Source organism: Acetobacter sicerae, assembly GCF_011516765.1.
GTDB lineage: Bacteria > Pseudomonadota > Alphaproteobacteria > Acetobacterales > Acetobacteraceae > Acetobacter > Acetobacter sicerae.
The window spans coordinates 1-57,671 of sequence record NZ_JAAABN010000005.1 but is presented as its reverse complement, the minus strand read 5'-3'; the positions used below and the strand labels follow the sequence as shown (position 1 = coordinate 57,671).

Here is a 57,671-nt window from a genome sequence, read left to right as displayed (position 1 = left end):
CCCGCCCAGATCGCGTAATCAGGTCGCATGAACAGCATTCCGACACCCACCGTCATCCTGCTCGATATTGAAGGCACCACTCTTCCCGTCTCTTTCGTGCACAAGGTTCTGTTTCCTTACGCCCGCAAGGCGCTCCCAGATCTGATCCGGGAGCGGGCCAACGACCCGGCCGTCATCGCCGCACTGGAGGAAACCCGGGCACTGGGTCCGGATCGTGAGCCGCTCGATCAGTTGATGGCGTGGATGGATGAGGACGCGAAAGTCGGACCTCTCAAGGCTTTGCAGGGAATTGCATGGGCGGATGGCTATGCCTCCGGAGCACTCATTGCCGATCTTTTTCCGGATGTGCCGCCTGCCCTGCGCGCCTGGTCCGAAGCCGGGCTGACGCTGGCTGTCTATTCCTCTGGATCGGCCCCCGCACAGCGCCTGATTTACACCTACACGACTGACGGCGACCTGACGCCGCTCTTCAGCGCCTTTCTGGATCTGGAGATGGGCGGCAAGAAAGACGTGGAAAGCTATCGCCAGATTCTTGCGAAGATGGGCTGGGCTGCTTCAGACGTTCTGTTTGTGTCGGACGTGGTCGCCGAACTGGACGCGGCCGCCGCGGCAGGCCTGCGCACCTGCCAGATGGTGCGCCCGGAAGATGGCACCATCGCCGGCACGGTTCATCCTGTCGCTCACTCCATGAAGGAGGTCGCAGACCTGTTCAGCCTTCCGGAACCTGTCGGCAAGGCACAGTAATGCGGGCTCATCTGTATACGGACTGGCGCTCCATTCCCTCCGAGGCACGTGGCGCAGCAGCGGCTCTCGGCAATTTTGACGGCGTTCATCTGGGACATGCCCATCTGGTGCACACCCTGCATCTGAGTGAGCCCGACAAGCCCCTCGCCGTCGTGACGTTCGAACCGCATCCCCGCGAACTGTTCAGGCCGGAAGATCCACCATTTCGTCTGACGCTGGCGGATGAGCGTTTCGCAGCGCTGGCAGCGCTTGGTGTGCAGCATGTCTTTCAGATTGCGTTCGACGAAGACTTCTCCCGGATGCCCGCAGAGCGTTTCATCGACGACGTGCTGCATGATGCGCTCGGCGTGAAGCACATTGCCTGCGGACATGACTTCGCCTTCGGATACCGACGCGGTGGCACGACCAGCTTTCTGGCGGAACGCGCCAGCGAACTGGGGATCGGTGTCAGCCTTGTCCCCGCTCTTGCCGATGCCGACGGTCCTTATTCCTCAACCCGCATCCGTCGTCTTCTGCAGGACGGTTATCCCGAGCGGGCGGCAAATGAGCTTGGGCGGCCGTGGTCGATTCGCGGGGAAGTGTGCCATGGCGATAAACGGGGACGCCTTCTGGGCTTTCCCACCGCCAATGTCCGCCTTGGCCGTCACCTTGAACCGGCTCGCGGCGTTTACACGACGACCGTGCGACTGCCCGATGGCCGGACCCGCGACGGAGTGGCCAATATCGGCCGACGTCCCACCATCGCCGATGGCAGCGAAAGCCGCATGGAAGTCCATATTTTCGATTTCTCGGAAGATCTCTACGGACAGACGATTTCCGTCGCGCTCCACGATCTGCTGCGTCCGGAAAAGAAGTTCGAGAGTCTGGACGCCCTGAAACAGCAGATTGCCACCGATACGGAACAGGCCCGACTACTTCTGCAGAACCGACGCAATAGCCAGTAAGTCTGCGTCTGGATGTCTGAAAGTCGGCTTGCGGTTATAAGAAGCTTCAGAGTGCGCCGCCTTTCTGAATAAAAGTGGCGCACAGAAACTTCTGTTTTCTATTAAAAACTTACGCTGGAACAGGCGCCTAATCTGGCGCGCCGACGAAGTCTCTCTGCCAGACCGATGCCTGCTGCTCAGGCGGCTTGACATTGCACGACGCCAGATAAACCCCAATCGTAAACGTCGCATTGGCCAGCGTATTGAACCATGTCGCCAGAGCGTAATGCGCGTCCACGGTCGATCCCTGCCAGGCGGAGTAGATCAGGAACACCAGAGAAATCGGGCGCAGACCAAGGAACATGGCCCGCAGGGGGTTGACGAAACCGGGCCGAACCAGCGAACGGACCCGGTTTACGCCGAGGTAGAATGACACCCAGAGAACCCAGATCAGTATGTCGAACATGGCGCTGAAAGGGTCCATGCCCAGTAGAAAGATCATCGCCGCCGTAGCCGCTCCCGACAGCATGAGAGAGCCGAACAGCAGGCTCATCCCCACTTCGAAAGCAGGAAGCCGCTCCGGTAGACGATCCGCCAACGGCTGAAAGACCCGGTCCAGAATCCAGAGGTCTATGCGGGTTATACCTTCGCCGACTGTCATCTCACCTCTTCTCTCGCAATCCCGGTATCCTCCTCAGGCTTCGCCTTCCGGTGTCTTCTTGTCGACAGCCTGCGGGAGAAAATGGGTCAGAGCGGGCAGAAGCGTTTCAGCCGGCAGACCGGTGCGCGCCACCAGCGCCTGCACTTCGGAATTGCCCAGAATCTGGCGAATCTCATCAGGAGAAACCGGCAGATTGTCTCCCTTTCCGACCCACGAGCGCACCTTGTCACCCAGTCCGGCTTCATCAGCCTTGGAGACCAGCGTCTGGATCATTTGCGGCTGCAGAAGCGCCTGTATCTGCTCGCTCAGCTTTTCATGGAGATCAACTCCAAGCGCGTTGCTCACCTTGCCGACAAGATTATCAAAAACACTCATTGAGGAGGCTCCCTGTTCCGCACGAAGACACCGCTGCTGGAAGTGCAACTCTGCCATACCCGCAGATTAGCTCACTTCACATGCATTGGCGACAGATCACAGCTACGTTATGGTCACAAACCCTACGTCGGGACAGGATTTCATAATGGAAATGCCTGATATGCGGCCAGCCCTACAAGACACGGGGCAAAGTTTCGTTATCCATAACTCCTCTTCCCGTTCTCTGTTTCAGGCAAAACCGTGCCCGCGCTTCCCGGAATTCCACTCTTTCTGATCAAGCGCGTTCCTTTCCTGAGCCATCTGCGCCCGATAAGGCAGCCGGGAGAGAGTCGAAACAACGCGTTTCGCTGGCTATACGCCCCCACCCCGGCAGCCTTGGGATTTGCGGTCCGCACGACTGCCGCCGCGATGATGGCGCTGGTCATCGCCATGTGGATGGAGCTGGACGATCCCCAATGGGCGGCCATGACCGTCTGGATCGTGGCGCAGGGTTCGCGCGGCGAAAGCCTGTCCAAATCCCGCTGGCGTATCGTCGGAACCGCCATCGGCGTGATCATGTCCATCACGCTGATCTCGGCCTTCCCGCAATATCCATGGCTGTTTTTCCCCGCATTGGCCATCTGGCTCGGTGTCTGCTGCGCGCTCGCCACGCTGGTCCATAACTTCCGGTCCTACGCGCTCGTTCTCGCGGGCTACACCACGGCCATCATCGCGCTGGGCGCCGTCAACGATCCTGAAAATGTCTTCATGGTGGCCATGTCCCGCGCCACCTACATCATTCTCGGCATCACCTGCGAAGCGCTTCTCGCCGGGCTTTTCGCGCACAACCTCGCCGCCACGGCGCGTTCCAATATCCGCACGAAGCTGCGGACTGCCCTGACCAGCGTCTCGGAGGCCATCTCCAGCCTGCTGGAAGGCAATCAGGCCGCCCTCATCCGCTCCCGCACCCTGTTCGGCCCGCTCCTGTCGATCAACGACCAGATCGAATTCAGTGAAGTCGAGATGGGTCCACACGGTCATGAGGGCGATCACGCCCGCGCCGCGCTCGCCGCCGTGTCCGTCCTGCTGTCACGCGGCCTCGGCATGACGGTCCGTCTCCAGTCTCTGGACCGGGCCCAGCCGGTTTTCGACCGCACGGCGCTGCTGACCCGGACGTTTCTGGAAACCGTGCCGCCTCGTCTTGATACGGACGAGAATGTCGAGCTTATCCGGCATGATCTGTCATTGCTGCGGGCCGAATGTCGCCAGCGTATTGTCGACGCCCTGACCGAAGAAATCGCGATCGGCGACCGCACGGCGAAAGATCCGCGCATTCCGGGGCTGCTGGATCAGCGCATCCTGCATAACGCGCTGGATGAGCTTCTGGCGGAACTCGACATTGCCCTGGCTGAATTCAAGGCCAGCCATACCGTCATTCCCGGCGATCATTTCCGTTTCCGGCTCCAGTCACATCGCGACTGGCGTGAGGCTGCCTATAACGGCGTGCGGGCCGCCGCGGCGACCGTGGCGTCCGCCCTGCTGTGGGAAATTACCGCGTGGCCGACCGGCCTCGGTTTTGTGACGTTCGTGACACTGGTCTGTGGCCTGTTCGCCACAAGAGAGAATCCCGTTCTCGCCACGTCCAACTTCCTCAAGGGCGGCATCTGGGCCGCCGTTGTGTCGTTCTTCCTCGTCTTCCTGATCATTCCCCGCATGTCGGAATACGAGACACTGATCGCCGCCATGTTCATCCCGAGCGTGGCCGGCGGACTCGCCGCACGCAACGCCTCCACGGCGCTCCATGCCGCAGCGTACACCCTGCTTCTCCCGAACTTCGTGCACACATGGAATCAGGGACGCTGGAACGAGATCGGCTGGTTCAACTCGACAGGCGCCGTCCTGCTGGGCGTCGCCTTCGCGGTCGCGATCTTCCGCCTCGTGCTGCCCTTCAACGCAGCCGATGAACGCTGGCGGATGCGCCGGAGCATGCTGCAGGATCTGCGCACCCTGGCCGCAGCGCAGCCCATTCCGCAGACACAGGACTGGACCGGTCGCAACATCGACCGTTTCGCCCGGGTCATCCGGCATGCAGGCCCCACCCCCTCGCCCACCATCGAGGGTTATCTGCAGGGCACTCTGGCGGCCATGACCATCGGTCTCAACATCATCCGTCTGCGCAATGTTCAGGCCCGCAACCAGCTTCCGCCGCAGGCCCGGCAGGCCGTGCAGGCGACGCTGAACCGGATGAGCCAGTTCACCGGAAAATATAACCGCGCTTCCACGACTGCCCGCCGCGCCACAGCCATTCTTCGCCAGATCGAGGCGCGGGAAGAAAACATCACCACCCGTATCGAACTGACCCGCGCCATCGCCTACCTGATCGTCGTTTCGCATGAGCTGGACGCCAACCGCGTCTTCCTCGACGCCTCCAAGCGCTTCAAGGCGTAGACCTCTTTCCAGCAAAATTATCTCTTCCGTAAAACATCCCCTTTTTCCAGACGTTAAACCTGTCCGACGTCAGCCCGGTCTGTCGCAAAAAGGAAAACAGCATGTCACGGAAAGCCTGGATTTACGGTATCGGCGGCGCGGTCGTCATCGTCCTGATCGGGGGCGGTCTCTGGAAAACGGTCCTGCAGAACGAGCGGGCGACACTGTCCGTAGCAGAAGGCACAGGCCCCCGGCCCTCGCTTCCCGCGCCTGACGCCAGACTGATTCCGACGCTCAATGTCGCCTCACCAGTCGGATGGCAGAACAATGCTCATCCTGTCGCGGCCGCAGGACTGACAGTGACACCATATGCTACCGGTCTGGAGCATCCCCGCTGGCTGTATAAACTGCCCAATGGCGACATACTGGTGGCGGAGTCCGAGTCACCCGACACAGATGCGAACTCCGTCAAAAGCGTATTCGCCAGCTTCTTCATGAAGAAGGCCGGAGCAGGCGGCAAAAGCCCTGACAGAATCATGCTGCTGAGAGCCTCCGGCCAGTCAGGGCAGGCAGACACGCGGGAAGTGTTTCTTGAACACCTCCACTCCCCGTTCGGAATGGCGCTCATCGGGAACGACCTCTATGTCGCCAATGCCGATGCGATCATGCGTTTCCCCTATCACGAGGGTGAAACCCATATCAGCGCAACCGGTGAGAAGGTTGTCGATCTTCCGTCGGGATATAATCATCACTGGACCAAGAACATTCTGGCTGCTCCTGACGGACAGTCCCTGTTCGTAACAGTGGGGTCCAACAGCAATGTCGCAGAAAACGGCATGGAAGCGGAAAAGGACCGGGCGCGCATCCTGCGTCTGGATCTTGCAAGCCGCACCCTGACTCCATACGCCACGGGTCTGCGCAACCCCAACGGACTGGCATGGGAACCGCAGACAGGCGCTCTCTGGGTCGCAGTCAACGAGCGCGATGAAATCGGCAGCGATCTGGTGCCGGACTACATCACAGCAGTGAAGGAAGGCGGATTTTACGGCTGGCCCTACAGCTATTACGGCCAGCATGTCGATGCCCGTGTGAAACCCGAAAACCCGTCACTGGTCACACAGGCCATTGTCCCGGATTACGCGATTGGCCCGCACACCGCGTCGCTTGGAGTCACCTTTGCGATGGATGCTCAGGCGCTCCCCGCCGACTGGCGCAGCGGCCTGTTCATTGCCCAGCATGGCTCATGGAACCGGCGGCCCAAGAGTGGCTACAAGGTTATCTATGTACCTTTTGTGGATGGAAAACCTTCTGGCACGCCAAAGGATGTTCTCACCGGCTTTCTGACCGCAGATGAAGAGCATGTGTATGGACGTCCTGTTGGTCTTGCACTGGACAAGGATGGCGCGCTTCTGGTGGCTGACGATGTAGGCAACGCAGTCTGGCGTGTGACCGCAACGACTGCCCAGTAATAGAGTTTTACGATGGGGAGGCGGTTCTATTGCGAGCCGCCATCCCCGTCTGGGACACTCTTTTATATTTTAAATCCAGCTTATAAAAACAAAAGCATTTCAAAGCTTTTTGAAAAAAGCTTTACTAAAACTTTTATTATTTACAGGACGCTTTGGGAGCGGCCTTCTGTTATGAGCGCCATGTATTGAGAGCCTGTTCCAGTCTCTGCCAGGCACTTTCAGAACGGGGCAACCCAAACCGGATATCCTCCGGTCTGTCTACAAATGATCGCGTGAGAATACCCAGTTTACATAAATGGGACCATAACTCCGGCGCAGACTGGCTTCTCGCAAGAGCAAACAGGCTTGTATGCCCAGCAACAGAAAGATCTCTTCTTCGGCAAAGATCCAGAAACCTTTGCATATCGCAGTCGAGTTTTATTTTCTGTTTATCCAGCCATTCCCGATCATTCAGAGCCTTGCACCCTATGGTAATCGCAGCCGTGCCAACAGCCCATGCGCCGAGCATACCCCTCATACGCTCAGCCAGAGTTTCCGTCGTCAGCAAAAAACCTAACCGGACACCGGGGAGACCATAACTCTTCCCGAAAGACCTCAGAACATTCAACGCAGGATGCGGAAGATATTGAGCTACGCTGATATTATTTTTGAAATCAGCATAAGCTTCATCGATAATAAGACTGCTTCCCACATGCGCGCAGCGTTCTGCCAAAGCCAGAAGATCCAGTGGATCGTGGTGACGTCCATCCGGATTATTGGGATTGCAGAGGATACCAACACGTCCGGGCTGTGCAACCTCGTCACTGAATTTTTCCATATCACTGACGATATGGACATCAGAACCGGCATTACGCCATGCGGTCGCATGTCCGCTGTAAGTGGGACCAAGCAGAATGACCTGTCTGTTACCCAGAACATACGGTATAAGTGAAATAAGAAGTTGTGTTCCTGGACCAGCAACAATCAGATTTGATGACTGCACGCCGTAGGCTCGCATGGCCGTATCAAGCAGCCTCTCTTCTCCTCCCTGTTCGGGAAGACGGGTCAGGTCAGTTTGCCGCACCTCGCCAAATGGATAGGGATAAGGACTGATGCCCGTCGAGAGATCAATAAAAGGCGCTGGAGCCTCTGGAAACGCCCGCATGACCAGTTCAACCTGTCCGCCATGCTCCGGAATTTCTGGTAGAATGGTCACGGTCTTTTCACCACGCGAGCCAATGCCAGCAACGCTTCAATATCAACATGCTTTTCGAGGTGATCCGCCCACGCATCCAGAGCTTCTTCCACATACTGGTAGTGATCTCTCAATAAACCCGTATCCAGCCCGATCCTGTTGAGCACAGCCTGTCTTGCCGCACCACTAGACAACACTCCGTGCAGATAGGTTCCCCATATACGGCCATCTGCGGAACAGGCACCTTCATTCTGTCCAGCGATCAATGCAAACGGTCTTTCACATGCACTTCCTGTTGTCTGACCCATGTGAATTTCATAGCCACTGACAGGAATATTTTCAGGGAGAAGAAATCCCTCCACTTCGACAAGCCGCTTATCAGGCGTCAGGCATGTCATTACATCCAGCAGGCCCAGTCCTGCTGTTTCAGTCACGCTTCCTTCCATGCCGTCAGGATCGGAAATCATTTGCCCAAGCATCTGATAGCCCCCGCAGATCCCCAGAACAGATCCTTTCCGCCGGACATGCCCGGCAAGATCAATATCCCATCTCTGCTTTCTAAAAAATTCCAGGTCAGAAACAGTCGCTTTCGATCCCGGAAGAATGACCAGATCACAAATGGGGAGTGGCTGACCGGGTTCAACAATCAGCAGTTCCACGTCAGACATCGCGTTCAATGGGTCAAGATCATCAAAATTGGCGATACAGGGCATATGCGGCACGACAACTCTGACACGCCCGCCCCGCCTGGAAACCGTTTGCAAATCAGCAGCGTCTTCAGCAGGCAGTACACGCACGGAGTCACAATGCGGCACCAGACCAAGAGCCGCCCATCCTGTGCGATCAGCAACAAAATCCATGCCATCAGCAAACAATGACGGATCACCACGCATCCGGTTCACAATAAAACCCCTTATACGATCAGAGTCTTTTTTATCTGAAACCGACTTCGTTCCTACAAGGCTGGCTATGACTCCGCCCCGATCAATATCTCCGACCAGCACGACATCTATATCTACCGCCTGCGCAAACCCCATATTGGCAATATCATGTGTACGCAGGTTGATTTCGGAAGCCGACCCGGCTCCTTCCACCAGAACAATGTCAGCCTGATCAGCAAGTCCGTAAAATGCGTCGAGCACGTCAGACATGAGTGTGGGTTTGATCGAAGCGTATTCCCTGGCCTGAAACGCTCTCCGAACCTTTCCCCGGACGACAAGCTGTGCACCCACTTCACTCTGAGGTTTCAGCAGAACGGGGTTCATGTCCACGGTCGGCGGCACACCACAAGCCCGCGCCTGTAATGCCTGCGCTCTCCCGATTTCACCCCCATCGGCGGTCACCGCGGCGTTGTTGGACATGTTCTGAGGTTTGAAGGGACGCACACGCAAACCTCGACGGGTCAGTACCCGGGCAAGGCCCGCCACCAGCACGGACTTGCCAACACTGGAGCCGGTCCCCTGAAACATCAGCGCCCGCGCCATCAGAATTCGATACCTTCCTGAGCCTTCACGCCTGCTTTGAAATGATGCTTCACAAGTGTCATTTCCGTGACCAGATCAGCAGCTTCCACCAGAGCGGCCGGAGCATTGCGGCCAGTTATCACCACATGCTGCATGGCTGGACGAGCAGCAAGGTCCTCAAGAACCGTCTCGAGAGGCAGATAATCATAACGCAGGGCAATATTCAGTTCGTCCAGCACAACCAGCCCTACATCGTCTCGGCTCAGCGCTGTGCGAACGACGTCCCACGCCCGGACACAGGCGGCAATATCCCTGTTCCGGTCCTGTGTTTCCCAGGTAAACCCTTCTCCCATCGAGTGCCATTCAAGCAGATCATCAAACCGCTCAAGCGCGATCTTCTCACCTGTCGACCACGCCCCCTTGATGAACTGCACGACAACAACCCGCTTACCACGCCCCAGCATGCGCAAGGCCAGACCGAAAGCCGCCGTGGATTTACCTTTTCCTGAACCTGTGTTGATAGCAAGAAGACCTTTTTCAATAGTCTTTTCGGAGACTTCTTTATCCTGCACTTCCTTGCGTCGCTGCATTTTCATCTGATGACGTTGATTGTCTGTCTCGTCAGTCATTCCTGCTTCCCCCATTCTGCCATCACATGAAAATACGAACCCGAGACCAGACCACGACGCCCTCCGGCTGCCCCCAGATATTTCCCTGTTCCATCATAAAGATCCACGAGAGGCTGGTCTGAACCGGAATCAGTCACCTGCGCATAATGAAATTCATGACCACGAAAACGTGTTCCCGCTGCCCCCAGAGCACAGGATGCACGCAGTACAGCTTCACGGTAGCCCAGATTCATCTTTCGTTTTGCAAAACTCGTGACATGACCAAGAAGACCGCTCATCGGATGAAGAACGCCCTGAGCATCTTCCAGCGCCTTGCCCAGCACCATGAACCCGCCACACTCACCGTGAACAGGACGGGATTCGGAAAAGTTCCTCAGTCCATCGTGAAAGTTTCTGGCCGATGACAAAACGCCAGCGTGCAGTTCAGGATATCCTCCCGGCAACCAGCATACATCGCACGACGGGTCCGGAGATTCATCCGCCAGTGGTGAAAATGGCACGATCTCCGCTCCTGCGTGACGCCAGCCCAGTGCAATATGTCCGTAGAAAAATGAAAAGGCTGCATCATCCGCCAAGGCAATCCGCTGCCCGGGTGGCGGCACAGCCACGACCGGTGGAGCGCCTCCCACGGACAGTGGCTTCGCCACCGCCAGCAGGGCCTCCATATCCAGCGCCTTGACAGTCCGATCCGCCAGACAGTGCAGGACTGTCTGCAATTCGGACTGTTCCCGCGCCTGCACCAGTCCGAGATGGCGCTCCGGCAGCACCAGAGTCTTATCCCTCATGAACGCGCCCAATACCGGCAAACCAGCAGCCTGCACGGCGCCTCCCGCCATGGTGAGATGGCGGACCGAAGCGACCTGATTAAGAATGACGCCCGCAACCCGCACATGTGGATTCAACGTTGCAAATCCATGCGCCACCGCACCTGCCGATTGTCCCTGCCCCGAAACATCAATTACAAGAACAACAGGAATATCAAACCAGCCAGCGATGTCAGAAGGGGCACCCCGCGCTCCTTCCGGTTCCATCAGGCCATCGAACAGCCCCATGGCGGATTCCACAATCAGAAAATCCGTGTCGTGCAAAGCATTCGAAAGCAATCCTTCAAGCACGGGTGAGGGCATCGCCCAGCTATCGAGATTGAAACTTGGCATCTCCGTTGCGGCTTCATGAAAGGCCGGATCAATATAGTCAGGTCCGGTCTTGGCGCCTCTCACCCTTATACCCTGCTCTCTGAGAGCCGTCAGCAATCCCAGAGTCACGGTTGTTTTTCCGCCACCAGACCGCGGCGCTGCAATCATGAGAGCCTTCGACCTCATACTTGCTACAGCAGTTTCCGAAATCCCGTTCATGCCTGGCCACCCAGACTCTCATACGCACTATTTTTCCGGGGATGCCACAGCCCCCGTCGCAGCATTTCCTTCAGTCGGTCATGAATAGCCTGATGCGCGGCAGGATTAGCTGCTCTGAGGAAAGAATCATTGTCAGAATCAGCCAACATCGCATCGAACACCAGATCGAACTGATGATCGAACCGTGTCGGCAGCATTGCGGCAAAAGCTGCCAGCGCATCGACCCCGCGCGACATTTCCGCTGCTCCCCGATAGCCATGCCGTCGCATACCGGCAAGCCAGCGAGGATTTGTCAGCCGCCCCCGCACGACACGCACGATTTCCGCCTCTGTATCCCGTAGTTTCGGCGCATCGGAATCCGATGTATCGCCGTGCCACATTCCCGGTTTCGCATCGAGAAATGCTGCGACAGCAGCCAGCCCTCCTTCATGCGCCGCCGTATCGGGCGTTTCCAGAATATCCGTTTCTGCATGATCCTGTATGTGCAGAATAACATCTGCCTGTCCGATCTGACGGCTCAGCCCGTCATTGTCCCGAAACAGCTGCTGATCCCTGTCATAGCTCCAGCTGTTGGCATCAAGATATGCATTCGCCAGTTCATCCCGGTCCACCCAACCTGCTGTCTGCAGGATATTTTCCAGACCGGTGCCATATGAACCGGGCGCGGGTCCGAAAACGCGGGAAGGGGCGGGAGCATTTTCCACACAGGCCGCAGCAAGAGGATTCCATTCCGTGCTTTCCCGACGCGCGGCAACAGCTTCAACTGCCTGTCTGAAAAGAGCAATCTGAGCGGGGAAAGTATCTCGAAAAAAACCGGAAATGCGCAACGTGACATCAACGCGCGGACGGTCAAGAACCGGCATGGGAACGATATCGATCCCGCTGACTCTCCCGCTGGCACGATCCCATAATGGCTCGACTCCCATCAACAGAAGCGCCAGCGCCAGATCCTCGCCACCGGTTCGTAAACTTGCTGATCCCCACATATCCATAACCAGATGACGCAGTGGTTCGCCTTCTTCCTGCAAGTGCCGCGTCAGAATCTGCTCTGCCTGCGCCCGAGCCAATTCCACAGCGACAGGAGTCGGAATCGCTCTGGGATCAATCGTGAAAAGGTTTCTCCCTGTCGGCAGCACATCGAAGCGTCCTCGTGTTGGCGCTCCTGCAGGACCGGGCTCGACAAAACGTCCCTCCAGCGCCGCCAGAAAACCTTCCCGCTCCCGCTGGGCGCTCAGAACAAGGCTCTGTGTCACGCTTTCCTCATCAACACCGCCGCGGGTGGCAACAGCTCTTGCCAGATCAGCACTTTTCGGAGCCATCTGTCCGAAGACATGCAGACCATCACGAATCTGTAGATCCTTCACATCGCAGAGATAGGCATCCAGTCGGGCAAGCGCTTCAGCCTCGTCGCCGTCTGAGGGCCGGACACCACTTTCCGCCAGCACACCCATGCGGGACGCCCGATCGAGAATATCACGACGCAGCAGCGTCACACGACGGCGATCCATTCCATCCGCCTCCGCATATTCGTCGATCAGTGCTTCAAGTTCCGCCATATCTCCGGAGAGCCCTGCTTTCATCACCGGCGGCGTCATATGTCCGATGGTTACGGCTCCCAGACGCCGTTTAGCCGCCGCCGCTTCGCCGGGATTGTTGACGATAAACGGATAAACCACTGGAATACCTGATGTCAGAATAGCAGGAGCACAGTTTTCGGACAGGGCGACTGCTTTCCCCGGCAGCCACTCCAGCGTGCCATGCGCACCCAGATGCACCATGACGTCGATGGCGCACACTGAGCGCAACCACAGATAAAACGCGATATAGCCGTGGCATGGCGGCACATCCGGGTCATGATACTGTGTTTTCCGATCCGCATGCCGCCCCCGATCCGGCTGCACGGCGATCACCACGTTTCCCAAACGACAAAAGCGGAAACAAAACAGACCATCCCGCAATAAGGGATCATCTTCCGGCTCACCCCATGCGGCCGTGACCGACAGGCGGAAAGCTTCAGGAAGATCGACAAAACTGTTTCTATAATCGGCAAGAGACAAGACCGTGTATCCCGTCCCTTCCGTCAGAACCGAGACGAGCCTGCCGGCTTCAGCATCTGCGTGATCACCACAACTGTAACCAGCATCGCGCAACATCTCCAGAATACTGGACAGGCTGGCGAAACTGTCGAGCCCGACAGCATGCGCAACCTGCGCTGAGATGCCCTCTCCGCCAGCACCGGGATAATCGGACAGAATGATCGCCAGCTTCCTGTCTGCTGGCGCAAGATGTCCAAGACGCGCCCATCCCCGAGCCTGCCGCGCCACAGCATCGATCCCCGGTCGCCACGCTTTCCGATGCGCCGGATGACCGGGGGCAGCCTCCTCCTTGAAGGAAATGGGAGCCGTCGCAATTCGGCCGTCCAGTTCAGGCAGCACAATCTGCATGGCCAGATCGGACTGACTCAGCCCCCGAAAGCTCTCCCGCCACGCACGTTCCGTGGAAGCCGGCTGCACGAGTTGCAGGATCGTCACGCCAACCGCCTCAAGAGGAGACGTCGCCATACCCTCTCCCCGAACTGCGAAGACTGTCGCGTTGAGCACGATGTCGGGCGTGGCTGCGAGCAGACGGCTTTCAACCCACTCTGCGACCTCCGTCTGCTTCAGGGATGAAACGAACAGCACTTCCGTCGCCATACCGTGCTGTTCAAGCGCATCAGCCAATCCGTCGATGGCGTCCGTGTCTCCTGAGAGCAGGTGCGCTCGATAGAAAACCAGTGTGGCGCGCAATGCGAGACCATTACAGGCGTGTCGATAAATGCCCGAAGCAGGCAGAACTTCCGGGAATGCGCCGCCATCTTCGCCCAACCCGGCAGCGTGACGCATAAGTTTCAGGGCTTCCTGAATATTCCGAGGTCCACCCTCTTTCAAAAAACCCGCCAGTCGCGTGCAGATTTCACTTTCTGCAGTCGACCATGCGGCGAATTGAGCATCCTCCCGTTCATCACCGGGCAGCAGAACAAATGGAATCTCCTGAGAACGGCAGCAGGACGCCACTTCCTCAACGCCATAGCGCCAGTAATCCACTCCACCCAGAAGACGGATCACCACGCACCGCGCATGGGCAATGGTCTGCTCAACATACAGGTCGATCGACATGGGGTGGCGCAGGCGGGCCAGATTGACCAGCCGGAGCGAAAAGCCCGGCTCAGCCATCCGGTCATAGGCTCGCTCAAGGGACAGCAGATCACTGTCCGTGAAAGACAGAACGATAACGTCGGCAGGCGCATGGCCGAGATCTTCGGCCACGTCCTGTTCGTCGATCGACTGCTGATCCCGGACAAGCAGGTGCATGAGAGAATCAGTGCGCCCGCAAGGCCGTGTCTATGGCTTGGCGATCAAGTCCCTTCTGACCAATGACGACAATCCGTCCGGTGCGGTCCTCACCAGTCAGCGGTCTGTCGAAGGCATGACGCATCCGGCTTCCCACGCCCTGCACCGCCAGCCGCATCGCCTTGCCTTTCACCGCGGCGAAACCCTTGAGACGCAGAATATCGAACTGGACCGCCACTTCAGCCAGACGCTTCACGAAGGCATCCACACTCTCCTGCTCAGGCACTGTGAGGACAAACGAGTCGAAATCATCATGTTCGTGCTCGTCCGCGCCATCATGATGAGACGGGCGAGCAGTGAGATCATCTTCCGCGCTGGCTTCAAGTCCAAGCAGCACGGCCGGGTCAAGTCTGCCTTCAACGGCGCGTAGCATCACCCGCTTACGCGGCAGAAGCGCAGTGATCTCCGCTTCCACGGCTTCCAGCTCTGCCTCATCGAGCAGGTCGGTCTTGTTCAGCACCACCAGATCGGCCGACAGCAGCTGATCCTCAAACACTTCCGCCAGGGGATTGTCGTGATCGAGAGAGGGGTCGGCTGCCTGCTGGGCAGCGATCGCCTCCGGGTCATCAGCAAAACGGCCCGCCGCGACGGCTGGTGTGTCAACGAGCGTGATGACGCCGTCCACTGTCATCCGCGTGCGAATGTCCGGCCAGCCGAACGCCTTGAGCAGCGGCTTCGGCAGAGCAAGGCCCGATGTTTCGATAACAATATGCTCAGGCGGCTGCGGGCGATCAATCAGGGCGCGCATGGTCGGCAGAAAATCGTCGGCAACGGTGCAGCACAGACAACCATTGGTCAGTTCGACGATATCCTCATCCGGGCAGCCTTCAATGCCGCAGGATCGCAGCGTTTCACCATCAATCCCCAGCGAGCCGAACTCGTTGACCACGACGGCGATCCTGCGTCCGTGCGCCTGCGACAGAAGGTTCCGCAGCAGCGTGGTCTTGCCCGCTCCCAGAAAGCCGGTGATCACGGTGACAGGAATCTTCACGCCGACGGCAGGGGTGGACGTTGGGGTTATGGAATTCATGTCGGCTCCTGTGATGTGGGAAGCAAGGCTGGAAAGCGGCCCAGAATCATGTCGTTCAGGGAAGAAGGGCGTTTGGACGGCATGACGGTGCCGGTTTTCGACGCAGCATAAAGACCTGCGTAGGTCAGGATGTCATCGGCCTTTTCGGGGTCGAGACGGCCAAGCAGCCAGACCCATTTTCCGGGCATCGAAATGGTCGCCGTGCAACCGCTGCCACAGGCGGCCAGACACGAGACCGGCTGAAGGATCACCTCCGCCGCGTTGGCCTTATCAAGCAATGTCTCATAGAGTGTGCGTCCAAGCGGCACGGCTTCCGGCGCGGGGCGACGACATGTCACACAGACATGCAGAGTCGGGCGGTCCGCCTGAGTCTCTCTGTTGGGTCCGGCAGGCAGATCATTCATGTCCTGTCCTTGCGTCCTTGCAAAAACAGGGTGCGGTCAGCAAGGCCTCCATGGGGAGGGGGCACACGACAGGCGCAGACCCTCATGATCCGGGCACCCCGCCGGTCCATGACACTCCTTATTCATGACGGCAGGTCTCCTGACTCACGGTCGGGACACACGTCCCGGACTTCCCACGCCTTCCCGGAACTCTCCAGTGGCGATCTCCCGTCGTGGGAGAAAGAGGGGCGTCACAAACCGTCTACAGTTGCGGGGGCAGCGCCGGAGTTGGTGCATGACGACCGCACCGGCTTCCCTTTTCAGTTCCTTTCGGAACACCATCTTCTCTCTGTCTATCGGTGGGACCGGGGCCTGTCAAAGCAGGACCTCACTCCTCCATGGAGGCATGCTGCAGGAAGGCCAAGTATGCCGGAGGTGCGTTCTGATGGACCTGTCGGCACTGTGAAGATTGCAACGCTTTTAAATCTGAATGACGGGTATCCGTGGAAATTCTGAGACTATTCTTCTCCGAAAAGGGAAGATGCATCGGAATGGTTTACGCGACGATCAGTGGAAGCAGATAAAGGATCTTCTGACGGATCGGAAGGTTATGCGGGCGGCACGGCTGCGGACAACCGTCTGTGTGGAGGCCGTGCTGCATCGCGATCGCGTAGATATCCCATGGCGTGACCTTCCTGCCCGGTTCGGTAACTGGAAAAACGTGCGCTGGCGTCTGCGCCGCTGGTATGAAAGCAGTGTTATCGAGCGGATCGTTCGTGATCTTGGCAGCAGATCATGATAACGAATACATAATGAGCGACAGCACGATTGGCCGGGCACATCAGCACAGCCCCGGAGCCCACAAAAAAGGGACACTGATCAGGCGATCCCGTAGCGATCTGACTACAAAAATCCATGCCATTTGTGATGCACTGGACACCCCGGTGAAACCTGCTCTCACACCGGCCAGGATGCTGATATCGCTCAGGCATAACCGCTTCTGGAAAACATCGCCCCCGACGCCTTCCTTGCTGACAGGGCGTATGACACCGACAGATTGATTGATCGGTTGACGCAGCGTGAGATTACTCCAGTCACCCCGCCAGAAAACAAGAGAACGACATAACGGGAAACGGATTGCGTTCTTTACAGGGAGCGAAACCTTGTCGAGCGCTTCTTCAATAAACTCAAACAGTTGCGCGCCATTACAACCCGCAGCGACAAGCTCAAATCCACTTTCCTTTCAGCCGTTCAGTTCGTCTCAGTCATCATCCTGCCTAACTGACAACACGCCGCAGTAGATCGAAAACCGTATAAATGCGCGGCGCAAAACCGGAATGGCTGTTTTCCAACCACTTACTCCATCCCGTTTTATACACGCCAGCCAGCATGAGTGTTTCTGTATTGTCATCGATTCATCGAAAGGGTGCCGTCAATAAACCTCTCTGCTTTGTGAAAATTAACAACAATTAACGCTCCCATTGTTAATACGCTGCTCAATAGAGAAATTTAAATTTTATTAACGAAAGAATAACATTGAAAATGGGCCAAATCAGCAAAAGATCAATCATTTGAAAGATTAGCAAGAAGTTAAATTTATCACTTCTTTTTTCATTTTTTGTTTCTTGTTTACCTTTTTGGGCCTTTGTGGCAAAGCAGTTCATGCAGTTCAAAAAGTGAACACAAACAAGAATACGAGGTTTTCTATGGTCTCGAATGCTTCAGGCAACGCCTATAAGACGATTCTGTTCGATGACGATAATTCATCAGCAAATCTCATATCTGGACAGAGCTACATTGTTCAGAATACAGGCAGCAGCACGGCCGATCTGACCGTCTGGTTCAACAATACAGCCTATATTTTTGGCGATATCGATGTAACTTTAGGTGGCACCGAAAGCAAAATTAGCTATGCCACCTCCTCTGCCGACAACAACCTGACAATTACTGGCGGCAACAATACAATCACAAACTTTGCTGGCACGGTAAACGCTGCCAACTCTGTTGGAAATACATTCGTCGACGCTACTGGCACCCTGTATACGGGAGCTTATACCGGCTTTGTTGACGCTGATGGCGCTACCATTGTAGCTGGGGCCAAATCCCAGTTCATACAATGCACCAACAGTACTATTACGACAGGTTCCGATTCTGTCTTTGATACATTCCAAAACGGAACAATCAATGCTGGCATCAAGACCATCGCAAACGCGATTTCCAGCTCCAATGTTACTCTGGGACGTAACAGTTCCATTGTCACCCTGACCGACAGCAGCCTGACCACGGATGGCACCGGCACGACAGTCGGCGCATTGAAAAACTCCCAGGTCAACTGGTCCACAGATGGCAACGGTGACTTCACATCAGGTGGTTACGGCAGCTTTTATGTTACCGGCTCAATCCAGGGCACGGACTATATTCAGGGCCAGTCCGTTTACGCTTCTTTTGGCACCATGGATTCCACTGCACAACTCAACCTCAATATATGGGGAGCAGGTTCCACCATTACGGGAGGAACAGGGTATCAGTCAGTCACCCAGCAGGGCAGCGGCGCACTAACCTTTATAAGTGCAGCGAACAACACCGGCTCTTTCTCTGCCGTTGGCGGTACCGGTGGCGACACATTCAAGGCTTATAGCAGCATGCAGATGACCGGTGGTTCCGGCACCGGTAATACCTTTGACATCATCAAAACAGCGGCTGGCGCTGCCGATGTCATCCAGGACTTCACTGCTTCCGCTCATAATGTCATTGAGCTTTCCGGTTTCGGTCTCTCACAGTCCGATCTGGGATCCATTCTGAGCAACGCAACAGTGGAAAACTCAGGCACACTGCTGCACATCGACAGCCACACTTCAGTGTTGTTGGCCGATGTGCATGATACCAGCTCCCTGCAGGCTGGTAGCTTCAAGCTTTCCTGAGTCCACTCTTTATAATAAAAGGTTTCTGCTGAGTCTGACTTCAGCAGAAACCTTTTTCAGAATCACAACAAAACAGTCATTATAGCCACGATAGACTTATTGCGATTCCGAAAATTTCTTTTCAAAAAAGCTATTTTGGACATTCTACGCAAAACACTAATCAACATTATTTATTAAAAACCATTCGCTCAACATGACTTCCGAACCATGAAATTATGGATACCCCCTATCTTTGAAGGAGGTTTTCTCTTCAATTCCACTGGCATTTCATCAATTGATGCCATTCAGTTTCTCTTCCATCATGCAAGATAGAGAGTGATATTATCACTTCCAGACGCCCCAAGGAATGTCACTGAATTACCGTCCGCCAGACCAACAACAAAATTTCCATTGATAACTTTTTCGGATGTCACACCCATAATACCGAAATTGGCATCCGCGTTCACAAGCGCGCCAGAGACAGTCACATTTCCTGTCTGATCACCTGCAATCAGAATATGATCGACTCCTTTGGTCACGTCGATTTGTAAAGCACCTGAGCCAGCGGTCGAAAGATCCAGACCTCCTGAACCCACCACAATGCTGACTGCTCCAGATCCTGTCGTCACATCCAGATGCCTGGCTCCCCCCGTAACTGTTCCTGAGGCATCTGAAGAAGCAAGCTGCATGACTTTCAGAGTAGCACTGCCAGAGCCTGTATCCTGAACATCAAATGTGCCGGTTCCTGTTACGTAAAACTCGGCATCCCCAGAGCCGGCATCATTGAAGCTTGTCGTACCTGCAGCACTCCATACCGAGACTGTTCCCTGATTTTGGGCGATAACGGTATTTGTGCCGCCGTTCAGAGCAATCACTCCATTGATAACGTCAATATTGTTCGCACCTGAAAGAGTGCTGGTCACAGAAATAGACGACTCATCTATCTGACTTGCTGTGCTGGTTGCATCAGTTCCACTCGACAGGCCCGTTTCTTTCGTATCCGTGGTAGTCGCGCTCTGGTCTGTCGAAGTCATCAGGTCCTGCGCTGCATTCACCGTCGCTGTACCTGCCGCCACACTATCTTCGCCTGTCGAAGTGACTGCGCTGGAAGCTGTCGATGCAAGCCACGCAACACCATAACTCGCCTGTGGCAGCACAGCGGCATTTAACGATCCGGCATCAACTGCAGTAGAAGAAGGCACTCCCTGCGCATTCACCTGATCCTGCATTGCAGAAATGTCGACACCACCACCCAGAACAGCGGAACCGTTAGTAATGGACGTAGCAGAAGTTTTTCCCGGGTTTGCGTAGATAGCAACTGGCGCAGTATTTTTCTGATCAGAAGAAATTTTTGCAGCGATTTCCTCAGAGTCACCGGTAATGGAGTGATCTTCCTGAGTAATCTGCAAGGAAGCCTGATTGCTGCCATCCACATTTCCAGATTGCGACAGGCTCATCGCACCTGTCGCAGCAGCATCACCGATGGACAACATATTGGCGGTCGGATTCTCAGCGGTTGTCGTCAGAGCGGAATCGGAAGTAATGACTGCCGATTGCTGCCTGCTGGCCTCTTCATCAGTTCCCATCACGAAGCTATCGCTGATTGCACGGGTTTCCTGGGGAAGCGAGAAGAGAACACTTGGCAGAACGACTATGGTTCCACTGTAAAGATTTGAAGTCTGATCATTGGAAATCGAAGCTGAGTAGGCCACTGTTTCGGCAGAGGCTATTTCTTTGGAAGCCGAGATCGTAACCGCACGAAGAGCGGTCTGGACGTCCGCTACCATTCCCTTGATCGTCAACTGATCAGTGCCGCTTCCTGACACCAGCACATCATCAGAAGTTGACGCCACCAGATCAGCATCTTCGCCGGGAATGGACAGGCTGACCGTAACAGGCAGATCATCCGATCCCGAAATCACGGCCGAAGAAAATGGGAAATCACTCTCTCTTTCCGAGCCAGACGACGAAGGCAGACCACTGAGTGTCGGTGTAACAGCAGATACATCTGCCAGCTTCAGAGCATCATCAAATGAAGAGGTTCCGTACTGGTCCGTCTCCATTGAAGCTTCACTCGTGTTTTTCTCGAGTTTGACAGAAGCATTATGACTGATGTTGCTCATGAATTCACATTCCATCAGCACTCCATCCTATTCCATCTGCAAGTTTTTCATCGACAGATGCAACATCATGGGTGCGGCATTCGGGAGCCGAACAATTGCCCGGCGACAGAGCCCTGACGTTAAGAAAAATTGGTTAACAAACTCTGCACAAACCCTTAAAGTCTCTCGGAAAATAAGAACAAACACAGAATAAATTGACTTATTTACTTTATAATTTTTATAAAAATAGAATATTATAAAAAATAATACAAAAACAACCAAAAGATGACTGTCTTAGAAACAATACTTTCTTCGCGGTTGGATCAGTCAGGCTCTTCTCAAGACAAGAATGCCCTGTCTCCAGATTTCAATGCAAATTCACTGAAACGCGGGACAGGAACAAACAAACTCCGACCAGCACACAAATCCCTGCTGGCCAGAAGACAATTTTCAGGTTGCCACCCAACCGCACAATTCGGAACGGGCAAGATGTTCCAGAAGATCGATGGCTTGCGGACAGGCGTTCAGACACGGAACAAGCGTCAACTCCTTCCCTCCCGCCGCCATGAACTCATCTCTCAATTCATTGCCAAGCTCGTCCAGCGTCTCAATACAATCTGCCATGAAACCGGGAGTGATGATGGCGACACGCGTAATGCCTTTCGCGGGCAACGCCGCAACAAACGGAGCCGTATAAGGTTCCAGCCATTTCGCTGGCCCAAAACGCGACTGAAATGTCAAAGGCATCTCTTCATCTGACATGCCCAGAACTGCCCGCAGCGCCACGACTGTGCGCTCACAGTCTTCACGATACGGGTCGCCCTTGGCGACATACTCGTTCGGCAAACCGTGAAAAGACGTCACGACCATCTGTGGCTTCTCAGACAAACCCGACAGGGCAAGCTGCAACGTCTCGGCAAGCGCCTTGATATAGACTGGATCATCCGCAAACGCTGGCAGAGTGCGGATGGCCGGTTGCCGCCTTACCGTCATCAGGAAACGGAACAGCTGATCGTTCGCTGTCGCCGTCGTCGTCGCGCTGTACTGCGGATAAAGCGGCATGAAAAGGATGCGATCACACCCGTCACGCATCAGCTCCGTTACAGCCTCGGCCACCGAAGGAGAACCATACCGCATGCCCCAACCGACCCTGACATCATCCGTCTGAAACCGCTCCGCCAGCAATTCCGCCTGTGCCCGGGTATAAGTGCGCAGGGGGCTTTCATTTTTTTCTTCGTTCCAGATCCGCTTGTAGGCCTTGCCACTGCGGCCCGGTCGGACTGTCAGAACAACTCCCTGCAATATCGGCTGCCAGAGTGCGGGGTTGGCCTCGATCACACGCTGATCGGAGAGAAACTCCGACAGGTAACGACGCACCGCACCAAAATTGGTGTCATCCGGCGTCCCTAGATTGGTAAGCAGAACACCAATGCGTCCACGCCCCATGGGAGCGACAGCTTCTTCGGATGTGACGTGAATAAAGGCCATGAACACCACCGGACAGTACATCCGACATGATGGCCGGAATAGGAAAGACAGTTAACAGGCCGGGACAGATCACCTCCGGGGCGCTGCCTCCAGCCTTGTGCGATTATTGTGCTTTTCTGGTCGCCGTGATGGTTGTTTCCGGCTCTGTCGCTGTCGCGGGCAAGACCAGAGAAGCCGTTTCACCCGGTGACAGTTCGCCCATCCGGGCGAGCAGATCGCCCCCGACCTCCAGCGAATAGGGCCGTCCGGCAATCTGCACGCGCAGTCCCGTCAGAGGCTGCGGCGCAGGCGCGACGAGACCATGATGATCTGTCAGTTCTATGCCGGAGGCAGGAAACAGACTTCTGGCCGTATAGAAAGGCATGGGTGAAAACAGAATCCCCTCCCCTCGTCCCGGAGCCCCAAGCACGACACTCCCATCCTGCCGGGTGGCGATGAAACCGCCCCGCGCGTCGGCATAAGGCCCTTCGCTGTCAAGAATCCGGAAGGCGAGCGCCGCGCCCTGCTCCATGACAGGCTCGATCCGCGGAAGAGGCATCGGGCGCGTTTCACGCTTGAGCAGCACAAAAGGATCATCGCTCCGCGCAGGATCGATTCCGAAGATCAGCCCCGGCAGACCGTTGGGCAGATCGGCGGGAGCGCGGGCCACCATCCGGTCATCGAGGGCATCGTTATGCAGAAACCGACCGTAGCTGTCGTAAAGCCAGATTTCATCAGCACGCGGTGTCTCCGCCACACTTCTCTCCTTGCCGTCATTCCTTCCCCTATCCGGGGAAGCGCGATCGTCAGTCAGACCCTTTTACACCAGTTTTCACGCATTTCCGCATGAGCGAAGAAAGCGCAAGTCCGTCCACCTTTTCAAGCGCGACTGGAAAACCTTCTTCTTCACGAGGATTGGGCAGGCTGTTTACCCGCGCCGCATACACATCAATCAGTAGCGTAAAATGCGTAAACACGTGCTTGACCGATCCCACACACATCCATTGCGGAACACGGAGCGCCTCGGAAGCGCGATCGGCAAAGGGAGCGACCTCCACCACCTCATCCACGTTCCACGGCTTCTCCCGCCACTCCGGTCCGGGCAGTTCTATCGTCCCCCCCAGCAGCCCCTGAGGCGGACGTCGTCTGACCAGAACCTGATCAGCTTCGTCCATCAGCAGGAAATGCACGCCATGGCGGGTCGGGCGCTCGGCTTTGGGAGTCTTTTTCGGTAACTCCGCCTGTATGCCAAGTTTCCGCGCCTTGCAGGACTTCTGCCACGGACAGAGCACGCAGGCGGGAGAACGCGGCACGCAGAGCGTGGCGCCAAGGTCAAACAAGGCCTGCGCGAAATCCGATGGCCGCCGATGCGCCTCCGGACCAGCATTCAGAGTCACGGCCTTTGCCGCCAGTTGCTTCCTCGCCCCCGGCATCGGCTCCTGTACGGCGAAGATACGGGCTGAAATCCGCTCCACATTCCCATCGACAGGAACAACCGGAACGCCGAAGGCAATCGCCGCTATGGCCGCCGCGGTATAGGCTCCAATGCCCGGCAACGCCTGCAAACCGGTGACGTCACGAGGAAATCCTCCCAGACGAACCACCTCCTCCGCGCAGCGATGCAGATTGCGGGCACGGGAGTAGTAACCCAGCCCTGACCACGCCTGCAGCACCTCATCCACCGGAGCTCGGGCGAGCGCTTCAATATCAGGGAACCGTTTGAGAAAATTATGGTAGTAAGGAATGACCGCAGTGACCGTTGTCTGCTGCAGCATGATCTCACTGATCCAGACATGGTAGGGATCAGCCGTCTCACCCGGCAGGGCGCGCCAAGGGAGGGTTCTGCGATTATGATCGTACCATGCGAGAAGATCTGAGTCTGAGGGAATCACGGAGCCAGTTTATGAAACCCGCACGACCAGCACGCAAGAGCGAGACAGGAACAGCCGAGCCACCGCGTCGCTCCTTCAAGCCACGCGATCTGGGCAGCATGATCCCCACTCTGACACGGGAAGCCTTCCGCAGGCGCTCGCCCGCAAGCGTGACGCTGTTCATCGACTGGATGCAGATTGTGGGGGAATCACTCGGAACACGGACCGAGCCGCGCAAACTGTCGGCCGGCACACTGACCATTGCCTGCCGTGGTCCTGTGGCCATGGAAATCCAGCACATGCAGACCGCCCTCATCGACCGGATCAACACATGGTGCGGACAGAGGATCGTTGAACGACTCAAGATGACGCAGGATTTCCAGCCCTCCAGCCAGACATCGGGCCGACCAGCCCGTCGCACGCCCCCCAATGTGCAACCTGTCATTGTCGACGATATGCCGGAAGGACCGCTGCGGGACGCTCTTGAGGCGCTCGGCACCCGCCTTGCCGAACGCAACGCCACCCGGAAATAGCCCCGAAGCTGCGCTGCTTCCGCCCTGAAAGGGACACGATTCTGGTATTACAGAATCACAGGGCCGAAGTGCAGATAATTTACTTTCGAATCATGGGGACGTGAGAGAAGAGCCCACAATGAACTGCCTGGCGTTTCTTCCGGGTACGAATCACTGACCTTATGAAGAACCCCGGAAACCAGGTTTTATGAAAGACTCTCCCGAAACACACGAGCCGGATCTGCAGGCGGATCGTGACTTCCTCATCCGCTGGCGACAGGCATCGGCGCGGGACACGGCCATCATGCTGCGCGCCAGCCTGCTGCGCCGCACCAATCCCGAACTGGTCAAAGCCGTGGAAAAACAGGCCAAGCCGTCACTTTCGACCGTAGACTGATCCCTCGGATCCTAACGAAAACAGGGGCCTTTCGGCCCCTGCTCATTCCGACTGCGTTATCCCGCACTGTGCTTATGGAATGCAGACCAACTTGCGGTTGATGAACTCCTCGATGCCGAACTCGGAGAGCTCCCGGCCATAACCGGAGTTCTTGATCCCGCCGAACGGCATCTCGGGACCGCCGCCGCCCATCGCATTGATGAACACCATGCCTGTCTCGATCCGCTCTGCGACACGCCAGCCACGCTCGGTGTCCTTCGTATAGACCGAACCGCCCAGTCCGAACGGCGAGTCATTGGCCAGAGCAATGGCCTCTTCCTCATCGCGCACACGGTAGATCGAAGCGATCGGACCAAAGATCTCCTTGTAGAAGATCGGATTGTCCTTCGTGATATCGGTCAGGATACCGGCCTGAATGAAGAAGCCTTCCCGGTTGAGGCGCACGCCCCCCGTCAGAAGCCTGGCTCCGCCTTTGACAGCGATATCCACCTGTTCCAGCACGAGGTTCATGGCGTTTTCGCTGCTCATCGGACCGTGTGAGTTGTCCTTGTCCAGCGGATCGCCATAACGGAACTCGCTGATCGCGGTCTTCAGACGCTCGGTGAATTCGTCCGCAATGCTATCGTGAACGATCATGCGCTTCGCAGCCGTGCAGACCTGCCCGTTATTCTCAAAGCGGCCAAAGATAGCGTTTTTGACGGTCAGATCCAGATCGGCATCTTCCAGCACGATGAACGCATCCGTGCCGCCGAGTTCCATGGTGCTCTTCTTCAGAGCCTTGCCGGCCTGCGACGCCACAGCGCTGCCTGCGCGCTCACTGCCCGTCAGGGCCACGCCACAGACTTCCGGACGCTCGATCAGCTTTTCCGACTGGTCGTTGCTGATGAACAGGTTGGTGTAAGCGCCTTCCGGAGCGCCTGCGTCGATGAAGAGCTGCTCGAACGCCAGCGCGCACTGCGGCACCGTCGGGGCGTGCTTCACCATGACCGTGTTGCCCGCCATAAGGTTTGGCGCAGCCACGCGGGCAAGCTGGTAATACGGATAGTTCCACGGCTCGACGCAATAGATCACACCAAGAGACTGGCTGATGACCTGCGCCTTGCTACAGGATGTCCTGATGTCTTTGGGGGCCAGGAACTGCTGGGCGTTGTCTGCGTAATAATCGAGAATATCGGCGGAAAACTCTATCTCACCAATGGATTCACCGATGGATTTGCCCATCTCGGTGGCGATCAGGGACGCGTGCTTTTCCTTGTCGCGGCGCAGGGCTTCTGCTGCGGCCTTGACGATCTTCCGACGTTCCTCGAAGGAACGATGACGCCAGTCATCTCTCCACAGGCCATGAGCTTTTTCCAGCCTGGCGATCATCTCAGCGTCAGTATGCTCGTCAAAAGTCTTCTCGACCTTGCCCGTAGTCGGGTTGAGTGTCTTGTAGGCAGACATGACGATCTCTCCTCTCTGATATCCGGATAGCAATCCTTACCCGAGCCGAAAGCGGGTGTGCCGCGGCATACTCCAATGATTTTTTCAAAACGGAAAGGGGCCGGAGAAGGCTTTTGCCATTATTTGTTGCGATCCCGTACCGGAGGCAGATCACCCGGAGCCCAGAAAATTCTCTTCCTTATTTTAAGAATCAGGTTCTTTTCCAATCAGAGAAAGGAAAACCAACCTCTGAATATTACCGAAAACACACACCCTTCTCATTTTCCAGAGTGTTATCCCCCTGAGCCGGACGTCACATCGCACCGCACAAAACGAGCGAACAGTATCGTGATGCAAACGCAGACATACGTTATCAATCTCGAACGTCGTGCTGATCGCAGGGACGTTTTCTTCCGCAACACCGCCACATGCACGATGCGCACATCTTTACAGTGGTGGGCGGCTGGCCACCTTCCCTGTCTGGCGATGTCCTGAATAACAGGTCCATTGCATTCCCGATAATGTGTTGAACTGAAATATCAGACAGGGAACCCGGTCCCCCACCAATCGTTTGAATATAGTGTACGCGGTCACCCTGCCCCTGTTTCCGGGAGCGGGATGAGATGATCCGCTTTTCTTTTCAGATCTGATGGAGGCATTCATGCCTAAGGACACAAGTCCTACACCGAGCGTCGATAACGGATTGCATGATCATCCCCCCGGTGCCGGACATGTCAAAACAAAAGACACGGTCGCTCCGGGTGGCGAACTTCAGCAGACCATCGCGCATGATGGTGACCATTCTGATGGCGTCGCTCATCTGACCGACAATTTCGGCCACCGGATTTCGGACAATGAAAACTCCCTGAAGGCGGGCAAACGCGGACCGACCCTGCTGGAAGATTTCATTCTTCGCGAAAAGATTTTCCACTTCGATCACGAACGTATTCCTGAGCGCATCGTGCACGCCAGAGGCTCAGGCGCGCATGGCGTGTTCGAATGCACCAAAGCCATCCCCGAGCTGACGAAGGCGTCGATCTTTCAGAAGGTCGGCGCAACCTGTCCCGTCTTCACCCGCCTCTCCACAGTGACAGGCGGCGCGGGCTCTGTAGACACCCCTCGCGATGTCCGGGGTTTTGCCGTCAAGTTCTACACCGACAGCGGTAACTGGGATCTGGTTGGCAACAACATTCCTGTCTTCTTCATTCAGGATGCCATAAAGTTTCCGGACCTTGTGCACAGCGTAAAGATGGAAGCTGATCGGGGTTATCCGCAGGCTGCGACCGCCCATGATACGTTCTGGGACTTTGTCAGCCTGATGCCCGAATCACTGCACACGGTCATGTGGGCCATGTCCGATCGCGGCATTCCACGCTCCCTCCGCATGATTGAAGGGTTCGGCGTCCACACCTTCCGGCTTGTGAATGAGAAAGGCGAAGGCAAATTCGTCAAGTTCCACTGGAAACCGGTACTCGGCATTGAATCGACCACATGGGACGAGGCCGTAAAAATCGCCGGCGCCAACCCGGATTTCCATCGTCAGGACCTCTTTGAGGCCATCAGTCAGGGCGATTTCCCGGCATGGGATCTGGGGATACAGGTGTTCGATGAAGCCTGGGCCGCCAAGCAGCCATATGATGTGCTGGACGCCACGAAGCTGATTCCGGAAGAAGATATTCCCGTCGAAATCATCGGTCGCATGACGCTCAATCGGAATGTGGACAACTTCTTCGCGGAGACCGAGCAGGTCGCCTTCATGCCGACCAATATCATTCCCGGCATCGACTTCTCCAATGATCCGCTGTTGCAGGGACGTCTGTTCTCCTATCTCGACACGCAGAAATCCCGTCTGGGGACAACAAACTTTCATCAGATCCCGATCAATGCGGCCAAATGTCCGTTCAGCAACTTCCAGCGGGATGGCATGATGCAGACGCTCGTGCCGGTCGGCCGCGCCAATTATGAGCCGAACAGTCTGGCGGAAGCAGGAGAGACCGGTGGTCCACGCGCCTGCCCGACAACGGGTTTCAGGACCTTCGAGGAAAACGCCGAAGACAATGATCCGACGCGGAAGGTCCGCATCCGTTCGGAAACCTTCGCGGATCATTACAGCCAGCCGCGCATGTATTATCGCTCCCTCACGGAAAGCGAACAGGCCCATACGGCGTCGTCCATTGTCTTCGAACTGTCTAAGGTCCAGATTCCGCACGTTCGGGAGCGGGTTGTGGCCCAGTTGCGCAATGTTGACGAATCCCTCGCCAAACGGGTTGCGACAGGTCTGGCCATAGAACTGCCTGAGAAGGCCAAAGCCGCCAAAGAACCTGTTGACCTGCGGATTTCTGATGCGCTTTCCATCCAGAAACAGGCCAAGAACACGCTGAAAGGTCGTCAGATCGGAATCCTGTTCGCAGAAGGTTCGGATCTGGCCGAAATCCAAAAGTTCAAGGATCTGATCGAAGGGAAAGGCGGCACAGCGGTTCTCGTCGCTCCCAAGGTCGGAGGTATTCCCGTCAAGGGCGGCACGCTTGAGGCCGACGGTCTGCTCGCCGGATCGCCATCAGTGCTTTTCGATGGAATCATCTCCATCCTGATGCCCGATCAGGCCAGGAAACTGTCGCATGATTCTGCGGCAGTGCAGTGGTTCATGGATGCTTACACCCACTGCAAGACGATCGCGCACTGCAAAGGAACGCAGGTCATTCTCGACCGGGCTGGCATTGAAAAGGACGACGGAGTTGTTCCACTCGACGAGTTCGAGAAGGTCGGCGTGAAACGTCACTGGGCGCGTGAGCCAAAAGTGCGTGATCTTGCGTAAAACCGTGTAGTTTTTCCGGGTTTTGCCTTGCGCCTCACAAAGGGACACAGTCCCTTTGATCCCGGCCCACTTTCACAACAAAGGGGCAGAGCCAGACTCTGTCTCTTTGTTTGTACAATATATAGTCATGCAAAATATTCTGACCAAACAATCGCTTTTCTAAAGTGGCCGTTCCCTTAGTTATTGCCCTGACGCCGGGAGAACCGGAACAACGCGGAACGTGACGGGCGCGTGGAAAGAACTCCAACCGGCAGAACGGGTTTGTCGTCCACAGCCGTAAAACGGTACAACTGAACGAGCCGGGCAAGAACGAGAACAGCCTCGGTCATAGCCAGTTGCGCCCCGATGCAGACATGCGGTCCCGCGCCAAATGGCAGGAACGTAAAGCGCTCCGGCTCCTTTCCATTCAGGAAGCGGTCCGGATCGAACGCCGCAGGATTTTTCCAGAGTTCAGGATTTCTGTGCAGCATCCAGAAAGGTAACAGCATCATCGCGCCGTCTGGTATGGACTGCCCGCAAAGCTCAACATCGCTGACCGCTTCACGTCCGGTCATGAATGCTGGTGGGAAAAGCCTCAACGCCTCCCGCACCACAGCCGTCGTGACTGGCAGATGCGGCAAGGCAGCAGCAGCGTGATCAGGTGACAGATCAGTGTGCTGCACCTCCTGCGCTATGGCGTCCTGCCACTCAGGCGCGCTTGCCAGCAGCCAGACAGCCCAGAACAGAGCGGTTGCCGTTGTCTCATGTCCCGCCACAATCATCGTGGCGACTTCGTCCACCACTGCTTGACCCGCAATGCCGCCTTCTTCCCCGAACGCCTGCATCAGGAGGTCAAAAAGATCGCGCGCTTCATCCTGCGTCCCGATCTTCGGCCGTTCGGCAATAATCGCTTCAATCAACGCCACCCAGCGGCGACGGAAGCGTTTCCTCCGCCAGTCCGTCAACGTCGGCACTGATGGCGGCAAAAGGAAATCCGCCGGACGCGGCTGACCGATCCCGGCCATGAAGGACGTCACCATCGCCCGCAATTTGGCGCCGAATGTTGCGCTGGTCATCGAAAACATCGTCACGGCGGCAATATCGAGCGCGAGAGTCTGGGTCAGGGCAAAAACATCGACCGGCTGCTCCGTGCTGACATGCGGCAGCGTCGTATCCGCACAGGCCGCAATATGTCTGGCCAGTGTCGGCACCGTCCTCGGGGTGAAAGCCGGCGCCATCGCTCGCCGCTGATGACGCCAGACAGCCCCCTCACTGACCAGAATGCCATCACCCACAATAGGGCTGAGCACACGCCGCCCCATGCGCAGCCGCTGAAACGATGTCGCATCCGTGGAGAGCACCGCTTTGATGGCCTCAGGTCCGGCGGCGACCACCAGAGGTCTGCCCAGCGCACGCAGCGACAGGACAGGCTCATAAAAACAGCGTGCCGGAAAGGCTCCAAATCCGTTCTGTTTCAGACGGAACAGGACGCCGAGGCCCGTGATATCGTCCGGTGGCAGGTGTGGCATGGAAGGGAAGAAAAGAGCAGCCATCCATGCGAAATAACGGGAAACTGAAGAAACGGCCAGTCTGTGAGAAGTGCAGACAGGTATGTCCGGACGTCAATAGCGCCAGTCTCTGTCTGACGTTGGCGGAACAGCAGATCACAGCGGCTATTCCGTCAAAGGAAAACCGCTGCATGTCTCGAAAACTGAAATCAACCGACCTGTTTGCGATCGACAGCATAGCGATTGACGGGAACGGAAAGACCTAGATTTTCTCGAAATGTTTCATGTTCATATTCCCGCCTGAACAGACCACGTTCCTGCAGGATCGGGATGACATGTTGAACAAAAAGATCCAGTTGTCCCGGCAGAGGTTCAAAGAGAACAAAACCATCCGCACCACCGGTTTCAAACCAGTTCTGCAAGGCGTCAGCAACCTGCGCTGGCGTGCCAACAAAATCGCCCCGAGGCGTGGCAAGCTCGCGTGCAATCTGCCTGATACTCAAGTTATCTTTTCTGACCCGTTTAAGAATACGTTGTGAGGCGCTCTGGTTGCTTTCATTGCCGATCTGTTCGACTTCGGGAAAAGGTCCGTCAAGATCGTACTGCCTGAAGTCATGATCGTTGAACGAACGTGAGAGAAAACCAAGACCGGTATCGATGGAGGTTAAAGCAACCAGTTCCTGATAGCGTACCTCCGCTTCTTCTTCGGTCAAGCCGACAATAGGTGCCGCGCCGGGCAGAATGAAAGGCAGATCGTCTTTCCGACCCAACTTGCGCGCACGGGCCTTGAGATCGGCGTAATAAAGACGCGCCTCGTCCAGATCAGCAGGACCGCAGAAAACGGCTTCCGCGTGACGTGCAGCAAAATCACGTCCGGTCTCCGACGCTCCCGCCTGAAAAATGACCGGCTGGCCCTGAGGCGATCGGTCAATATTCAGAGGACCACGGACCTGAAAATGGGAACCAGAATGATCCAGCTTGTGCAGCTTCTCAGGATTTACAAACAGACCGCTGGCTTTATCGCCAACCAGCGCATCATCCTCCCAGCTGTCCCACAGTCCCTGTACGGTTTCCAGATGTTCCGCCGCGATGCGGTAGCGTTCACTATGGGCAGGATGCTCCTTTCGACCAAAATTTGCAGCCGTATCACTCAGCCATGAAGTGACGACGTTCCAGCCGGCCCGACCATGACTGATATGGTCAAGGGAGGCGAACTGCCGCGCCACATTGAACGGCTCCGTATAGCTCACACTCAGCGTGCCAACGAGACCGATATGATCGGTGACAGCAGCCAACGACGACAGAATGGTGAGCGGCTCGAAACGGTTGAGATAATGCGGGCTGGATTTTTCATTGATTTACAGACTGTCAGCAACAAAAAGAAAATCGAACTTCCCTTTTTCCGCAAGCTGAGCCTGCTTGCGATAGAAAGAAAAGTTTGTGCTGGCCCTTACATCCCGTTCCGGATGGCGCCAGTCGTCCCATGTACGCCCCACGCCATGCAGAATGAAGCCAAGTTTGATCTTGCGTTTCTGTGTCATTTTATCACTTTTCACAGCAGGAAATGATCAGGCCGCATCGGCACGTGAAGACTCTTCACGTTTCCTTGCCGTCCATCTGTTTTCCGGGACTGAAAGACCAAGATGGTCTCTCAATGTTGTTCCTTCATATTCGGTCCGGAACAGGCCGCGCTCCTGAAGAATGGGAATGACACGTTCACGGAAAAGTTTGAAATCTCTCGGACTGGTGACGCGAATATTGAAACCGTCTGCCGCGTTCCCAACAAACCAGCGCTCGATCTCATTGGCGACGGTTTCCGGCGATCCAACGAAACTGAGTCGCCAGCTTCCATAACGCTCTGCCGCCTGTCGTAATGTCAGCTTGCCTGCATTTACCCCACGCAAAATACGCTCTGCGTGACCTTTGTAGCTGTTCAGAGTCAGATTGCTGATGTCTGGAAATGGCGCGTCAAGCGGGTACTGCCGAAAATCATGGTAATTGAAAGCCCGTCCCAGAGCGACAAGCTTTTTATCTATATCCAGCCCCCCTTCCCGCTCAACAGCTATCTCCCGGGCTTCTTCATCCGTTTCAGCAATAATCGGAGCGATACCGGGAAGAACGTGAATGGAATCGGGATCGCGGCCAAGCGCTTTCGCTCTCGTCTTGAGATCATGATAATACTCCTGCACAGATTCGAAATCTTCTACGGCTGCGAAAGTACCATCCGCAATCTGCGCACCCAGCTGCCGCCCGGCGTTGCTGTCGCCTGCCTGAAAAATAACGGGGTAACCCTGCGGCGAACGACTGAGGGCCAGAGGACCTGCAACGGACAGAAATTCACCTTTATGATTCAGGGCGTGCTGTTTGGATTTATCGAGAAAAACGTCGTTTTCCCTGTCATAAGGAAAAGCATCATCTTCGTAGCTATCCCAAAGACCTTTTACGACATCGACAAATTCTTCCGCTCTCTGGTACCGCAGGGCATGATCGAGATGTTTGTCCTTGCCATAGTTTCGTGATGCGCCTTCAAGGCCCGTGGTCACCACATTCCAGCCTGCACGCCCTTTGCTGATATGATCGAGTGAACCAAACAGACGCGCGACATTGTAAGGCTCCCAGTACGTGGTGGTGAGCGTGCCCACCAGACCAATACGCGACGTGGAAACCGCAAGAGCAGACAGCAAAGTGAGCGGTTCCAGACGATTGAGGAAATGTGGTGCGGTATCGGGCGTAATAAATGGACTGTCGACGATGAAGACCAGATCGAACCTGGCTTCTTCCGCCAGTCGCGCATTGTGGATGTACCAGTCGATATCAATGCTAGCATTTGGCGGCAGCTCTGGATCCCGCCATTGGCTGAAGTCCGTGCCGACACCGGCAAGAATCGCACCGAACTTGAGTTGACGCTGTCTGACAGAACTCATGACACTCTCCCCTGAACGATAGGGACAGAACATTGGCGTCCGATTTCATCTCCTGATAACGAGAAATATTAAATTCACGGATGTTGCATTCACAACAGTCACCATGGATTGCGGGATATTGAGAAACAAAAAAGGAAAACTTGTTATTAAAAAACGTTTTCTCATGAGAAAACGCTGACATCACATTATCTCACGAGGTGTCCCGGTGCATCTGTCCCTGTTTCTGATCCTGTCCAGTCTGCATCCTGGAGGGTGGCTGCATGCCTTTTCTTCACATGCTGATCCTATGGATATCAGGGCCTATGCCTCCCTCGCCCGCAAGGCGGAACAGACTGCCCTCGATATGGTTTTTGTTGCAGACAAGCTGGCGATCGACAGCAATTATGGAAGATCCATTGAGGCAACGGTGTCCAGCCGTGCAGTAGGATCACCTGCCCCCCTGACATTGTTTTCCGCGTTCTCTGCCCTGACGGATCGGCTTGGTCCCCCCGGCACGATTTCCACGACAACGCCTTCTTCATACAAAGACTGTGTTTGTATAACCAGATTCAGAAAATGACAGAGGGTCATGTCGATACATGACCTTCAGGGGAATGGTCCGAAATCTGGGTAGCCAGCGATACTGGACAACCTACGGCAACATGGCGGCATTCCCCGGAGGCCCAGGAACGGCCCCACTTAGCACACGAATAGATTTCTGAATTTTCCTGAATAGGAAAGCATCATGAACGAGATCATTGCAGATGTTCTGGTTGTCGGTGGCGGGATGGCTGCGGGCTGGGCCGCCATTTCCGCTGCCAAAACCGGAGCCCGTGTCGTCCTCGCGGACAAGGGCTTCATGGGGACCAGCGGTGTCACCGCACCAGCCGGTCCGAATCACTGGTGGGTGCCGCCGGAAGCGGAACTACGAAAGGCTGCGGTAGAGCGCCGACTGGAGAGTGCTTTTGGGCTGGCAGACCCGGTGTGGATGGAACGCATCATCGACATAACTTGGCAGTCCATTCCCGAAATAGCCCCATGGTATCCTTTCTCGGGTGATGGCAAGGGCGGCACATTTCGAGCGGGCCTGCGTGGTCCAGAATATCTCCGCGCCTTGCGGCAATACGCCACAAAACTGGGCGTCACCATTCTTGATCAGCATCCTGTTCTGGAACTTCTGGCACGGCAGGACGGCTCGATCGGTGGCGTGGCAGGTTACGACCGGCTGAACGACAGACCATGGAACGCCCGGACCGGTGCAGTCATACTCGCAACAGGAGGCTGCGCCTTTCGATCAGGCTTGCTGGGGAGTCACAATAACACAGGTGACGGCTATCTCATGGGCGTGGAGGCCGGAGCAGAACTTTCCGGAATGGAGTTCTGTATTTCCTATTCCATCTCCCCTTTATGGCTCAGTACACGCACCCTGCCTTATACGGGAGCGCGATATTTCAACGCCGAAGGACAGCTTCTGTCCATACCCGGCTGGGATAAACCTCGTGACTATCTCTGCAAATTGGCCGACGCCTTCCGGGCCGGACCGGTTTATGCCGATCTTCACGAAGCGCCCGCCGGTCTGCCGGCTGTTGTCAGGGAGATTCAGCCGGCAACCGTTGCAGCCTTTGAACGACGCGGTCTCGACATGTTTCAGGATCGGTTTGAAGTAAAACTGTTCGGAGAGGGCACAATCCGGGGTATCGGCGGTCTCCGTATTGTCAATGATGTCTGCGCCACCTCCGTACCAGGATTGTTCGCCGCAGGAGATGCCGCAACACGCGAACATATCGCAGGTGCCACGAGTGGCGGTGGAGCGCAGAATGCCGCATGGGCGCTGTCGTCCGGTGTGCTTTCAGGCACCGGAGCCGCTCACGAGGCTAAAAAACGTCGAAAGACACTGGATCGGAGCGAAAAACTGAAACCGCTTGGTGGCGCCGGGTTGCGTCCATCCGGCGCCGTAAAAGCTGTTGACAGAAAGGCCGCGATACAGACCGCACAAAAAGAAACGCTCGATCTGGATAAGGCGCTCTGGAGAAATGAAACCGGCCTGAAGTCTTCGGCTTCCTTGCTGGATAAAGCGTGGTCAGAAATACGGACCAGCCTGCATGGTGAAAAGCTGGAGACGGTTTCAGCAAGAGAGACCGCCGCCATGGTCGCGACCGCAAGATGGTGCAATGCCTCCGCACTGGTTCGAAAGGAGAGTCGAGGCATGCATGTAAGGGAAGATTATCCTCAACAAAATCCTGACTACCAGAGCCGGATAATCACGGGAGGTCTGGACCGGATCACTCCATATCTGGAAAAGCTTCGCACTACAGAGGCTGTGTCATGATTACAGAAATCCTTCCTGACCGCTGCAATAGCTGCAACGCGTGCGTCGTGGTCTGTCCTGATCATGTTCTCGACATGGCGAAAGACGGTCAACTCCCTGTCATCGCACGACCGGATCAGTGTCAGACCTGCTTTCTGTGCGAACTCTATTGCTCGGAAGACGCCATTTACGTTGCTGTCGATGTTCCCCGTTCAGAATTGAAAAATGACCCTCTGGGAAATATCCGCCGGGATTACGGGTGGGATGGCCATGAAGAAGATCCTCTGAAAAACTTCTGGCAGCTTGGTGGCCTTTTGCGAGAAGGGGTAATGATTTCATCTGCACGCCATGCGCTCCAGCAATCTGACGACAAGGAATCTGAGAAGAAAATCTGAAACAATCTGCGCAGCTTTTTAAGATGAGCCATCAATATGAAGACTTTTCTTTCCCGACGCACAGTGCTTGGTGCGTCCTGTCTCTCATTGCTGTCATTACCACTCGAGGCAGCACCCGGATTATCTGGTCCCGTGGATGGAAGCAGCGGCCCTACACTGTTCGTCGGTGATCAGAAAGGGGGCGTGCGCTCCCTGCTGAGGGCTGCGGGACAGCTCACTCACTTACCTTATCGTATCCAGTGGGCATCATTTCCCGTTGGCGCCCCTTTGATCTCCGCGATTGCCTCAGGCGCGCTTGATTTCGGATATGTTGGTGACGCAACGGCCACATTCACCTTCGCGTCCGGCAGCTCTCTCAAGGCAATTTCGACGTGGCGTGTAGATGGAAAATCCAACGCGTTGCTGGTGCCTGGAAACAGCAATGTCCACTCCATGCGGGATCTGATCGGTCGCCGTATCGCGTTTGTCAAAGGCTCACCCGGCCATCTTCTGGTTCTGGCTGCTCTACAACGGGAAAATCTTGATGCAGGCCAGATCGTGCAAGCGCCTCTGGCTGCTGCGAATGCGAGAATGGCGCTTTCCAGCGGATCAGTCGATGCATGGGCGATCTGGGATCCTTATGCTGCAACGGCTGAACTTGAAGATCATGCCCGTATTCTGCTGACTGCCCACGGTCTGGTTGATGAAGTCGAGTGTGGTATCGCCAGTGACGCTGCCATTGCCAAAAAACGGGCTGAACTGACGGATTTCATGTCACGCGTTGGGAAAGCTCTTGCCTGGGGTACGACCCATCTGGAAGAACGCGCACTTGCCTTCTCCCGGGATACCGGCACACCTCTGGATATTGCCCGTGTGTCATCCTCGCGCATGGTGATGACAGCCCTGCCCTCCGTCACAGACGAGGTCATTGCCATCCATCAGAAAGTCGCCGATCTTTATCAGACCGCCCGTGTCATTCCATCCCGCCTCAATGTAGCCGATTTTTACGATCGGTCTTTTTTGATTCCCGCCTGATTTCCTATAAGACTCTTCAGGATTATTCATTTTTACTCCTGGCAGCCTTACGTCACTCTGCTGTCCTGCTGATTGCCTCTGCGTAACCAGAAACAATATGGGAAGAACCTCAAAGGTTTTTCCAGTTATGATCTTTTCGGAGTTGCTCCCACGATGACATCATTCCCAGACCGTGAAACCGGCTCGACGGTTGCCCCTTTCATTCTCAATCGCTGGTCGCCACGCGCCTTCACACCTGATGAAATTACACAGAAAGAACTGCTCACCATCCTTGATGCTGGTCGCTGGGCGCCTTCCGCCTACAACGCCCAGCCATGGCGTTTCATTTATGCACGCCGCAATACGCCGAGCTGGGAGCGGTTTCTCTCCTGGCTGATCCCATTCAATCGCGCATGGGCCGAGAACGCCTCTGCGATCGTCTATATCGCCTCACGGACCGTCACCGACAGCGCTCGTACAGGCGAACCCGTTGATGCGCCATCGCATGCTTTCGACGCAGGAGCCGCCAGCGTCCTGATCCAGCTGCAAGCCAATCAGAATGGCTGGCACACCCATCCGGCCAGTGGTTTCGATAAGGAACTGGCTCATGCCGGGCTGGAACTCCCTGAGGACCATGTCGTGCATGCGGCCATCATCATCGGACATCGCGGATCGGCCAGCCAGCTTCCGGAAAATTTACAGGAACGGGAAAAACCTTCGACCCGCCTCCCTCTCGATGCTCTGGCTTCCGAAGGTCGTTTCATACCTCCCACGACCGGATCCTGACCGGCAAAGCGGCGATCAGGACAGGATCGCCGCTTCCTCAGACTTCGTGCTCTTCTGATATTGTCTGCTCATTATCGATCCGGTCGAGCAGTTTCTCCAGAGCACGAAACCCCGCCCGCCATATCCCAAGATTTTCCCGATTTCCGATATGACCAACCCTGCCAGCGGGAAACAGTTCTGCTCCCCAGCAATGCGCCATGAACCGGGCACGGGCCGGAGATAGCCACTCATCATTGTCACTCGTCGCCAGCACGGATGGAAAACGCACAGTCGCCTGCGGCAGAGGCGCAAAGCCTCTCACCCGCAGTCTATCCGATGCCCGCGCTTCCTCCGCATCCGCTGGCGCTACCAGTAACGCTCCCGCAATCTTCAGATCCGCACAATGAACTGTCAGTAACGCTCCCAGACTATGGGCGACAACAAGCACTGGCCGTGTGCACAGAGTGACAGACGACTCCAGCGTCTTTTTCCATGTCATCAGATCCGGGCTGACCCAGTTATCCTGTTCGACGGACTGCACGAACACTCCTTGGCGGATAAGCAATTTTTTCCACTGCGACTGCCAATGACCTTCGCCAGATCCGTCAAGACCCGGCACAATCAGCACATCAAAGCCCACCAGACGCCGGATAAGGGCGTTCAGCTCCACATCCGTATCATCATCCAGCCACGAAACCGGATGCGACAAAAACTTCTCGGAACCGAAAGACGAGGAAATCTGCATGACTGGTCTCCTGCTGATGGAAATCACTCCATTGTTGTGTTCATCCCTGGCTTTTCTTCTGCTTCTGGCCTCTCTCGGTCATCCGGCCTCAAAAACCGATCGTCCGGCTGCCTCGAGAACAGCATCAGCCTGTGGCGTATGAATGCGTCCACACAGGACATTCCGATAATGCCGCTCCAGAGGATTATTCTGACTGAGACCGGGATTGCCCGTCACTTCTACGGCCCGTGCAACCGCAGCAATGGCGTTTTCGGTTACAAGACGCTTGATCTGCCCCGCCTCGACCTGAGTGATGGTTTCATCCTCAATTTTTGAAAACGCACTGTCCAGCAAGGCCTTGTTGGTGAGAAGAAGTCCATCGATCTCACCTAGAACACTGTGAAAGCGCGGGAGCGTCGAAAGAGGACGACCCAGCGCCGTAGGCACGCGCTCTTTCAGAAAACCAATCAGCCAGTCCCGTGCCGAACGGGCCACCGCATCATATAGCCCCGCCACAACAGCCGTATGCGCCGTAGCGAGGATCGGCGTTTCAGGATTGCTGCCGCTCTCATGGAAATTGATGAGATAACGCTCTGGAACCTCGACATCCTCAAATATGATGGTGTCACTGCCCGTCGCTCTCATCCCCAACTGATGCCAGCTTTTCTCAATCCGGACTCCCGGAGAGTCGAGCGGCACCAGAATCTGTCCGATACGCGGCGTTTCATCTTCCGTTGCGCCCCAGACGACACCCCAATGCAGCGCTGAGGAGCCTGTCGAAAAGATTTTGCGGCCGGAAAGCAGCCAGCGGTCCCCGTCCCGTCGCACGCGTGTAGCCGGAATACCACCGCGTGCCGGTGTGCCGAGTTCCGGCTCGACACGCAGGGCGTTGAGCAGAGCTCCCGACTGGACGATGGACTCAAACACGTCCTCCCGCACATCCTCAGGCCAAGTACTGGATGCAGCAATCCCCAGAGTCTGAAGATACTGCATGGCAAGAATCAGTGCGGTGGAGGGATCACCCTCAGCGACACGGGCAACGATTTGCGCAATCTGACGCAGGGTGATCCCGCCCCCCCCCTTGCTGCGGGGCACTGCCAGAGCAAGCAGTCCGGCCTCGCGCAGATCTTCCAGATTATCGAATCCGATTTCACCACGGCGATCATGGTCGGCTGCCCGTTCAGCAAAGCGCTTGACCAGCTCATCCGGCACTTCGACTTCAGTCAGGCTGGGTTCGATAATCCGTGATCCGTCCATGATCAAAATATCCGCTTTCGTCAGGGTGATGTCAGATTTTGCTCAAAGGCTTCATCGAAAGCATCCGACCGCGTAACAAAACCAGCGGACCGATAGGTGGCGACGACTGACGCTTCGGATCTGATGGTATCAGATGTCACTGGCGCCGGAGTGGCAATAAGTTTTTCAGCAACAGAGACCGCCACATCGTCAGGAATTCCGGTCTGTCGGGCCAGTATATGGGCATACTCCGCCTGATGCCGGGCACCCCACCCGTAAGCAGCCGTCATGCGTCGATAGAAATCCGTCAGATGTGCGCGCTTGTTTGCCAGAGCGTCCGTACTGGCCACAAAGAAACTGTTGTTCGGCATCAGGTCGGCGGCGTCGGCCACAACATGTCCATGCCCGGAGACAACAGCAAGAGAGACATAAGGCTCCCATGTGGACCACGCGTCCACGCGGCCGGTATCGAGCGCCGCCTTGGCCTGCGCGGGGAGAAGGAAAACGATTTTTGGCGCCGGAGCCGGAATGGCTCCTGTAGCGAGCAGGCGTAGCAGCAGCAGATGCCCGATGGAGCCACGCCCGGTGGCGATCCTCTTACCTGACAACTGCGTCACGCTGGTGATGGAAGAGCCCTCCGGCGCGACCACTGCGGTCGCCTTGCCGCCTCCACGGGGAGGAATCAGCCACGTTGCCCGGATGGGTAATCCTGCTCCCCACGCAAAGATGAACGGGCCGTCCCCGGCAATTCCCGTATCCACCGCACCGGCTCCGAGAGCCTGAAGAAGCGGCGCAGCAGCTTCAAATTCCACCCAGCGGATATGATAGGGCACGTCCTTGTCCACGCCAGACGCCTGCATCAGGGCTTTCTGCTGCCCCTTCTGGTCCGCGATCACCAGTTCGTCCTCCGCCCAGGCCGAGGTGACGAGAACTGCGCCCAGAGCAAGCGTCAGCATGCCTGTCAGGATGCGAAGATGAAACGCCTTGAACCGGCGGCCTGGCACTATCTGCTTCATTTCCGAGAAACCACCACCTTACGTCGCACAATTCAATCAAATCACGCCAATATGTGATATGAAAATAATTCACCTTATATGAAAGTGCAAATATGGAAGTATGCTCTCACTGAAAATAATTACAGCGTGGAGTCACCAGGCCATGTCCGGCGCAGTCCAGCATAGCACCGCTTCTTCCGTATCCCGGTTTGCAATTCCTTCCGTCGCCACGTTTTCTCCTTCCCGAAGAAAATGGCTCGGCAGACTGCCTTACCGGAACTTCGGCCGCTACCTTTCTCCCCTGCTGATGATCCTGTGCTGGCAGGCGGCCTGTTCCACCGGACTGCTCTCCACCAGACTGGTCGCATCTCCGGTCCAGATACTGGGAACAGGCTGGACTCTTGTTCAGGACGGCACGCTTTCGACCAATATGGGCGTCTCCCTTCTACGCGCCTTCGCAGGGCTTTCGCTGGCGCTGGTAGCGGGAATCAGTCTCGCCCTGATTTCCGGTCTGTCCCGGCTTGGTGAAAATATCGTGGACGCACCGCTTCAGATTTTCCGGACACTGCCGGTTCTTGCCCTTGTTCCCCTGTTCATTCTCTGGTTCGGCATCGGAGAAACGCCAAAGATCCTTCTCGTGGCTCTTGGTTCCACGTTCCCGATCTATCTCAACCTTCACAAGGGTATCCGTTCGATCGACCCCAAACTGCTGGAAATGACACGCACCCTGCGCCTGTCACGTAGCCAGACGATCCGTGACGTGATCCTGCCCGGTGCGTTGCCTGACCTGCTGGTCGGCGTCCGTTTTGCAGTCGGTATTTCATGGCTGATGCTTGTCGTGGCCGAACAGGTCAACGCCGACAGCGGGATAGGACACATGATGATGGATGCACAGGATTTCCTCCGCACCGACATCATATTCGTTGGTCTTGCCATCTATGGGCTTCTCGGTCTCATCTCTGATCAGTGCGTGCGGGTGCTGGAACACCGGGCGCTGGTCTGGCGTCCTCTCCACATCCAGCGGACGGGAAACATCGGATGAACTACATATCTCCTCTGGCCACAGTCGCCACCGATCTCCAGCCGGCAGTCAGTGTGCGCGGTCTGAGCCGTCGCTTCGGAAACGGCTCTCCGGTACTGGACAAACTTAATCTGGATATTGCCCAGGGCGAGTTTGTCGCCCTGCTTGGCCGCAGCGGTTCAGGCAAATCGACATTACTGCGCGCCCTGTCCGGCCTCGACCCCGTCCGGGAGGGGCAGATTTCATGCCCGCAGGAATCTGCCGTGGTGTTTCAGGAAAGTCGTCTCCTGCCATGGAAAAAAGTCTGGCAGAACGTCATGCTTGGAAAAACCGGCGCAACACGCTCTGACGCACGCAAGGTTCTCGAAGAAGTAGGGCTTGGTCATCGCACGGATGCATGGCCACTGACCTTGTCCGGAGGAGAAGCACAGCGTGCAGCACTGGCGCGTGCGCTCATTCGGGAACCGAAATTCCTGATGCTGGATGAACCATTTGCCGCACTGGACGCTCTTACACGTCTGAACATGCAGGATCTGGTGTCGTCCCTCTGGCAGCGTCACAAAAGCGCCGTCCTGCTGGTAACCCACGATGTGGACGAGGCTCTTCTGCTGGCGGATCGGGCTGTCGTGCTTGAAGAAGGCCGCATTCGGGCAGAATTACCCATTTCGCTTCCGCATCCACGCCGCCATTACGATCCTGCCTTTGTGCAGTTGCGCTCAACGCTTCTGAAACATCTAGGGGTAGACGAATAGAGCGGACTCAAAGCGGAAATCTTTTATCCTGATGATCTGGCGAGGAAATTGACCCATCATCTGAGCTCGTCAGATCATCAGGAGTGAATAATTCAAGTGCAGACAAGAACAGATTCTTTATCGCGTACAGAGTGATCCCAGCCGGCACACCCAGCTTCAGGCTCCATCATACTCATTGTTATCAGGCCTACCCTTTGAGAAGCGACGTCAGATCATTTGAAAAAACAGATTCCAGATCAGGACGTGCAGAAATGAGATGCTGTTCGATAAAGGTATCGGCAACATTCTGGGCACTGTGAATATCGCCTTCGTTCCAGGGGCGTATACGATAAGGACGGTTCTGCGCGTTGAGATCGCTCAGCACGATGGTTTCCGGAATCTGAATGACTGGAGAAATGACCTTTGACCACTTCTCCTTGTTCTGCGTCAGAAGCGCGTAAGCCCTTCCCAGACGGTTGATGTAATCCGCAACAGCCAATCGAAAGGCAGGATCGGGAAGCCGAACAGGATTAGCCCCGATGAAGTAATGTCCTGAAAGAATATCTTCGGCACTTTCCAGAACACGTGCAGAGCCATCCCCCACAACCATGGGAATCACATAACCATAGGTTGCCCAGGCATCGAGACTGCCTGACTTCAGCGCCGTAAGACCCTGGCTCATGCCCAAAGGTACAGGCGTGACGTCGGCAAGAGTGAGACCCGCCTTCGCAAGCATGCGGATCAGGAAATAATGAGCGGTTGTCGAACGGATATACCCAATCTTGCGATTTTTCAGATCGGCGAATGAACGGGCAGGAGAATTTGCCGGCACGATAACCGCCTGATTGGTTGTCGGCCCATCAACGGCGGCAACCACTTTCACACGTGCGCCTGAGGCGGCAATGAAGGCCAGTGGGATTTCGCTCCACTCTCCCACATCAATTGCATCAGCATTGATGGCCTGCGCAATCAGATTTCCTGAATTGAACTCGCTGAATTCCACCTTGTAAGGAAAATCCGCAAGACCGGTCGCAGGAAGGATTGTGGAATCCATTCCCCGAAAACTCGCGACACGCAGCGTAACGGATGAAAGTTCCGCTGCATGAAGACTGTGGGATGTCAGAAATGGCGCACCGCAAAGAGAGGAAAGCGCTCCAAGACCAAAATGGCGGCGAGAAAGGCGTCCCGTGAAGAATGTCATGTGCGCTCACTCAAATCCATGAATCAACCTGCATTCATCCTTTCATGAATTTCCACACCCCAATCATGAAAAATTATTGAGAAATAAATGAGTATTTTGAATCCGCAACAAACAGACAGCGTCAATGGTCCCTTTTACATTAATTGATCGACGGCAGAAGAAGTTTTGGTGAACATGTAGGGCAAGTGAAAAATGCAAGACATTCTTCACGGTTTATTCTCCTGCAAATGAGACCGAGGCGGCAATGTATTTTCGTCATGGCGTTGATGCCACAGAGTCATCTGGAAACAGACGTTTCCGTCACTCTCTCCTGTTCCAGACGACATGCTGTGCAACGATTTTTTTCGGATCAGCACAGGATGTTTTTGCAGCGACAACAAACACCCGACATTCAACTGCAGAAAAAGCGAGTTCCGGATCGGGGCAGATATCGCGCCACAACAAGACACCTCATGCCGTAAGAGCATCGTCTCAGGCCGAGACGGTACGCGTTACAGGAAAAAGCCGCACGGCCCGCAAGGATGCCGTCCTTCAGAAAACGCCTTCTTCTGCGACATTGATGTCCGCGGAACGTCTTGATCGTCTGGGGGTACAAAGCACGAAACAGCTCGCACGTCTGACGCCCAATCTCTACATTCCCAACAATATGCCCGGTTATTCAGTCATAAATTACTTCATTCGCGGCATTGGAGAAATCGATCCACAGGGTGAGCCTTCTGTCGGCACTTATATCGATGGGGTCTATCTGCCGCGCAATATGGGCAACATGCAGGAACTGCTCGATGTGGAGAATATCCAGATTGATCGTGGACCTGTCACGTCTATTGGTCATCAGTCCGAGGGAGGTGCAGTACACATCAACACCATCGTACCGACCAACAAAAGGCGCGTCGTGGTTCAGACCGGCTACGGCACCTATAATGAATGGCAGGTCGGGGTGGCGGCAAGTGGCGCAATCCTGAAAGACAAGGTCTATGGCAGCATCGCCTTCGACCATCATGCCCGTGACGGCATCGATCATAACTATGCTGTCAACAAGAACACCAACAATATCGACTACACACAGGCACGCGGCAAACTTCGCTTTACACCGAATGAAGATTGGGACATCACGCTTGCATTCGACGGCACTGTGGATGGCAGCACCAACCGTGGTGTCGGCAATCAGTTGAACTACTACAAATACGGAAACTACAATCCGGCTTTTCCAAAAAACAGCTACACACAGGCCGGGTTTACCGGCAATGTCCGTTATACCATTTCGCCACATCTGACCCTGTTTTCAATCACCGGCATCCGGGGATATGACGACAAGGGCATGTATGACAATTACGGCGATATCTACTCCCGTGGATCACAGCAACTCTCTTATAAAGACAGGATGTATTCGGAAGAACTACGCCTGCATGGTGATTACGGAAAACTTGATTTCAATGTCGGTGCTTACTTCCTTTATGAAGACTGGTTTACAAATCGTAATGCCAACAACTCCTACGGCACGATGACGAACAATCCGGCAGATATCCGCTATATGCCGGTCAATGCGGTCATCGATCAGCTCAATCGCAACTGGGCTGTCTATGGAGAGGCGCATTATCATCTCACCCCGACAGTGACCCTGACGGCAGGACTACGGTTCAATTGGGAGAATCACTCAAACTCTGAAACGCTGAGCTATCTGGCTGGTGGCAATCACATCACTACAGTGGCCAACCAGCTTGCGACACTCCTGTCTTCATCACCTCAGGGCGGCGTCGCGTGGACCGCCTCTGGCAACAAGAGCTGGACGCAGCTTCTGCCCAAAGGCGCGATCACCTGGCAAGCACGTCCAAATCTGATGACATACGCTTCCATCTCACAGGGCGGCAAATCGGCAGGATACGATTTCCGTGCGCAGTCACCTGGAGCCACAGGCAGTCTTCAGGCATCCATCCCCTACAAGCCCGAAATTGTCACAACCTACGAAGTCGGCGTGAAAACCGACCCTCTACCCGGACGCTTACGCTTCAACGGCGCTCTGTTCTGGAATCAGTTTGATGATATCCAGTTGACAACACTCGATCCTTCCTCAGGATTGAGCCGCCGGTTCAACGCGGGAAAAGGTCACTCTGTGGGAGCCGAAATCGAAACATTCGTCAAGATCACGAAAGATCTCGACCTGAACTATACCGCCTCCTATCTTTATTCGTCTCTGGACAAGTTCAAAGGGAATGCCGCCCAGATTGCTCTGGCTGATGGCAGTCTTTACAACACGACGCCTTATGCCGGAGCCCCACTTCCTTGGTCACCCCGTTTCCAGAATGCGGGCTCTCTGACCTATCATATTCCTGTGTCTCTTCCGGGAACTTTCGTAATCGGTGCGGATGTTTCCTTCCAGACCAGCCTGCACACAACATCTATGGCCAACCGTCAGGACCGGATCCCTGCCCAGACCTATGTCAACGCCATGATGAGCTGGACCAGTCCCGACAAGCGCTGGCAGCTACAGGTGCAGGGACGCAACCTGCTGGACCATCGTTACCTTCAGGGAACCGCCTTTACACAAGGTCAGGGCGTTCCCATCTATTATTCCGGATATTACACAGACCCACGCACGATTTACGCAACTGCACGATTTACATTGTAAGACCGGAAAGAACAGGTGAGGGCATGGAAACCATGCTCTTCCCTGAAATCTCTATGCACTCCGAAATGTTTTCAGAATCCGGATATATTTTCGGACATTCCCGAACTGAAATCGTTATAATCGTCAGTTTTATTCGCGTGATTATTTTCACTTCTTTTATCAGAAAAGAAGGTGCGCAGTTTCATTTCTCGCCACCTTCTAAACTCATATTCCAGGAACAGAAAAGGGAGAAGCGGCAACCCGCTTCTCCCTTTTTTCCATCCGCACGAACCGGACTGGCTTACGTTTCCAACACTGAAAAGCCGTGCGTACCGTCGCGCTCAAGCTGGGCGACAAGACCAAACTCCCAATCGAGATAAGCCTGCATGGCTTCACGGGCATTGTCAGTGCCCTCATAAGGTCTCTTGTAGATATCTACTGGTTTTGAAAGAGCATTTTCCTTGGACAGCCCCGCTTCAAGCGCCTGACCAGCGGCTTTCCACGCTGCGGTTCCGCCTTCCAGAACTTGTGCCTCGACGCCGTTTTCCACGAGACGCCGAGCCGCGATCCGCGCAGCGACACCATCAGGCGAAGTCAGAACGATCCGTCGCGCCCCCAGAACGTCGGGGTGTCCCACCAGATCCGTCGGAATAATAAAGAAAGCACCAGGAACATGCCCTGCCCTGAATGCCCGGCTGGTGGCAAGGTCAAGGATCAAGGGCGGATTGGATTTTGTATTCTGAGCCAGAAGATCAGCAGATGAGATCGAAGGAACGACAGCAAGAGGACTCGACAGGAGAGCTGGTTGCGGACCGATTTCCTGCTTCAGGCCTGTCCAGTCATCAAGGATATAAACATGCTTCCATCCAAGCTGGCGTAGCCAATGGCCTGTCATGCGGGCACGAACGCCATCCGTGTCCGTCAGAACGATCGTGCCGTGACGCACACCGATCCATTCATCCGTTGCCTGCACCAACTGACCGCCGGGAGCGGAACGGAAACCCGCCAGATGCCCGGACTCATATTCCTCCGGTGAACGCACGTCGAGCCGGTAAAGTGAACGGTCTGTCCGGCCTTCCAGCTCCTTAAGCTGCACAGGAGTGATGAACTCAACACCCGTTTTCTCGGCGAGCTCCTGCGCCCTCTTTCGAGCTTTTTCGTGATTCGCCTCCGTGAAATCAGGAGCTTTGCGACCGGCTTCATGATCGAGTTCGAACCCGGCCAGCGTCCAGCCAATCGTACCGTTACGCAGGGCAAAGACAGGGTTGGGAATTTCTGCATTGACCAGAGACTGCGTGCCGATGATCGAACGTGTGCGACCAGCGCAATTCACGATCACCGTGGTGTCCGGTGACGGCGCAATATCGCGCACCCGAAGGGCGAGCTCTGCTCCAGGCACGGAACGACCGCCGGGAATGGACATCGTGTTGTATTCCACGAAGCGTCGCGCATCGAGAATAACAAGATCATCGCCGCGCGCGATGCGGGCATGCACCTCTTCCGCCGGCAGGGAGGGCGTGTGACGGACATGCTCGACCAGTTCACCAAATGCTTTGGACGGCACGTTCACGTCGATAAACAGTTCACCTCCAGACGCACGCCAGCCGTCCAGATTTCCGGCAAGCGCTGAAACATCCGTATAGCCCAATTGCCTGAGCAGTTCGATGGCAGGGCGAACAAGCCCTTCACCATTGTCATACACCACGACCGGCACGGTCTGCCGGGGGATGAGTCCCGTCACCAGCTCTTCGATACGACCCAGCGGAAGATTGACGGCAAAAAGCGGGTGTCCAGCTGCAAAAAACGCTTCTTCACGCACATCGAGAAGAGCAATTTCCTCACCGGCACGCAACCGCTCACGGACGGTTTCCGAGGTGGTTTCCGCTATCGTAGCACCAGAAGGGGAAAGCGCGTTCATGCTGCCTGCCTTTCGCGGGAACGATCCCACAGATTGGGGGTCTCTTCGCTGGAATAACCCGAGATGAAGGTTTTCTCCGTGCCGGTTTCCGGATCATAGATGGCACGGGAAACGCCGCCGATATTGGCGCCATAGACATGAATGGAGATCGACGTTTCACCTTCCAGCGCATTGGCCACAAGGTGATAATCATTGACGCCCGGGGCCAGGGTCGCAACTTCACCCGGCTCCAGAAAGCTGGTTTCCGTGGCATGGAAATGACCCATTGCGTCACGTTCATACTGCGTTTCGCTCTCACGGCCACGCAGCATGCCGATCAGGCCCCATACCCGATGATCGTGCAGGGGGGTTTTCTGACCCGGTCCCCACACAAAGCTGACGACCGAGAAACGCTCCAGCGGATCGCAGTGCAGGAGATACTGGCTGTAGCGTTCCGGACTGGGCTGCGCGAACTCGTCAGGCAGCCAGTCATCACGGGAGACCAGTCTGCGGAGGAGCTTTGCTCCTTCCGTCTGAAGTGTCTGCGGATCACTGTCCGTATCGTGAAGTTTCGTGAAATCAACGATGAAATCACGCAGGGAAGAGATTGTGGTCATGAGGCGCTCCTGTCGTGAGGAATTAGTCGAGAAGGTCGGGTTCCTGCGCGACGATCCAGTCCCACAGAGGCTGAAACGAGAAATATCCGCCCTGTTCCGTGCCAACCTGCGCGGCCGTCTTGCGGGCAATATCATGAGCAATCGGCTTCAGCGGTCCCGCAGCCTGTGCGAGAAGCTGGGCATGAGCGGCATTATCCATGGAGATGAAACGCCAGGCGGCTGTTTCCACGGAATGACCGACTGTCAGCAGGCCATGATTCTGGAGAATGAGCGCGCTCCGGTTGCCCAGCGTCTCGGCCAGACGGTCTCCCTCGCTATCTTCCAGCACAACGCCCGAAAAAGGATCGAAAACAGCATGGTCTTCGTAAAAGGCGCAGGAATCCTGCGTGAGCGGCAGCAGAGGAACGCCAAGAGCGGAAAAGGCCTTGCCGTAAGTGGAATGGGTATGGGCTGCGGCAATTACATCCGGACGCGCCCTGTGCAGCGCAGAATGAATGGTGAAACCCGCCGTGTTGATAGGGCGGTTTCCAATCAGGATATTCCCCTCATGATCGACGAGTTGCAGGCTGGACGTGCGTATCTGCGAGAAATGCACACCCAGAGGATTGATCCAGTACTGATCAGGAAATTCCGGATCACGCGCCGTCACATGGCCTGCCAGTCCCTGATCGAAACCGTAACGTCCGAACAGACGGAACGTGGCGGCCAGTCGCTGTTTGCGATGCAGCCGTTCCTCTTCATACGATGCCGCCGGTGGACGGGGCTCAAGCCGGAAAGTGCGGGCCTTGGGAGCTGCAACGGGAGAAATGGCGTTCATGGACACAATCCTTAAATCTGCTGTGATCAGTAGCCACGTTCTGGATCGATCACGTCGAGAAGGGGTTCATTCCTGAGAAAACGGGACAGGTTTGTGCGGATACGCTGCGCAAGATTGGCGCGGACATCCGGTCCGACCCAGCTGATATGAGGCGTCAGCCGGACACGGGGATGCGTGTAGAGCGGGTGTCCGGCCGGAAGAGGTTCAGGCGTGGTGACATCCAGCGTAGCGAAGGCCGGACGACCGGAATCCAGAGCGCGTAGAAGCGCATCCTGATCCACAAGCGCCCCACGGGCGACATTGACGAGATGCAATCCTTCCTTTGCTTGACGCAGGATATCTTCGTTGATGATACCCCGTGTCTCGGAAGTAAGTGGCATGGCCAGAACGAGATGATCAGCCTGACGGAAAAGCTCACTGAGTGAAGAGACGGGCTCTATGTCTTCGTCCGTTTCCGCCCACGCACTACGACGAAGCACCCGGATACGCATGCCGAATGCACGGGCCCGAGAGGCGATGGCCCGCCCTATCGCGCCGTAACCCGCAAGACCCAGCGTGCGTCCATGCAGGGTGCCAGTTACAGGATTCTGCCGGAAAGGCGCGGTGGCGTCGGTCCATTCCTGCGGCGTTGTCGGGTGCAGCGCATCCACCTGCCGTTCATGATGAAGCAGGGCAGAGATCACGTATTCCGCAATCGGGGTGGCGGCATCGCCACGCCCGCAGGTCACGATCCGTCCTTCCGTCAGCCATTTTGGAAAACTGTCTATTCCGGCAGACGCGATCTGAACCCAGCGTGGACCATCCCGCCATGAGGCGGGAGGCGACGATGGCGCTTTCGCCCATGCAGGCGAAGGCCCGGTCAGCAGAATGTCCGCACCTGCGGTCTGCCAGGGTTCTTCATTGTCGCGGTTGCCCTCGATCACACGCACCTGCTGCGCATAATCGGTCAGAACGGTGGCGATGGTCCCACCGATCTGATCCAGAAGCACGGGACGTTCATGCGTGGCGGACATGACCGCTTCAGGCCACGCGTGTCAGGCGGCGATTATCCTCTTCAGCCACCAGTTCACGGACCAGCGGGATCAGATCACGGCCATATTCATACGCATCAAGCAGCGGGTCGAACCCGCGGATCAGGAAGGTGGAGATACCGAGCCGGTAATAATCGATGAGCGCTTCAGCAACCTGCTGAGGCGTGCCAACAAGCGAGGTGGAGTTCCCCTTGGCGCCCGTTAATTCTGCGATCCCGGTCCAGAGACGCTTGTCGAGACGGCTTCCCTGTGCCGCCGCCGCCAGCAGACGACGCGAGCCCTCATTGGGAACGTCTTTATTACGCACAAATCCGGTCGTTTCCTGAAGAGCGCGGGCTTTTTCAAGAATACGGTCGGCACGCGCCCAGGCCGCCTCTTCCGTTTCCGCGAGAATGGGTCGCAGCGAGAGCGAGAAGCGGGGCGAGCGACCGTGTTTCGCGGCGGCGGCGCGGACCCGTGAGACTGTTTCGGCCACCTGCTCGTAAGTTTCGCCCCACAGGGCGTAAACATCGGCATGCTTGCCGGCGACTTCGATCGCCTCAGCCGAAGAACCTCCGAAATAAACAGGAAGGGCGTCCGCATTGTACGGATGGACCAGCGAATTGGCGCCACGCACGTCGTAGAACGCGCCCTTGTAATCGAACGGGGCGGTCTGGCTCCATTCCTGCCGTACAATGTCGAGATATTCACTGGTGCGGGCATAGCGCTGGGCTTTGGTCGTATGATCGCCGTCAGCCTGCAGCTCCAAATCACTACCACCAGTGATGATATGTACGGCGACACGTCCCCGCGTGAGGTTATCGAGCGTGGCGAGCTGACGTGCGACGATGGTCGGCGCATTGAAACCGGGACGATGAGCAATCAGAAGACCAAGATCCGGCGCGACAGACGCCGCATGCTGGGCGATGAGAATGCTTTCGGGTGAATTGGAATGGAAAGCGACCAGAACGCGGTCGAATCCGCCATTCTCATGAATTTTCGCCGCTGTTTCGATATGTTTCGGATCAACGACCGGACCTGATGGCGGGATGATCTCTGAATGATTGCGGCTGCCGACGTAACCGATGAACTCGACGGACATGGTTATCCCCCTAAAATCACTATCAAATATAGTTAGTAGTAAAATTAACGCTTGAAAATTGATAAAAAGCAAGCAAGGAATGCTCAATACACACTTCATCCGTCGCAATGTGACCGAACCGGTCATTAAACGGAGATCGAGACCGGAGCCCATCATGTCCCAGTCCACCCGGCCTTCTTCTGGCCCTCCCGCCGATCCTTATCTGGGCGCTCCCCTGCCTCAGCGCATGGCGCGCAACGTTCCCAGCGAACTTCTGCGATCGTTCGTGGCGATCGTGGAAGCAGGCTCCATGGCGCAGGCGACCGAGACGATTTTCCTGACACAGTCCGCGCTCAGCCTGCAGATGAAGCGTCTGGAAGACGTGCTTCAGCAGAAGCTTTTCCGGCGCGATGGACGCCGCCTGATTCTGACGCCCATCGGAGAGGAACTGGTCGGATATGCCCGCCAGCTCCTCGCGCTCAACGACCGGATCATGCGCACGCTCGGTCAGGATTCGGAACCGGAACCGATAACTGTCGGTATGGTGCAGGATTTTGCCGACACGCTGCTTCCGGACGTTTTGGGACAGTTTCGCCTTGCGCATCCACGTTCCCGTCTTGTGATCCAGATCGGCGGATCGGCGGAGCTTCTGGAAATGTTTGACCGCTCAAGACTCGATCTGGTGCTGTGCCTTGGACAGCATGGAGACCGTTCCGGCGCGACATGGAAAGTGGTGGGACATGACCGCATGACATGGATCGGCGATCCGGCCATTGCCGAGCTTTCCGAAGTGCCTCTCGTTCTTCTTGAGCCACCTTGCCGTTTTCGTGACGCCGCCCTGCGCGCCCTGACACAGGAACGGCGTGATTACCGGCTGGTTCTGGAAACGCCCAATCTGCCAGCCATGCGGGCAGGCGTGCGCGGAGGGCTGGGTGTGAGCTGCCGCACGCGCAGATTCGCCACTGCTGAAGGACTGCCCACGATCACAAGCGATGCTCTTCCGGCTGTCCCCGAGATCGAGACCATACTCGTACGGCGCAACCATCTTGGCGATGCTGCGAACGATATAGGTGATCTGCTGGCGGCTGCGGCGGGCGCTTGAATAATGTTCAAGGAACGGATGACAAGAACTCTTTATGAGACAGGGAAGCCTTCGCGGCAGGATCGGATTGTTCCGATATCTGCAACGAGGTTTCTCATGACGTCATCCGCATCTGTCGCCCCTCTTCGCGCCAAATTCCGGGAACTGGAAGAAGAGCGCGAGCGCACGTGGGAGCCCGCGGCGCTGGCCGTAAACGTCAATCAGCGGGCCACACTGATCCGCGATCACGGCAAGACCGCATCTGTCGTCAGGGCAGGCGACGTGCTGCCACAGTTCACGCTGCCCGCCGTGGATGGGAGCACGGTGTCACTGGATGATCTGGTGGCGAAAGGACCGGCCGTTCTGGTGTTCTTCCGCTTCGCCGGATGTCCGGCCTGTAATATCGCCCTTCCTCATTATCGCGATACATTGTGGCCTGAACTGAAAGCGTCCGGCATTCCCCTTCTGGCGATCTCTCCCCAGCCGACAGCGCTTCTCTCCGAGATCGCCACGCGCCATGACCTGCCTTTCCCGGTCGCAACCGATACGGGGCTAAAGCTGTCACGCGAACTGGGTCTCTCCTACACGTTCGATGAACCGTCCCGGCAGAGTGCTCTCGCAAAAGGCGGAAAGAGCGAGGCGCTGAACGGTCTCGAAAATACCTGGGAACTTCCCAAGCCTGCTGTGATCGTCATCGGGCCCGGGCGTGTCGTGCGCTTTGCCGACGTCTCCCCTGACTGGATGGACCGCACGGAGAGCGACCGTGTTCTGGCGGCGTTGGGACTGGGGAAAGGAGAAGCCTCCCATGCAGCCTGACGGCATTGCGGTCGATGAGCAGACTTTTGTCCCGGCTGAACTGTTTCGGGAAGCCATGAGCCGTCTCGGGGCGCCCGTGACGGTGGTGGCGACAGACGGTCCGGCCGGGCGTCAGGGCCTGACCGTCTCCGCCATGACAAGCGTGAGCGACACACCGCCCACAGTGCTCGTGTGCCTTAACCGCAGCAACCGCTCTCACGAAGCATTCCAGCGCAACGGCGTGGTCGGGATCAGCATTCTCGGTCATGGACATGACGATGTGGCAGGCGTGTTCGCCAGTTCCCGCCGCGCGCCCGAGGAGAAATTCGCATCCGGCGTCTGGCGCGTTGGAAAAACAGGCGCGCCGCTTCTCGATGATGCGGCTGTGACTCTGGACTGTGTGATTGAGGATATCCGCACGTCAGGAACACATGACGTGCTGTTCTGCGCAGTCCGCGACATCGTGATCAGCGACGCGATTGCCGCCGGTCTTGCTTGGTGCGGTCGCGCCTTTCACCACCTTCCTTTTGCGCCGCTCGCGGCTTCTCTGAAAGTTCGGGATACGGTCTGATGACATTCGGCGCTTCCTTTTCCCGCAGGCGACTTCTGGGCGGAATTCTGTCCGGTGCGGGAGCGGCCGCCCTCGCTTCCCGTCCGCTTCATGCCCAGGACGCTACGGGACATGCGGAACCGTGCACGGCGGCGATCACCGGCGCGGTCACGCCGCTTGCCACGCCACGCAAACTGACAATCGCGTGGAACGAGAATTCGGTCTGCACGGCGGCAGTGCCTGTGGCGAAGGAAAAAGGCTTTTTCGCCCGCCATAATATTGAAGTGGATTACGTCAATTTCGGTGGTGCGACCGACCAGCTTCTTGAAGCGCTGGCCACGGGCAAGGCGGACGGAGCGCCCGGCATGGCGCTGCGGTGGCTCAAGCCATTACAGCAGGGCTTTGACGTCAAGCTGGTGGCCGGTCTTCATGCGGGCTGCATGTATCTGATGACGGCGCAGGACAGCGCGATCCGCTCTTTGACTGATCTGAAAGGCAAGACGGTCGGTGTGACCGACATGGGAGGGCCTGATCGCAATTTCTTCTCCATTCGCCTGAAAGAGGTGGGAGTGGACCCGGAAACGGACGTCTCGTGGCGCGCTTTTCCCCCTGACCTGCTGCCGCTGGCTCTCCAGCGGGGAGAGGTGCAGGCCATTTCGGATGCCGACCCTGTCAGCTGGATACAGAAGAAACAGTTCAACCTGCGTGATATCGACAGCAACATGACCGGCACATGGGCGCATACCGCCTGCTGCGTCATTGGGTTGCGAGGCAGTCTTGTGCGCGATGAACCGGATGTGGCGCGGGCTGTGACCCGTGCGATCATGGACGCAGGAGCGTGGCTGGCCTGCAACCCTGATGAGGCCGGTGCAATATTCCAGCCTTTTGCCCCCAGGGTTCCTGCGAAAGATCTGGCCGAAATGATTCGTATTCAGGGGCATCATCACCAGACGCTTTCCGGTTCTTTCCGTGATGAGATCGTGCGTTATGCAGAAGCTCTGAAAGAAATCGGTGTGTTCCGGCCGTCGCTTGACACTGCCCGCTATGCAGCACGGGTCACACAGGATCTGTTTGCATCATGAGCGGGGCGGAGGCGACGTTCGGGATGGATTCAGCAGTTACCCGTCGGAAGACTGCAGTGCAGGTGTCGCCCGTCGCATGGCTGGCAGGACCGGTGTGGTTGCTTGCCGCCCTGCTGACATGGCGCTGGCCGGATGCAGACGATTTTCCTGCCACCAATGTGCTGGCCGCCGGGTTTGCGGTGGTGGGAGTAGCGTTACTGGCCGGCGCAGCGCTGAAACTGCTCCGGGCGCGCGCGGCATGGGCGGTGGCGCTCGGTCTGGGGCTTGGCGCGTGGGAAGTGGCTCAGGCCAAACTGCTTCTGCTGCCCCGTCCTTTCTTCGGAACACCGCAGGATCTTCTTGATGTTTTCCTCACGGACTGGTCCCGCCTCGGCAATTCATTGCTTCACTCACTCGGACTGCTGCTCGTGGGTTATGGTCTGGGGTCATTCATCGGCATTGCCGTGGGGATCGGACTGGGACGGTCGCTGCGATTCCGTTACTGGGCACATCCCATCCTGCGCATGATCGGCCCCCTCCCTCCCGTCGCGCTTCTGCCACTGGCCTTCGTGATGATCCCTTCGAGCTGGGTCGCCGGTGAAGCCCTGATGATGCTGGCCTCTGCTTTTCCTGTCGCGGTTCTGACCTGGTCGGGCATTTCAGCTGTGGACCCGGCCTTTCACGATGTGGCACGCACCATGGGCGCAAAGGAGCGGTTTCTTGTCTTCCACGTAGCGTTGCCCGCTGCTCTGCCACAGATTTTTGTCGGTCTGTTCATGGGGCTGGGTGCCTCCTTCGCCATGCTGGTGGTGGCCGAAATGCTGGGCGTGAAAGCGGGGCTCGGCTTTTACATGCAGTGGGCTCAGGGATGGGCAGCCTATCCCAATATGTATGCGGCCCTCGTGGTGATGTCGGTCATGTGCACGGGTCTGATCACACTGCTTTTCCGGGTGCGGGACAGGTTGCTTGTCTGGCAGAAGGATGGTCTCAAATGGTGACGGCTCAGGCAAAAGCGCCGGGTGAGGAACTGGCCCTGCATGTGCGCGGGGTAGAACACGGTTATCACATTGATGGCGTGTACCGCCCGGTTATTCACGAGATGAATCTGAGCGTGGAGGCGGGAGAGTTTGTCGCTCTTCTGGGACCGTCAGGGTGCGGCAAGTCGACTCTGCTGCGCCTGATCGCCGGGCTGGAGAAACCGGCGGCGGGCTGGATCGAGGTGGACGGCAGGCCAGTCACCGGACCGGGGCCGGATCGTATTGTGATGTTTCAGGACCCGACGCTCTATCCATGGCGAACCGTACGCCAGAATGTCGCGCTCTCACAGGACATTTCCGGAAAGAGAAATGATCAGGCTGTCGAAGAGGCCATTCGTCTTGTCGGCTTGAGCGGTTTTGAAAAAGCGTGGCCGCATCAGCTGTCAGGAGGCATGGCCCAGCGCACAGCACTGGCGCGGGCACTGGTTAACCATCCACGAATGCTCATTCTTGACGAACCGCTGGGAAAGCTGGACGCCTTGACCCGTCTCACCATGCAGACAGAGTTACACAGACTATGGAAAGAGCGTGATTTCACCGCGATCATGGTCACTCACGATGTTGATGAAGCCCTCTTTCTGGCGACACGCGTGATAGTATTGGGCGGCACTAACCATTCACGTATCCTGTCCGATATCCGCGTGGATGCACCCTTCCACCGCCACAGGGATGATCCCTGTTTTTTGAAGTTGCGGCAGGAGATCTTGTCACAGTTGGGATATTCCGCTGATTCACTTCTTTAAAGTGAGCTTGCTTCAGTTACCACGCACACGTGAAATCAGCCGTATCTACGCTGCGTTTTTGCTCCCGATTGCATCCTATGTGCATCCTGCGGCGCATTCCGGACATAAAAAAACCCGCCTCAATCAGGCGG

General features: G+C 56.3%; 51 protein-coding genes and 1 riboswitch (1 of these 52 running past the window's edge). Of the genes, 24 read left to right on the top strand and 27 right to left on the bottom strand.

The annotated features are described in order from the left end of the window. The 3 genes in view from GVI59_RS07130 to GVI59_RS07120 are tightly spaced (at most 9 nt apart) and all read left to right on the top strand, a layout consistent with a single transcriptional unit that may run on beyond the window. A protein-coding gene (locus tag GVI59_RS07130; protein ID WP_173573617.1) for a 1,2-dihydroxy-3-keto-5-methylthiopentene dioxygenase crosses the window boundary here: on the top strand, positions 1-18 show its end. The gene continues 528 nt to the left of window position 1, outside the view; only the last 18 of its 546 coding nucleotides appear in the window; its start codon lies beyond the left edge, outside the window; the stop codon is at positions 16-18. A 9-nt stretch (positions 19-27) separates the two neighbouring features. Then, complete coding sequence (gene mtnC / locus GVI59_RS07125; protein WP_173573616.1) at positions 28-744, top strand: acireductone synthase; 717 nt, start codon at positions 28-30, stop codon at positions 742-744. Beyond that, positions 744-1,688, top strand: a complete 945-nt coding sequence (locus GVI59_RS07120) for a bifunctional riboflavin kinase/FAD synthetase (RefSeq protein ID WP_173573615.1) — start codon at positions 744-746, stop codon at positions 1,686-1,688. Before mtnC ends, GVI59_RS07120 begins: the two co-directional genes overlap by 1 nt. 127 nt (positions 1,689-1,815) lie before the next feature. Here the strand turns inward: GVI59_RS07120 and GVI59_RS07115 are convergent, their stop codons facing one another. Both GVI59_RS07115 and GVI59_RS07110 read right to left on the bottom strand, forming a co-directional pair. Beyond that, positions 1,816-2,328, bottom strand: coding sequence for a hypothetical protein (locus GVI59_RS07115; protein WP_173573614.1), 513 nt, complete (start codon positions 2,326-2,328; stop codon positions 1,816-1,818). 33 nt (positions 2,329-2,361) lie between these two features. Next, positions 2,362-2,703 carry a YidB family protein gene (locus tag GVI59_RS07110; RefSeq protein ID WP_173573613.1) on the bottom strand — a complete coding sequence of 114 codons (342 nt, stop codon included), beginning with the start codon at positions 2,701-2,703 and terminating at the stop codon, positions 2,362-2,364. A gap of 240 nt (positions 2,704-2,943) precedes the next feature. Here GVI59_RS07110 and GVI59_RS07105 point away from each other — a divergent pair, with 240 nt between their 5' ends. Continuing rightward, complete coding sequence (locus tag GVI59_RS07105) at positions 2,944-5,130, top strand: FUSC family protein (RefSeq protein WP_173573612.1); 2,187 nt, start codon at positions 2,944-2,946, stop codon at positions 5,128-5,130. Positions 5,131-5,231: 101 nt separating this feature from the next. Continuing rightward, positions 5,232-6,578, top strand: a complete 1,347-nt coding sequence (locus GVI59_RS07100) for a PQQ-dependent sugar dehydrogenase (protein WP_173573611.1) — start codon at positions 5,232-5,234, stop codon at positions 6,576-6,578. 169 nt (positions 6,579-6,747) lie between these two features. Here GVI59_RS07100 and cobD read toward each other — a convergent pair whose 3' ends face one another. From cobD to GVI59_RS07065, 7 genes are read right to left on the bottom strand one after another with little or no spacing between them, the layout of a single operon-like run. Next, positions 6,748-7,773, bottom strand: a complete 1,026-nt coding sequence (gene cobD, locus GVI59_RS07095; protein WP_173573610.1) for a threonine-phosphate decarboxylase CobD — start codon at positions 7,771-7,773, stop codon at positions 6,748-6,750. Next, positions 7,770-9,236, bottom strand: coding sequence for a cobyric acid synthase (locus GVI59_RS07090; RefSeq protein WP_173573609.1), 1,467 nt, complete (start codon positions 9,234-9,236; stop codon positions 7,770-7,772). The genes cobD and GVI59_RS07090 overlap by 4 nt, the downstream gene beginning before the upstream one ends. Then, positions 9,236-9,844 carry a cob(I)yrinic acid a,c-diamide adenosyltransferase gene (gene cobO, locus GVI59_RS07085; RefSeq protein WP_173573608.1) on the bottom strand — a complete coding sequence of 203 codons (609 nt, stop codon included), beginning with the start codon at positions 9,842-9,844 and terminating at the stop codon, positions 9,236-9,238. Before cobO ends, GVI59_RS07090 begins: the two co-directional genes overlap by 1 nt. Further along, positions 9,841-11,166 (bottom strand): cobyrinate a,c-diamide synthase, encoded by a 1,326-nt coding sequence (locus GVI59_RS07080; RefSeq protein ID WP_173573771.1) that lies wholly within the window; start codon positions 11,164-11,166, stop codon positions 9,841-9,843. Before GVI59_RS07080 ends, cobO begins: the two co-directional genes overlap by 4 nt. A gap of 29 nt (positions 11,167-11,195) precedes the next feature. Beyond that, a complete protein-coding gene (gene cobN / locus GVI59_RS07075; protein WP_173573607.1) occupies positions 11,196-14,549 on the bottom strand; it encodes a cobaltochelatase subunit CobN in 3,354 nt (1,117 codons plus the stop codon). 7 nt (positions 14,550-14,556) lie between these two features. Beyond that, on the bottom strand, positions 14,557-15,618 hold the full coding sequence (cobW, locus tag GVI59_RS07070; RefSeq protein ID WP_173573606.1) for a cobalamin biosynthesis protein CobW: 1,062 nt from the start codon (positions 15,616-15,618) through the stop codon (positions 14,557-14,559). Further along, positions 15,615-16,022: a DUF1636 family protein gene (locus GVI59_RS07065; protein ID WP_173573605.1), complete on the bottom strand. Its 408-nt coding sequence runs from the start codon at positions 16,020-16,022 to the stop codon at positions 15,615-15,617. Before GVI59_RS07065 ends, cobW begins: the two co-directional genes overlap by 4 nt. Before the next feature lie 112 nt (positions 16,023-16,134). Next, positions 16,135-16,359: riboswitch (cobalamin riboswitch) on the bottom strand. 183 nt (positions 16,360-16,542) lie between these two features. On the opposite strand from GVI59_RS07065, the gene GVI59_RS19005 reads away from it, so the two are divergent. Then, positions 16,543-16,800 (top strand): transposase, encoded by a 258-nt coding sequence (locus GVI59_RS19005; protein WP_242013003.1) that lies wholly within the window; start codon positions 16,543-16,545, stop codon positions 16,798-16,800. A gap of 877 nt (positions 16,801-17,677) precedes the next feature. After that, positions 17,678-18,922: a hypothetical protein gene (locus tag GVI59_RS07055; RefSeq protein ID WP_173573604.1), complete on the top strand. Its 1,245-nt coding sequence runs from the start codon at positions 17,678-17,680 to the stop codon at positions 18,920-18,922. A gap of 299 nt (positions 18,923-19,221) precedes the next feature. Here GVI59_RS07055 and GVI59_RS07050 read toward each other — a convergent pair whose 3' ends face one another. From GVI59_RS07050 to mutY, 4 genes are all read right to left on the bottom strand, one after another. Next, complete coding sequence (locus tag GVI59_RS07050; RefSeq protein WP_173573603.1) at positions 19,222-21,024, bottom strand: autotransporter outer membrane beta-barrel domain-containing protein; 1,803 nt, start codon at positions 21,022-21,024, stop codon at positions 19,222-19,224. Between the two features lie 429 nt (positions 21,025-21,453). Next, complete coding sequence (gene hemH, locus GVI59_RS07045; protein ID WP_173573602.1) at positions 21,454-22,491, bottom strand: ferrochelatase; 1,038 nt, start codon at positions 22,489-22,491, stop codon at positions 21,454-21,456. Between the two features lie 103 nt (positions 22,492-22,594). After that, a complete protein-coding gene (locus GVI59_RS07040; RefSeq protein WP_173573601.1) occupies positions 22,595-23,227 on the bottom strand; it encodes a hypothetical protein in 633 nt (210 codons plus the stop codon). A 49-nt stretch (positions 23,228-23,276) separates the two neighbouring features. Beyond that, on the bottom strand, positions 23,277-24,362 hold the full coding sequence (gene mutY, locus GVI59_RS07035; protein ID WP_173573600.1) for an A/G-specific adenine glycosylase: 1,086 nt from the start codon (positions 24,360-24,362) through the stop codon (positions 23,277-23,279). Between the two features lie 11 nt (positions 24,363-24,373). Between mutY and GVI59_RS07030 the strand changes: the two genes are divergently transcribed. Then, positions 24,374-24,874: a DUF721 domain-containing protein gene (locus tag GVI59_RS07030; protein WP_173573599.1), complete on the top strand. Its 501-nt coding sequence runs from the start codon at positions 24,374-24,376 to the stop codon at positions 24,872-24,874. Between the two features lie 187 nt (positions 24,875-25,061). Beyond that, positions 25,062-25,250 carry a hypothetical protein gene (locus GVI59_RS07025; protein ID WP_173573598.1) on the top strand — a complete coding sequence of 63 codons (189 nt, stop codon included), beginning with the start codon at positions 25,062-25,064 and terminating at the stop codon, positions 25,248-25,250. Positions 25,251-25,322: 72 nt separating this feature from the next. Here GVI59_RS07025 and GVI59_RS07020 read toward each other — a convergent pair whose 3' ends face one another. Further along, a complete protein-coding gene (locus GVI59_RS07020; RefSeq protein WP_173573597.1) occupies positions 25,323-26,693 on the bottom strand; it encodes an NAD-dependent succinate-semialdehyde dehydrogenase in 1,371 nt (456 codons plus the stop codon). A gap of 640 nt (positions 26,694-27,333) precedes the next feature. Here GVI59_RS07020 and GVI59_RS07015 point away from each other — a divergent pair. Then, positions 27,334-29,487, top strand: a complete 2,154-nt coding sequence (locus GVI59_RS07015; RefSeq protein WP_242013002.1) for a catalase — start codon at positions 27,334-27,336, stop codon at positions 29,485-29,487. A gap of 176 nt (positions 29,488-29,663) precedes the next feature. Here the strand turns inward: GVI59_RS07015 and GVI59_RS07010 are convergent, their stop codons facing one another. The 4 genes from GVI59_RS07010 to GVI59_RS07000 form a co-directional block, all read right to left on the bottom strand. Continuing rightward, a complete protein-coding gene (locus tag GVI59_RS07010; RefSeq protein ID WP_173573595.1) occupies positions 29,664-31,019 on the bottom strand; it encodes a cytochrome P450 in 1,356 nt (451 codons plus the stop codon). Between the two features lie 164 nt (positions 31,020-31,183). Further along, positions 31,184-32,332 (bottom strand): LLM class flavin-dependent oxidoreductase, encoded by a 1,149-nt coding sequence (locus GVI59_RS07005; protein WP_338422081.1) that lies wholly within the window; start codon positions 32,330-32,332, stop codon positions 31,184-31,186. Beyond that, complete coding sequence (locus tag GVI59_RS19000; RefSeq protein WP_242013000.1) at positions 32,333-32,515, bottom strand: hypothetical protein; 183 nt, start codon at positions 32,513-32,515, stop codon at positions 32,333-32,335. Positions 32,516-32,542: 27 nt separating this feature from the next. Continuing rightward, on the bottom strand, positions 32,543-33,898 hold the full coding sequence (locus GVI59_RS07000) for an LLM class flavin-dependent oxidoreductase (RefSeq protein ID WP_173573594.1): 1,356 nt from the start codon (positions 33,896-33,898) through the stop codon (positions 32,543-32,545). Between the two features lie 205 nt (positions 33,899-34,103). Here GVI59_RS07000 and GVI59_RS06995 point away from each other — a divergent pair, with 205 nt between their 5' ends. The 5 genes from GVI59_RS06995 (at position 34,104) to GVI59_RS06975 (ending at position 38,359) form a co-directional block, all read left to right on the top strand. Beyond that, positions 34,104-34,457, top strand: coding sequence for an LLM class oxidoreductase (locus tag GVI59_RS06995; protein ID WP_242012999.1), 354 nt, complete (start codon positions 34,104-34,106; stop codon positions 34,455-34,457). A gap of 165 nt (positions 34,458-34,622) precedes the next feature. Further along, complete coding sequence (locus GVI59_RS06990; protein WP_173573593.1) at positions 34,623-36,206, top strand: FAD-dependent oxidoreductase; 1,584 nt, start codon at positions 34,623-34,625, stop codon at positions 36,204-36,206. After that, positions 36,203-36,580 (top strand): 4Fe-4S dicluster domain-containing protein, encoded by a 378-nt coding sequence (locus GVI59_RS06985; protein WP_173573592.1) that lies wholly within the window; start codon positions 36,203-36,205, stop codon positions 36,578-36,580. Before GVI59_RS06990 ends, GVI59_RS06985 begins: the two co-directional genes overlap by 4 nt. 36 nt (positions 36,581-36,616) lie before the next feature. After that, positions 36,617-37,594, top strand: a complete 978-nt coding sequence (locus tag GVI59_RS06980; protein WP_242012998.1) for an aliphatic sulfonate ABC transporter substrate-binding protein — start codon at positions 36,617-36,619, stop codon at positions 37,592-37,594. Between the two features lie 153 nt (positions 37,595-37,747). Further along, positions 37,748-38,359: a nitroreductase family protein gene (locus tag GVI59_RS06975; RefSeq protein ID WP_173573591.1), complete on the top strand. Its 612-nt coding sequence runs from the start codon at positions 37,748-37,750 to the stop codon at positions 38,357-38,359. A 37-nt stretch (positions 38,360-38,396) separates the two neighbouring features. Here GVI59_RS06975 and GVI59_RS06970 read toward each other — a convergent pair whose 3' ends face one another. The 3 genes from GVI59_RS06970 to GVI59_RS06960 all read right to left on the bottom strand — a co-directional run bounded on the left by GVI59_RS06970 (position 38,397) and on the right by GVI59_RS06960 (position 41,314). Next, positions 38,397-39,083 carry an RBBP9/YdeN family alpha/beta hydrolase gene (locus GVI59_RS06970; RefSeq protein WP_173573590.1) on the bottom strand — a complete coding sequence of 229 codons (687 nt, stop codon included), beginning with the start codon at positions 39,081-39,083 and terminating at the stop codon, positions 38,397-38,399. A 78-nt stretch (positions 39,084-39,161) separates the two neighbouring features. Continuing rightward, positions 39,162-40,319: an acyl-CoA dehydrogenase family protein gene (locus GVI59_RS06965; protein WP_173573589.1), complete on the bottom strand. Its 1,158-nt coding sequence runs from the start codon at positions 40,317-40,319 to the stop codon at positions 39,162-39,164. Between the two features lie 20 nt (positions 40,320-40,339). Next, positions 40,340-41,314 carry an ABC transporter substrate-binding protein gene (locus GVI59_RS06960; RefSeq protein ID WP_242012997.1) on the bottom strand — a complete coding sequence of 325 codons (975 nt, stop codon included), beginning with the start codon at positions 41,312-41,314 and terminating at the stop codon, positions 40,340-40,342. 286 nt (positions 41,315-41,600) lie between these two features. Between GVI59_RS06960 and GVI59_RS06955 the strand changes: the two genes are divergently transcribed. Next, on the top strand, positions 41,601-42,335 hold the full coding sequence (locus GVI59_RS06955; protein WP_173573768.1) for an ABC transporter permease: 735 nt from the start codon (positions 41,601-41,603) through the stop codon (positions 42,333-42,335). Then, on the top strand, positions 42,332-43,066 hold the full coding sequence (locus GVI59_RS06950) for an ABC transporter ATP-binding protein (RefSeq protein WP_173573588.1): 735 nt from the start codon (positions 42,332-42,334) through the stop codon (positions 43,064-43,066). The genes GVI59_RS06955 and GVI59_RS06950 overlap by 4 nt, the downstream gene beginning before the upstream one ends. Before the next feature lie 187 nt (positions 43,067-43,253). Here GVI59_RS06950 and GVI59_RS06945 read toward each other — a convergent pair whose 3' ends face one another. Then, the gene (locus GVI59_RS06945) at positions 43,254-44,246 is read right to left on the bottom strand and encodes an ABC transporter substrate-binding protein (protein ID WP_173573587.1); all 993 of its coding nucleotides are present in this window, start codon (positions 44,244-44,246) and stop codon (positions 43,254-43,256) included. A gap of 244 nt (positions 44,247-44,490) precedes the next feature. Here GVI59_RS06945 and GVI59_RS06940 point away from each other — a divergent pair, with 244 nt between their 5' ends. After that, a complete protein-coding gene (locus tag GVI59_RS06940) occupies positions 44,491-46,872 on the top strand; it encodes a TonB-dependent receptor (protein WP_173573586.1) in 2,382 nt (793 codons plus the stop codon). Positions 46,873-47,152: 280 nt separating this feature from the next. On the opposite strand, the gene GVI59_RS06935 is transcribed toward GVI59_RS06940, so the two are convergent. From GVI59_RS06935 to GVI59_RS06915, 5 genes are read right to left on the bottom strand one after another with little or no spacing between them, the layout of a single operon-like run. Then, positions 47,153-48,769, bottom strand: a complete 1,617-nt coding sequence (locus GVI59_RS06935) for a rhodanese-like domain-containing protein (protein ID WP_173573585.1) — start codon at positions 48,767-48,769, stop codon at positions 47,153-47,155. Next, on the bottom strand, positions 48,766-49,365 hold the full coding sequence (locus GVI59_RS06930; RefSeq protein WP_173573584.1) for a cysteine dioxygenase family protein: 600 nt from the start codon (positions 49,363-49,365) through the stop codon (positions 48,766-48,768). Before GVI59_RS06930 ends, GVI59_RS06935 begins: the two co-directional genes overlap by 4 nt. A 22-nt stretch (positions 49,366-49,387) precedes the next feature. Beyond that, positions 49,388-50,182 (bottom strand): class II aldolase/adducin family protein, encoded by a 795-nt coding sequence (locus GVI59_RS06925; protein WP_173573583.1) that lies wholly within the window; start codon positions 50,180-50,182, stop codon positions 49,388-49,390. Between the two features lie 26 nt (positions 50,183-50,208). Then, complete coding sequence (locus GVI59_RS06920) at positions 50,209-51,195, bottom strand: NAD(P)-dependent oxidoreductase (protein WP_173573582.1); 987 nt, start codon at positions 51,193-51,195, stop codon at positions 50,209-50,211. Positions 51,196-51,202: 7 nt separating this feature from the next. Then, positions 51,203-52,294 (bottom strand): LLM class flavin-dependent oxidoreductase, encoded by a 1,092-nt coding sequence (locus tag GVI59_RS06915; RefSeq protein WP_173573581.1) that lies wholly within the window; start codon positions 52,292-52,294, stop codon positions 51,203-51,205. A gap of 154 nt (positions 52,295-52,448) precedes the next feature. Here GVI59_RS06915 and GVI59_RS06910 point away from each other — a divergent pair, with 154 nt between their 5' ends. From GVI59_RS06910 to GVI59_RS06885, 6 genes are all read left to right on the top strand, one after another. Beyond that, a complete protein-coding gene (locus tag GVI59_RS06910) occupies positions 52,449-53,375 on the top strand; it encodes a LysR substrate-binding domain-containing protein (RefSeq protein ID WP_173573580.1) in 927 nt (308 codons plus the stop codon). Positions 53,376-53,471: 96 nt separating this feature from the next. Further along, the gene (locus GVI59_RS06905) at positions 53,472-54,170 is read left to right on the top strand and encodes a peroxiredoxin-like family protein (protein WP_173573579.1); all 699 of its coding nucleotides are present in this window, start codon (positions 53,472-53,474) and stop codon (positions 54,168-54,170) included. Beyond that, positions 54,160-54,720 carry a flavin reductase gene (locus GVI59_RS06900; RefSeq protein ID WP_173573578.1) on the top strand — a complete coding sequence of 187 codons (561 nt, stop codon included), beginning with the start codon at positions 54,160-54,162 and terminating at the stop codon, positions 54,718-54,720. Before GVI59_RS06905 ends, GVI59_RS06900 begins: the two co-directional genes overlap by 11 nt. Continuing rightward, positions 54,720-55,781 (top strand): ABC transporter substrate-binding protein, encoded by a 1,062-nt coding sequence (locus GVI59_RS06895; RefSeq protein ID WP_173573577.1) that lies wholly within the window; start codon positions 54,720-54,722, stop codon positions 55,779-55,781. The genes GVI59_RS06900 and GVI59_RS06895 overlap by 1 nt, the downstream gene beginning before the upstream one ends. Positions 55,782-55,804: 23 nt before the next feature. Beyond that, on the top strand, positions 55,805-56,758 hold the full coding sequence (locus GVI59_RS06890) for an ABC transporter permease (protein ID WP_242013012.1): 954 nt from the start codon (positions 55,805-55,807) through the stop codon (positions 56,756-56,758). Continuing rightward, positions 56,752-57,540 (top strand): ABC transporter ATP-binding protein, encoded by a 789-nt coding sequence (locus tag GVI59_RS06885; protein ID WP_173573575.1) that lies wholly within the window; start codon positions 56,752-56,754, stop codon positions 57,538-57,540. Before GVI59_RS06890 ends, GVI59_RS06885 begins: the two co-directional genes overlap by 7 nt. Positions 57,541-57,671 lie beyond the last annotated feature (131 nt).

Coding starts and splice junctions, on each gene's coding strand:
- GVI59_RS06965 (WP_173573589.1), bottom strand. CDS start 40,319: ATGGACGGATCACGGATTATCGAACCCAGCCTGACTGAAGTCGAAGTG.
- GVI59_RS07010 (WP_173573595.1), bottom strand. CDS start 31,019: ATGGCTGCTCTTTTCTTCCCTTCCATGCCACACCTGCCACCGGACGAT.
- cobN (WP_173573607.1), bottom strand. CDS start 14,549: ATGCACCTGCTTGTCCGGGATCAGCAGTCGATCGACGAACAGGACGTG.
- GVI59_RS07120 (WP_173573615.1), top strand. CDS start 744: ATGCGGGCTCATCTGTATACGGACTGGCGCTCCATTCCCTCCGAGGCA.
- GVI59_RS06905 (WP_173573579.1), top strand. CDS start 53,472: ATGACGTCATCCGCATCTGTCGCCCCTCTTCGCGCCAAATTCCGGGAA.
- GVI59_RS06955 (WP_173573768.1), top strand. CDS start 41,601: ATGATCCTGTGCTGGCAGGCGGCCTGTTCCACCGGACTGCTCTCCACC.
- GVI59_RS06900 (WP_173573578.1), top strand. CDS start 54,160: ATGCAGCCTGACGGCATTGCGGTCGATGAGCAGACTTTTGTCCCGGCT.
- hemH (WP_173573602.1), bottom strand. CDS start 22,491: ATGGCCTTTATTCACGTCACATCCGAAGAAGCTGTCGCTCCCATGGGG.
- GVI59_RS06940 (WP_173573586.1), top strand. CDS start 44,491: ATGTATTTTCGTCATGGCGTTGATGCCACAGAGTCATCTGGAAACAGA.
- GVI59_RS06885 (WP_173573575.1), top strand. CDS start 56,752: ATGGTGACGGCTCAGGCAAAAGCGCCGGGTGAGGAACTGGCCCTGCAT.
- mtnC (WP_173573616.1), top strand. CDS start 28: ATGAACAGCATTCCGACACCCACCGTCATCCTGCTCGATATTGAAGGC.
- GVI59_RS07050 (WP_173573603.1), bottom strand. CDS start 21,024: ATGAGCAACATCAGTCATAATGCTTCTGTCAAACTCGAGAAAAACACG.
- GVI59_RS06925 (WP_173573583.1), bottom strand. CDS start 50,182: ATGAACGCCATTTCTCCCGTTGCAGCTCCCAAGGCCCGCACTTTCCGG.
- GVI59_RS06920 (WP_173573582.1), bottom strand. CDS start 51,195: ATGTCCGCCACGCATGAACGTCCCGTGCTTCTGGATCAGATCGGTGGG.
- GVI59_RS06985 (WP_173573592.1), top strand. CDS start 36,203: ATGATTACAGAAATCCTTCCTGACCGCTGCAATAGCTGCAACGCGTGC.
- GVI59_RS06895 (WP_173573577.1), top strand. CDS start 54,720: ATGACATTCGGCGCTTCCTTTTCCCGCAGGCGACTTCTGGGCGGAATT.
- GVI59_RS07000 (WP_173573594.1), bottom strand. CDS start 33,898: ATGAGTTCTGTCAGACAGCGTCAACTCAAGTTCGGTGCGATTCTTGCC.
- GVI59_RS06970 (WP_173573590.1), bottom strand. CDS start 39,083: ATGCAGATTTCCTCGTCTTTCGGTTCCGAGAAGTTTTTGTCGCATCCG.
- GVI59_RS06910 (WP_173573580.1), top strand. CDS start 52,449: ATGTCCCAGTCCACCCGGCCTTCTTCTGGCCCTCCCGCCGATCCTTAT.
- GVI59_RS07090 (WP_173573609.1), bottom strand. CDS start 9,236: ATGGCGCGGGCGCTGATGTTTCAGGGGACCGGCTCCAGTGTTGGCAAG.
- GVI59_RS07080 (WP_173573771.1), bottom strand. CDS start 11,166: ATGAGGTCGAAGGCTCTCATGATTGCAGCGCCGCGGTCTGGTGGCGGA.
- cobO (WP_173573608.1), bottom strand. CDS start 9,844: ATGACTGACGAGACAGACAATCAACGTCATCAGATGAAAATGCAGCGA.
- GVI59_RS07100 (WP_173573611.1), top strand. CDS start 5,232: ATGTCACGGAAAGCCTGGATTTACGGTATCGGCGGCGCGGTCGTCATC.
- GVI59_RS06915 (WP_173573581.1), bottom strand. CDS start 52,294: ATGTCCGTCGAGTTCATCGGTTACGTCGGCAGCCGCAATCATTCAGAG.
- GVI59_RS06935 (WP_173573585.1), bottom strand. CDS start 48,769: ATGAACGCGCTTTCCCCTTCTGGTGCTACGATAGCGGAAACCACCTCG.
- GVI59_RS07025 (WP_173573598.1), top strand. CDS start 25,062: ATGAAAGACTCTCCCGAAACACACGAGCCGGATCTGCAGGCGGATCGT.
- GVI59_RS07110 (WP_173573613.1), bottom strand. CDS start 2,703: ATGAGTGTTTTTGATAATCTTGTCGGCAAGGTGAGCAACGCGCTTGGA.
- GVI59_RS07015 (WP_242013002.1), top strand. CDS start 27,334: ATGCCTAAGGACACAAGTCCTACACCGAGCGTCGATAACGGATTGCAT.
- GVI59_RS06975 (WP_173573591.1), top strand. CDS start 37,748: ATGACATCATTCCCAGACCGTGAAACCGGCTCGACGGTTGCCCCTTTC.
- GVI59_RS07115 (WP_173573614.1), bottom strand. CDS start 2,328: ATGACAGTCGGCGAAGGTATAACCCGCATAGACCTCTGGATTCTGGAC.
- GVI59_RS07065 (WP_173573605.1), bottom strand. CDS start 16,022: ATGAATGATCTGCCTGCCGGACCCAACAGAGAGACTCAGGCGGACCGC.
- GVI59_RS07030 (WP_173573599.1), top strand. CDS start 24,374: ATGAAACCCGCACGACCAGCACGCAAGAGCGAGACAGGAACAGCCGAG.
- GVI59_RS06990 (WP_173573593.1), top strand. CDS start 34,623: ATGAACGAGATCATTGCAGATGTTCTGGTTGTCGGTGGCGGGATGGCT.
- GVI59_RS19000 (WP_242013000.1), bottom strand. CDS start 32,515: ATGACACAGAAACGCAAGATCAAACTTGGCTTCATTCTGCATGGCGTG.
- GVI59_RS06950 (WP_173573588.1), top strand. CDS start 42,332: ATGAACTACATATCTCCTCTGGCCACAGTCGCCACCGATCTCCAGCCG.
- GVI59_RS19005 (WP_242013003.1), top strand. CDS start 16,543: ATGCATCGGAATGGTTTACGCGACGATCAGTGGAAGCAGATAAAGGAT.
- GVI59_RS06945 (WP_173573587.1), bottom strand. CDS start 44,246: ATGACATTCTTCACGGGACGCCTTTCTCGCCGCCATTTTGGTCTTGGA.
- GVI59_RS06930 (WP_173573584.1), bottom strand. CDS start 49,365: ATGACCACAATCTCTTCCCTGCGTGATTTCATCGTTGATTTCACGAAA.
- GVI59_RS06980 (WP_242012998.1), top strand. CDS start 36,617: ATGAAGACTTTTCTTTCCCGACGCACAGTGCTTGGTGCGTCCTGTCTC.
- GVI59_RS06960 (WP_242012997.1), bottom strand. CDS start 41,314: ATGAAGCAGATAGTGCCAGGCCGCCGGTTCAAGGCGTTTCATCTTCGC.
- cobW (WP_173573606.1), bottom strand. CDS start 15,618: ATGAATTCCATAACCCCAACGTCCACCCCTGCCGTCGGCGTGAAGATT.
- GVI59_RS07020 (WP_173573597.1), bottom strand. CDS start 26,693: ATGTCTGCCTACAAGACACTCAACCCGACTACGGGCAAGGTCGAGAAG.
- GVI59_RS06890 (WP_242013012.1), top strand. CDS start 55,805: ATGGATTCAGCAGTTACCCGTCGGAAGACTGCAGTGCAGGTGTCGCCC.